This window comes from Halalkalicoccus paucihalophilus (assembly GCF_001593955.1).
Taxonomy (GTDB): domain Archaea; phylum Halobacteriota; class Halobacteria; order Halobacteriales; family Halalkalicoccaceae; genus Halalkalicoccus; species Halalkalicoccus paucihalophilus.
Map to the genome: position 1 here is coordinate 52,677 of NZ_LTAZ01000005.1, position 54,057 is coordinate 106,733.

Below are 54,057 nucleotides of genomic sequence, written 5' to 3' on the forward strand. Positions count from 1 at the left end.
CCCGGGAGGACGGTACTACACGATCGTCGACGACGAATTCGTCCGCGTTCGCCAGACCGACACCACACTCGAGTGGGAATCGACGACCGACGCCGAACCCGTTCTTCGAGAATTGCTGCGCCTCGACGACGACCTCGATGCGATCATGGCGGCCGGTCCGGACGATCCACTGCTGCGAGAGGCCTACGCCGCCCACCGCGGGATGCGTATCGTGAACGATCCCTCCTTCCCCTGTCTGATATCGTTCATCTGTTCGGCCCAGATGCGTGTCTCGCGGATCCACGGGATGCAGACGACGCTCGCCGAACGGTTCGGGGACGGGATGGAGATCGATGGCGAGACCTACCACACGTTTCCGACGCCCGAGCAACTGGCGAGCGCGAGCGTCGAGGCGCTTCGGGAGTGTTCGCTCGGCTATCGTGCACCCTACGTCAGGGAGACGGCGGGGATGATCGCGAGCGGCGACGCCCGTCCCGAGGACGCTCTCGGACTGGCCTACGAGGACGCCCGAGAATCGCTGACGCGCTTCGTCGGTGTCGGCCCGAAGGTCGCCGACTGCGTCCTCCTGTTCTCGCTCGGCTATCTGGAGGCCGTGCCCCTCGACACGTGGCTCCGCTCGGCCATCGAGGAGTATTTCCCGGAGTGTGATCGGGATTCCTATCGGGAGACCTCGCGGGCGATCCGCGAGCGCCTCGGGGACGAGTACGCGGGCTACGCCCAGACGTACGTATTCCATCACCTCCGGACGGCGGGGACAGTGGAAGCCGGAGAGTGAAAGGCTATAGGCCCCGACCGACCTAGCAACGCTAATGGGCCCGGCACCGAACCTATTGAACGCGACCCGCCGAGCGGTCAAACCGCCGCTCCATCGACTGTTCGACTGGTCGTTCGGCGGCTACGCGATGACGAGCAACACCGAAGAGGAGTACGTCGGAACGGTCGACCTTCCCCAGTCGGAACTCGAGGAACTGCTCGCAAACGCGGGCTTTCGTCGAAACGTCGTCTCCTCGCTGAAGGTTCGGATCGACGGCAACGTCTCCGATGGCTCGTGGGCGTGGCGCGAGTCGCCGCTTGCCGACTGGCAACTCCACCTCATCCTGCACGACGTCGGCGACAGCGTCGAGGCGTACGCCCACTGGGAGTACTCGTGGTACACCCACCCGATCAAACACTACGCCGCGACCGATTGCAGCCCCGAAACGGGCGTCCGGATGACACGGGAGTTCCTGCGGAACTACGAGAGCGAACGGTATCCCGACGGGGTCCCCTTCGAGGTCGAATCCTTCTACTGGCGAAAACCGTGGTATCTTACTCGTCTCCACAACGTGAGCGAGCGGGTAAACGGCGGGGCAGAACAGATAGAGAAGTGGGCGAGTGGGATCAAGCGCCGAATCAGCGCCCGGCGGTCGTGAACGACGGCAGGAATTTTATCGCTGGACGGACATTCGCAACTATGGATCGTACACGCGCACGCGTCTTCGTCTCGGGCACCGTTCAGGGCGTCTACTACCGTGCGAGTACGCGCGATACCGCCCGCGAACACGGCGTTTCGGGCTGGGTGAGGAACAGGGAGGACGGCCGGGTCGAGGCGATGTTCGAGGGGAGCGAGGAGGACGTCGATGCGATGGTCGGCTGGTGTCACGAGGGATCGCCGGCCGCGCAGGTCGAGGACGTGGAGGTCGAGTACGGCGAGCCCGAAGGGATCGAGGGCTTCGAGATCCGTCGGTAGCTACCGCTTGCTCCGCTGGTCGTCGACCGCGTACGCCGCGAGCCACGGCGGTTCGTCGGTGTAGTTCCACTCGTCCCACCCCGCCTTCTCGCCGGCGTAGTACGCCCGGTAGGCCTCGACCGGGTCCTCGCGCCTGTACCGTTCGGGCATCGCCTGCGGGCGGGGTGTCGGCTCCGTCGCGGGAAACGTGATCCCATCGGGGTCGATCCGTTCGATGACGTCCCAGCTCGCGTGGGCCTCGTCGTGTCCGTAGCGCTCGGTGAACTCGGCATTGAGCGCGCCGGCGTGCTCGCGAAGCCGGAGCCAGTTTTCCCGCGACTCGCCGGCCCACTTCGTGACGGGATGGTCGGAGTGGGTCGAACGATAGAGGAAGTCCGCCTCGTAGCCGTTCTCCCTCACCGCCGTACAGAGGACCTGTGCCGCCTCCAAAAGCATCTTGTTGACGTGCTGGTCGCAGTGATAGCGCGCGGCGAGCCGGGGATCCTCGTCGAGCCAGAAGACGTTCACGCGTGGCGTTCGACCCGTGGCGAAATCAGGATGTCGTCCGCAATCTTCAACGGCCGCCCGGCCGAAGCCCGGGTATGATCACGGCAGCACGGATGGGCGCGGTCGACCGCAACGCCGAGGCGCTCGGAGTGCCCCGAAAACAGCTCATGGAGTCGAGCGGCAACTCCGTCGCCCGCACCGTGCGAGAGGAAGCAAGCGAGGGCGATTCGGTAGTGATTATCGCCGGCCGGGGGAACAACGGCGGGGACGCACTGGTCGCCGCGCGCTTTCTCGACGAGTACGACCCCTCGATCTACCTGCTAGGGAGGCCAGAGACGATTTCGACCGACATCGCCCGCGAGAACTGGGAGGCGCTCGAAGCGGCAGGATACGACGCCGAGGCCGTCACCGACTCGACGGACCTCGATTTCGGCGACTCCGCGGTAATCGTCGACGGGATGCTCGGGACCGGGATCAGCGGCGAGCTCCGAGAGCCCGAGGCCACCGCGGCCCACGAGATCAACGCCGCCGAGGCCACCGTCGTCTCGGTCGACGTTCCTTCAGGTGTGGACGCTGACTCGGGGGACGTACCGGAAAGTGCCGTCGAGGCCGATCGCGTCGTCACCTTCCACGACGGGAAACCAGGGCTGGCCGACCTCGATTGTGAGGTGAGCGTCGCCGACATCGGCATCCCCGCGGCCGCCGAGCGCTACGTCGGGCCGGGCGACCTCGAACTCGGTACGCCGGCCCCCGACGCGGGGACCCGGGTGTTCGTCATCGGCGGCGGCCCTTACACCGGTGCGCCCGCCCTCTCGGCGCAGGCGGCGCTTCGCTCGGGCGCGGAGCTGTCCTTCTTGGCCTGTCCGGAATCGATCAAGGACGTCCTCGCGGGCTACGCCGAGGACCTGATCGTTCAGGAGTACGAGAGCGACCGTCTCTCGCCCGCAGAGGTAGAGGGCCTGATCGAGACCGCCACGAAACACGACGACGTGGTCGTGCTCGGGCCGGGACTGGGAACCGCAGACGAGACCCTCGAGGCGGCCCGAACGTTCCTCGAGGAGTTCGAGGGACCGATGGTCGTCGACGCCGACGCCCTTTCCATTGTACCAGAAGTCGAAACCGATGCGACCCTGATCTGTACGCCCAACCGCAAGGAGTTAGCGAAAATGGGCGGGCCCGAATTGGATGACTTGGAAGCAGGAGCCGACGAGATCGAAGCGTTCGCCGCCGAGTTGGGGCATGTCGTGATGGCGAAAGCCGAGGCCGACGTGGTTACGGACGGCGAGCACACCCGGATCTCGACCCGTGGAACACCGGGCATGACCGTCGGCGGGACCGGCGATACTCTTGCAGGAATCATCGCCGCGTTCATCAAGGGGGCCGACCCCTTGGACGCCGCCGCCGCGGCCGCCTACGCCAACGGCCGGGCCGCAGAACGCCTCGATAGAGGCGGCGGCCTGCTGGCCTCGGACCTGCTCGACGAGCTTCCCGAAGTCATCTGGGGGGAGCGATGAGCGATCCGGAGAACGACCCGAACAACGAACGCGACCTGACCCACGTCGACGAGTCGGGCGAGGCTCGCATGGTCGACGTGGGTGCGAAACCCGCCACCGCCCGGCGGGCGGTCGCCGCCGGGGAGATCAATCTAAACGAATCGACCGTTAAGGCGATCCGCGAAAACAGCACGAAAAAGGGTGACGTGCTCGCGACCGCACGAGTAGGCGCGATCCAGGCGGTCAAACACACGTGGGAGACGATCCCGATGTGCCACCAGATCCCGATCACGAACGTGGACACCGGGTTCGAGGTGCGCGACGACCGCGTCGAACTGGAGGTCGGCGTCGAGACCACCGGCAAAACGGGCTGCGAGATGGAGGCCTTAGAGGGGGTGACGACGGGGCTGAACGTCGTCTGGGACATGGTGAAGGCCGCCGAGAAGGATTCGGAGGGGCAGTACCCGGGGACGCGGATCGCGGACGTGCGGGTCGTGAGTAAGGAGAAACGGGAACTCGACTAGGCCGATTCGGGGACGGACAGTTCGCCCGCTTTCGCGTGCGACCGCTCGACGATCGCGGGTCGGGCGGCGAACTCCACGAGAACCTGGTCGGCATCGTATGTCACCTCGTCGACGCGGGCGTTGTCGTGGAGCCACGAGACGAGGCTCATGGTGTCGTCCACCATCGGCAACACCAGCCGCTCCTCCTGTAGCGGCGGCAGTTCCTCGCCGATCCGTTCGGCCAGCGCCTCGACGTTCAGCCCCTCCTTACCGCTGACGGCGACGGGGTCCGGCGCGAGCGCCGACAGCGCCGCGCGTTTCTCCTCGAGTTCCGCCTCGTCTACCGCGTCGATCTTGTTCAACACGGTGACGATCGGGGCCTCGTTTCGCTCGTAGAGCGTGTCGTGACAGGTCACGAGCTTCTCGCGGATCTCCTCGATCGGCTCGCTGACGTCGACGACGAGGAGGACGAGATCCGCCCGGTAGACCTCGTCCAGCGTCGAGCGAAAGGACTCGACCAGCCAGTGGGGCAGGTCGCTGATGAACCCCACAGTATCGGTCAGCAGGACGTCCCGCTCCATCTCCGCCCGGCGCGTGGTCGTCCCGAGCGTGGTAAAGAGCTGGTCCTCCGATTCGGCCGTCGTATCGAGGTCCGGGTGGAGCTCCTCGTTCTCGTCGACCGTGAGATCGACGGCGAGCCGTCGCAACAGCGTCGATTTCCCGGCGTTCGTATAGCCCGCGAGTGCCACGAGGTCGAAGCCCGACTCGCGACGCTCCTCTCGCCTGTGTTCCTCGGTCTTCGCGATCGAGGCCAACTCCTCTTTGATCCGGCTGATCTGGGACTTGATGTCGCGTTCGCGCGACTCGTCGTACTCGCCAAGCCCCATGAACCCGGGGTGTTCCTCTCGCTTGGCGAGGCTGACCTTCGCGTCGACCCGGGGCAGTTCGTAGCGCAATTCAGCGAGTTCGACCTGCAGTTGGGCCTTTCGCGTCTGGGCGCGCTGGCCGAAGATGTCGAGAATGAGGGTGAATCGGTCGATCACCTCGACGTCTTCGGGTAGTTCCGTCCCGATGTTGTAGATCTGGTAGGGGCCGAGCCGGTTGTCGAAAATCACGGTGTCGGCATCCGTCCGGGCGACGAGGCGGGCCAGTTCCTCGACCTTCCCCTCCCCGATGTGGGTGGCGGCGTCCTCCGTGCGTGTCTGTGTCAGTTCCTCGCGGACGGTGTAGCCGGCCGCACGCGCAAGTTCCCGGATCTCGCTCGTATCGGCGGTACCCTCGTCTACTCGTTTGACGATGACCGTGTTCATAGTATGAGTGTTCGTGCGGCGTATGCGGCGTGGTGGGCGATCTCGACCGTGCGGCGTTCGGCGACCGATTCGACGTATTTGAACTTGGGGCCGAACGACGCGCCGATCACCGTGGCGGGCTCCTCGTAGAACTCGCCGCGCTCGGCGACGACCGGCCCCTCGGGTGGATCGGAAAGCGCACCGAGCGCCTCTTCGACGACCGACAAGAGGTGTTCGAGCGCTGGCTCCGCGCGGCTGGTCGCAAAGCCGATACCGGTGACCTCATGGATCCGGTTCGAGCCGACGCCCGCGGCGACGGCCGCCGCGACCATCAGGTACTCGCCGCGCTCCTCGTGGCGGCCGCTGATATCGATACCGACCACCTCAACCGTGCCGGGCCTTCACCTCGGTCCCGCCCCGTTGCCACACGACCATATCGGCGGCTACGCTCCCGGTGGACTTCAATCCCGCGCCGGTCGACATTGCGGTGTTCGACCCGATCGGCCCGCGCCGAACTACCGCGTGCTGATCTCGTCTTCGTCCTTGATGATCCGCGTCTCGGCGGTGCCGCTGGTGTGTTCGTTCACCAGATCGTAGAAGTCGTTTTGCATCCCCGCCGGGAACTCGATGACGCCGACCCATGAGCCGTCGTTCTGCCACTCCTCGCGCTTGAGGTCGCCGAACTGTCTCACGTGGGCCTGCGCGCTGCCGGCGTAGTCGGCGGGGATCTGCACCGCGACGATCACCTCGTCGAACCGAATGGGAATCACCGGCCTGAGGGCGTCGAGCGCGTCGTCGACCTGCGTTTCGACCGGTTCCATCGGGTCGACCTTGAACCCTGCCTCCTTGAGGGCGCTCTCGATGCGGTCGGGCGGATGCGGGGCGTTGTCCATCTGCGGATTGACCGCGTTGCGCGCGATGCGGTTGATGAGCTGGCGGCGCTTCTGTTCTTGCATCTCGCGGCGCTGCTCGGCGGTGATCTGGATCTCCCCCCGACGAATGACCTCGGGGATGATCTCCATCGGGTCGGTGGTGTCGAAGACGTCCTCCAGATCCGTCTCGGCGGGGCGATCCCCCCGAGAAGCGTTCTCGAAGACCTCCTCGGCGGCGATCACCTCCTCTAACTCGCCGTCGAACTCCTCGCGTTTGATCGCCAGCGCCGCGTCCGGATCGACGAGCACCTCGAACCGTGCGCCGTGGGATTCGAGGCGTGCGGTCACCGCCTCGTCAAGCGATATCATACCCGACCGTTCGGGCCGGCGGTAAAAGAGTGTTCGCGCTTTCGGGCCGGCTTACTCGGCCGATTCGTCGGACTCCTTGTCCTCCTCGGCGGCCAGCAGGTCGAACTCCGCGAGATACGAGTCGATCTCGTCGTCCTCGACCTCGGTGAACGTCTCGGTTTCGGTGGGGATCGTCGCCATCCCGATGCTCTCAGGGCGGAGTTCGCCGTCGTTGACCTCCGCGAGCGCCCGGAGCGCGAGTTCGATGCCGCCCTCCAAGTCGGCCGCCTCCTCGTAATTGGCTTCGAGGTAGTCCTCGATGTCGCCCCGGTCCGCACCGACCGCGAGCGCTTTCCACTCGTAGGGGGTACCGGAGGGGTCGGTCTCGTAGAGGCGGGGCTCGCCGTTCTCGATGCCGCCGATGATCAGCGCCACCCCAAAGGGGCGTGCGCCGCCGACCTGCGTGTACTGCTGGATGTGGTCGGTGACGTCCTTCGTCAGCGTCTCGACGCCGATGGGCTCGCCGTAGCGAAGCCGGTTGACCTGTGCGTTCCGGCGGGCGAAGTCGATCAGCTGGCGGGCGTCGGCGACGTGGCCCGCGCTGGCGATGCCGATGTGGTCGTCGGCCTTGTGGATCTTCTCGACGCTGGTGCGCTCCATCAGCGGCGAGCGGATGCGCTTGTCGACGGCGAGAACGACGCCGCCGTCGGTTCGGATGCCGATGCTTGCCGTGCCGCGCTTTACGGCCTCTCGGGCGTACTCGACCTGATAGAGCCGTCCGTCAGGCGAGAAGATCGTGATTCCCCGGTCGTAGGCCTGCTGTTGGTTTTGTCCCTGCATAGTATCACACTGGAGTTACGTCGAAGTCCGTCGCGCCGGTGTACGCATCCCCGACCCGTACGTCGACGAGGCCGTCGCGCGTGACGGCGGCCCGGTCTGCGTTCTCGAACACGACTCGATTCTCGCCCGAAACTTCCGGTCGGCGTCCTAAATACTTTTCTTCACAGCCTTTCACCGTCCCGCTCACGCCGCGGACGTGGACGCCGACCTCCCGGCCGCCGACCGTCTTGAGACAGGCGAGCGCCGCACGCGCCTCGCTCACCGTCTCCCGACGGGTACGGACGACCGCCTCGCCGACGCCCCTCTCGTGGTGAAAACCGAACACGCTGAGGTCGGCGTCGGCACTGCCCGGATCGCCGAGCAGGTTCTGTCCGGCGTACCAGAGGCCGCGCTGGAACGTCCGCCGCGAGAGGCGAGCGTCGGGCCAGGTCTCGATCCCGACACCGAGATAGCGCCATTTCGGCCGGACGTGTTTCGGGAGGTGCTTCACAGCCCGATAAAAGGACCCTGCACGGATAGGTCCCGCGTTGGCGGCGAAGGGTGGGTGCTTTCGAAACCGGCGGGTGCCTCCTGAGACATCGGCGGTCGAACGACCGCTCGCCGAGTTCGATCGGGCGCTTCTCTTTTTTACGGGGATGTAATAGACTCCCCGAGTGAGCGATATCAACGTCGCGTTAGCCCTCATCGGGGGGCTGATTCTGTCGTTAGGAGTCGTCTCGGATTACATCAAGCAGTACGTCTCGTTCGGTACGGAGCCGCTGATCGCCGTCGCGTACGGCATCGTGATCGGACCGGCCGGACTGGGACTGCTCCACGTCGCTTCCTTCGGCGAGCCGATGGTCGTCTTAGAACAGGCCTCCCGATTGACGCTCGGGCTCGCGGTGCTGGGCGTGGCGGTCCGCCTTCCGAACCGGTACGTCTTCGAACGAAGGAAAGCGATGGCGACCGTTCTGCTCGTGATCATGCCGGGGACGTGGCTCATCAGCGGGCTGATCGTCAACTGGTTCTTCGGGGTGCCGTGGTGGATCGGGATGGTCGTCGGTGCCGTTCTGACGCCGACCGACCCCGTCATCGCGGGGACGATCGTCACGGGCACCGCCGCGGAGGAACACATCCCGTCCCGACTCAGACAGTACATCTCCGCCGAGTCGGCGATCAACGACGGGGTCGCGTATCTCCTCCTGTTTCTCCCGCTCCTGTTGCTTGACCGACCGACCGTTCCCGCGCTTCGCGAGTGGTTCCTCGTCGTCCTCCTGAAAGAGGTCGTCCTCGCGGTCGTGGCCGGGTTCGTGATCGGGTACCTCGTCGGGCGACTCCAGCGGTGGGCGCGAACCCACGACTACGTCGTCGAACCGTCCCTCCTCACCGTGACGATCGCCCTCACGTTCGCCGTCCTCGGGTTCATCAAACTGTTCGGGGCGGACGGGATCTGGCGGCGTTCGTTGCGGGCGGCGCGTTCAAACTCCCCACGGCGGACGAGGCGGACGACCGGGAGGTCCGGACCCAAGAGACCGTCGAACGGCTGTTCGAGATACCGGTTTTCGTCCTCTTGGGCATGATGCTTCCCTGGCAGGGATGGCTCGCCCTCGGATGGCGCGGCGTCGCCTTTGCGGGAGTCGTCCTCCTGTTTCGTCGGCTTCCGGTCGTCCTCCCCGCCGCAGGGCTGTTGTCGCCGCTCCGACGACGGGCCGACACGCTCTTGGTGGGCTGGTTCGGGCCGATCGGCATCGCGGCGGTGTTCTACGCGACGCTCGTCGTTCACGAGACGGGCTCGCGGCTGGCCTGGCAGATCTCGTCGCTCGTCATCGTCGTCTCGATCCTCGCATACGGGGTGACGGCGACGCCGTTTACGAGGCTCTACGGAGCGCGAACGGACGGGAAGAGCGCTTCCGACTGACGATATAGCGCTGCCGGCTCCTTCGTCCTCGTTCGTGTACTCGAACCACGAAATCGACGCCTCAGGCCGTCCCATATCGAACTCACAACAGTCCAGTGATGAACCCGATTCCCATGATGATGAGAACGGCGGCGGAGAACGCTGGGAGATACGGCGTGTACTTCTCGACTCGCTCCTCGGAGTGCTGATAGCCCGCAATCAACAGCATCGTCAGTCCGACGATACCGACGATGACGGTAATGGCGTACGCGCCCATCAGTTCCAGACAGTAGTTCGATCCGGCACAGAGCGCGATGATCTCGAACTCCTCCTCGTGGGCGAACCCGAGGACGAACGCGAACCACGCGATACCGAGGAGCCCCCGGTCGGCGGCCTCGTCGAGGTCATTGTGTGAGTGTGAGTGGCCACCGATGAATGGGACGAACCCTCTCAGACGGGATATCAGTCCATCGTCGTGGTCGTGCGAATGGCTGTGATGCTCGTCCGAATCGTGGTCGTGGTTATCACTGAGGTTTCCGTGGGAGTGGCCGTGGACGTACTCGCGGATGCCAAGGCCGATAAGCAGTACACCGGCAACGAGGCTGACTGGCCCACCGATTTGGACGCCACCGACTATCGTAACCGGCTCGTTGACCTGTGTGAGGTTGAAGTACTCCTTCGCGTAGAAGAACACCCCGACCATCGCAATACTACTGATGAGGTGGCCGACGCCGAGGATGAAACTCGCCGCGAACCCGTATACCCACTTGTTCGTTTGGTCGAGAGCGTACGATGCGGCAACGGGCCATCCGTGACCCGGCTCGATACCGTGAACTGCACCGAGCGCGACCGCCCCGAGGAGAAGACCGAGAGATTCGCCGTGTAACATCTACGCAAGAGACTCCACCAACGACGTGGATAACGGTTGTTAATACCGAAATGGACGAATCGTCATACGGGGAAACTCTTGTAAAGGCATGACGAGCCAGTAGCTGTGAGAACGAGTTTCAATATTCCCGACGAAGTAATCGAAGAGTTCGACCGGGTGTGGCACGAACAGGAGATCGAAAACAGGTCGCGGGCGGTCAGAGAAGCGATGCTGGAGTACATCGAGTCCCACTCCCGCCTCGAAGAGACGAGCGGTGAAGTCGTTGCGCTTGTCGCCTTTGATTATCGCCACCACGACGTGATACGGGAACTCCACGCCGTCCAACACGACTATCAGGACGTCATCCTCAATACGAGTCATACCCACCAAGGGGAGTGGTGTCTCGAATCGCTGTTCTGCCGGGGGGACGCCAAGCGAGTACGTGAACTGACCTACCGACTCCGCGACTTCGACGCCGTGCGGCGCGTGAAAGCGATGGTAATTCGAGACAACGCCGAATGACGTCCGTCCCGCTGCCCGATTTTTCCGTTTCCCATCCACCCACCGCAGCACAACCGAACAGCGATCGTTGGCACACTCCGTTCCGTTGATGCGAAGCGATAGCGAGCGGTCCCGACTACCTGTTCTCGCGTTGCTCGACCTTGTTCAGTTCGATCAACAACCGGAAGATCGCCTTCACGAGGTTCGAGTCCACCTCGAACTGCTCGGCGTTCCGTCCCGCACGATCCATTACGCGCTGTTCTTGGCTCTCGTCCGTCGTCGGGAGGTCGCGTTCGGCTTTCACTCCCGCGATCGTGTCGGCGACGTAGGTACGCCGGGCGATCAGTTCCACGAGGTCGCTGTCGATCTCCTCGATTTCCTCGCGTAGTTCGTCCAAGCTCACTCCGTCCGCGCGCCCTCGGTCCGCGTCGTCGTTAGCCATGTGGTTCCATCCCGTATCTCCCACTCTTCTCGAAGGTCGGCTAAAACGTGTCGGTCCCCGACCGCGACGTAGCTCGGGCCGGTCCCCGACAGCGACACCCCCTCGACGTCCGGGAGCGCCTCCAGCATCGGCCCGGTCGGAAAGTCGAGCGCCCCACAGAACGCAAAGCCGTTTACCGACATCGCCTGCCCGTAGCGTCCCTGAAGGGCGAGTTCCGCTACGACGTCGGCGATCGGGGAGACCTTCCGGCAGGACTCGACGTCGGCGTCAGCGCTGAAGGCCCGTTCGGGTGGCGTCCAGACCAGCACGTCCCACTCGACGGCCTCGTTGGCGAGCAGTTCGTCCGCCGAGTTGTCCGTGACTGTCACGCCCCCGAGCATGGAGGCAGAAGCGTCGTCGAACGCCCCTGTTACTGTAACCCCAACCTCGCGGGCTGCCCGCACGCCCAGTCGACAGGCTTCGAGGGGATCGGCCTCGACGCCGAGCGCCGCACAGGTCGCGAGTACCGTCGCGTTCGCGGCGGCGCTCGAACTCTTCAGTCCCGCCGCGAGCGGGACCTCGCTTTCGGTTCGCACGAACCCGCCCGATACCTGGCCGTTGACCCCATCACCGTACTCCTCGATCGCGAGTTCGACACAGCGCTCGATCAGCGCGGTATCGGCCTCGGGCGCACCGTCGATCTCGCCGCGTATGTCCTCTGAACCGTCGAGCGAGACGATGGCGGTGGTTTCGAGGTCGATCGCGAACGCTGCGCCCCGCTCGTTCGCCAGCGCGTTGAGGATCGTCCCCGCAGCGGGCGCGTGTGCTCGGCCGTCCATACCGGACCCACTCGAACGCCGTATTTATACTATCGGCTTCGAGCGCGGCGTTTTTCCGCCGGGGCGCGTAGTGAAAGTGATGAGCCAGCGCAGCAACGTCTCGCCCTCGACGCTGGGGATCGAGTTACAGGAAAGCGGCATCGCGGTCACGTACACCGACGGTCGGGAGGTGTTCTACCACGGCATCCCCGAGACGGTTTCGGAGACCCTCAGAACCCCGCCCGGAAAGGAGGTCCATATCCTCGTGACCGACCCCACCGAAACCGAGGGCGTGATGATGTACGTCAACGACCTGAAGACCCACGACGAAGTGCTCGAATCAACCGGCGTCGGGCGTGTCCTCGTCGGTCCTGACGAACGCGAGGAGGTATTCCCAGGGGTCGAGGTCAGGACGGAGAGTCACCGGGTCTTCGTCGATGCCGACCCCGAGATCGCTCGCGGGCGGGTGTTCGTCTTCGCCGAGGACGACATGAGCGAACACTCCTACGAGATGGTCACCGAGGAGTGAGGAGCGAGTCGGCGCGCTACTGGATGTACGAGGGGTCCTCGGAGTCGCAGTTTTGCTCGTGCTGGCGGGCGTCCTTCCGCTCGTCGAACATGAGACCACAGCCCTCACATTCGTACCACGTCCCGTCGTCACGCTCGGTCTGTACCACCATAGCACACAGTGCGACGGGACGGACCAAATGCGTTACGTCGGTTCGTCGCGCGAGTCCGAACGGTAAAGGCGGGTCGGCTCCCACGAACTGACATGAACGAATCGGACGTGACCCTCACGGTCCGCGGCGCCGAAAAGCGCGATGCGGGCCGCGGGGTCGCCCGCCTGCCCGAGGCCGCCCGTCGGGCCCTCTCCGTTCTCAGCGGCGACACCGTCCTCATCGAGGGCGACCGGACCACCGTCGCCAAAGTATGGCCCGCCGGTCCGAGCGCCGAGAGCGGTACGGTACAGATCGACGCCGACACCCGCGCGAACGCCGGCGTGAGTATCGGCGACGCCGTCAGCGTACGAAAACAGACCGTCGAGGACGCGGAATCGGTCACGATCACACCTCCGGTATCGATCTCCGCGGAGGACGCAGAAAGCGTCGAACGGGCGATCAAACGCGACCTCCGGGACCGTCCCGTCCGCACCGGCGAACGGGTGCGCATCGAGCGATTGGGCGTGGGTCCGTTCTCAATCACCGACACCGATCCCGAAGGAACCGTCAGGATCACCGACTCCACCCGAGTAACGGTGCCGGCGGACGTCGAGTCGACGGAGAGCGCCGAGAGCACGGGCGACGGCCGGATCAGCTACGAGGACATCGGTGGCCTCGACGAGGAACTCGACCTCGTCCGGGAGATGATCGAACTGCCGCTCTCGGAACCCGAACTCTTCCGACAGGTGGGAATCGACGCCCCGAAAGGCGTCCTTCTCTACGGGCCGCCCGGAACGGGGAAAACGCTGATCGCCCGTGCGGTGGCAAACGAGGTCGACGCCAGCTTCCACACCGTTTCGGGCCCGGAGATCATGTCCAAATACAAGGGCGAGAGCGAAGAACAGCTCCGGGAGGTCTTCGAGAAGGCCAGGGAGAGTTCGCCGGCGATCGTCTTCTTCGACGAGATCGATTCGGTGGCAGGGAAGCGCGACGACTCGGGCGACGTCGAGAACCGCGTGGTCGCCCAACTCCTGTCCCTGATGGACGGCCTCGACGCCCGCGGTGACGTGGTCGTCATCGGCGCGACTAATAGAGTGGACTCGCTCGATCCGGCGCTACGCCGGGGCGGACGCTTCGACAGGGAGATCGAGATCGGGGTCCCGGACGCCGTGGGGCGGCGGGAGATCTTCGAGGTCCACACCAGAGGTATGCCGCTTGCCGAGGACGTCTCGCTGGACCGCCTCGCCGAACACACCTACGGTTTCGTCGGCGCGGACATTCACGCACTCGCGACCGAAGCGGGTATGAACGCCCTGCGGCGCTTTCGGACTGACGGCGGGACGCTTGCCGACCTGACGGTCACCCGTACGGACTTCGATAGTGCCCGCGCCGCGGTCGACCCCTCGGCGATGCGCGAGTTCGTTGCCGAAGCCCCACAGACCGACTTCTCGGACGTCGGCGGGTTAGACGACGCGAAACGGACTTTACAGGAGGCTATCGAGTGGCCGCTGTCGTATACCGAGCTGTTCGAGAAAACCGCCACCGAACCGCCGTCCGGCGTACTTCTCTATGGCCCGCCGGGCACCGGAAAGACGCTCTTGGCCCGCGCGATCGCGAGCGAGAGCGGGGTCAATTTTATACATGTTGCCGGTCCCGAACTGCTGGATCGCTACGTCGGCGAGAGCGAGAAGGCCGTGAGAAAAGTGTTCGAGCGCGCGAGACAGGCCGCCCCGTCGATCGTGTTCTTCGACGAGATCGATGCGCTGGCCGCCGAACGCGGACAGGGCCACGAGGTGACCGAGCGAGTGGTTTCCCAGCTCCTGACCGAACTCGACGGGCTCGCGGATAACCCGAACCTGGTGGTGCTCGCCGCGACCAACCGGAAGGAAGCGCTCGACCGGGCGCTGATCCGTCCCGGCCGCCTCGAAGCGCATATCGAGGTGCCGGCACCCGACGAGACCGGTCGCCGGGCGATTCTGGAGATCCATACCCGCGAGAAGCCGCTTTCCGAGGACGTGGATCTCGACGCACTGGCGAGCGAACTCGACGACTACACCGGCGCGGATCTCGCGGCACTGTGTCGGGCCGCCTCGATGCGTGCCATCCGTGAGGTCGCAAGCGAGTACGGCCCCGAGGAGGCGATCGATCGGGCCGACGAGATACGGATCCGGAAGGAACACTTCGAGGCCGCACGCGCGGGGATCGAGCCCTCGCATTAGTCGGCGGCTTCGGCGTTGCCCGCGTTTTCGGCTTCGTCGGCGCTCTCGGGCCACTCCCACTCGTCGTTGGCCCCCGGTGGACTCGCGATCTTGGTCTCACCGGCCGTGACCTTCTCGCCGCGCTCGATTCGCAGATCAGCGTAATGGATCTCGGGCGGCAACAGGACGTCCACCCGGCTCCCGAAGGCGATGTGACCGAGTCGCTCGGCGCGCTCTACCTCGTCGCCTTCCTCGACATAGGGAGTAATCCGGCGGGCGAAGGCACCCGCAATGAGGGTTACCTCGCTGTCCTCGAACCCGACGTGGACCTTCTCGTTTCTGTCCGACTCCTTCGAGAACGCGGGGCGATAGCCGCCCGACTCGTGTTCGACGCGCTTGACAGTGCCGTCGTCGGGCGCGCGCACCACGTGGACGTCGTGGACGTTCATGAAGATGCAGACTCTCAGTTGATCCCCCTCGGTTCGGATCTCCGAGACTGTGCCGTCGGCGGGCGAGACGATCCCCGTAAAGGGCGGGGTGCGTTCGGGATCCCGGAAGAAAAACAGGGTGAACGCGGCACCGATCACGAACAGCCCTCCAAGGGTCGGACTGACGATGAAGGCCGGAAACGCGAGCAACAACAGGGGAACGGCGTACCACCACACACCCGAGGCAAACTTCATGGCCCGCGATTCAACCCCCTGTCATACGGGTCTTTCGCTTGCCCGACCCGATGGGGGCTGTACGACTCGCCAGTGCATCGATACGTCCGGCCGACGGAGAACGGGGTCATCTTTTTACTGTGCGGTCGCTATCGTACAGTGGGTCGTCTCGGCGCGAAAACCGGACACGGGGACCGTCGAATCGGATCGGAATTCTGTCAGAGGCACCGATGTCTCCCGTCCGCGGCGACCCAACCGGACCGGACTGGTGATATCTTCCACCCCGGTTCGAAGGTCCGCGGTCGCCACCGTCCCTTGATCGTTGAACCCCAAGTCAGTTCATCATAAACTGTGAGATTATAGCGACGAATCCGCTCAATAGTTAGCCCCGAACGCCCTTCGACAGGCTGCCACGCACGTTATCGTCCTCGACGTGGTCGAACAGCGCCCGTAGATCATCCGTTCAGTGCTCTGAGGAGGGTGATAATGGTGGGCTGGAGTACGCACGAACTCCTCGGCCACGTCCGGAGTCGCCAGCGGCGTTCCGGGCGGTGCAAGACCCACAGAACGTCTCGACGACGTCCGATAACGACGGTGGGACGACTCACCCAGTTCCGTCATCACGAACGGGCGAATGTTTCCGTCAACAGAAATCCTGCTACTCAGTCCCAGAACGCCTGCGTTCGGGCGTACTCGCGCTCCTTTTCGAGGATGTCCCTGTAGAAATCGTCCTCGCTCTCGCGGTGGTTGTTAATGATGTAGGCGGCGTTGCGGGGCCCGACCCCGCGGGCGGCGAGTGCGATCACCGCCTGCTTGCCGTGGCCCTGGACGAGGCTCGCGGCCGTGTACGCCCGCCGCGTCGCCTTCTCCTCCTCTGCGTCCTTGTTCCCTTTCCGCACGGCCTCGACGACCTCCTCGGCCCACGGGTTGAGTGCGGCGACCATCGTCGAACCACAGTTGGGACACTCGGGCTTCTCACTCACTCGCTCGACCTTCTGCGTACGGTCCCACTCCTTACAGTGCAGACAGGCCAACAGCACGCGGTCCTCCTTGATGCGCTCGCGCACCGTCTCGATCACGCTCGCGTCGGCGTTCTCGGGCGAGAGGAGTTCGGTGCTCGACGAGCGCCCCCCGATTCCTAACGGAGTTCGCTCGCCGACGCGCTCGATAGAGAGGTCGCCCGAACGGATCCGCTCGAGAACCCGGGCCGCACCGGATACGTCCAGATCCTCGTGGAACACCTCTCTGATCGCTTCCTCGTACATCGGGGTGTCCTCGAGTGCGCCGAGCAGGCGGTCCATCGAGATCGAGCCCCGCGAACCCTGCCAGGATTTGAGCGCGCCGAACTTCGCGGCGACCTGCGCGAGGCGGAACTTCAGGGCGTCCGAGTTCTTCAGGCTGAGCTCGATCAGCGCCTCGACGTGCTCGGGGTCGGTTTCCTCGAGCACCTCGACCACGTCGCGGGCGGCGATCCCCGAGGGAACGGTGAGTTCGATCCGGTACGGGTCGGTTTCGAGCCCGACCGACGACCCCGTTTTCTGGCCCAGAAGCGCCGAGAGAAGCCTTCCTAGAGTCTCGTTTACCTTGTGGCCGAAGCAGGCATTGACCACGATCGTCCCCCCCGAAAACTCGATCAACAGCCGGTTCTCCGCCGGGATCGGGTGGCCGGCCTCGACGTGGCGCTCGACTGGTTCGAGCGCCTCGCTCGCGGTGTGGAGGTCGGTCGGGTAGCGTGAGACGAACTCGCGGGCGACCGACTCGCGGGAGGCACCGCCCGAAAACTGCGGGGCCGCGACCCGACGGAGTTCGCCGACGTTCTCGGCGACTGCTTGGGGAACCGGGATCTCCTGGCCGACCCACGAGGGGATCTCGCCGGTCGGGTTCTCGACGGGGCTCACCCGCACTTTCTCCTCTTCCTCGTCGATCTCGACGATCCGCCACATCTCTCCCCGTTGAATGAACGTCGCGCCCGGCTCGGCGAACGTGGTGACGAAGCGCTCGTCGAGGGTGCCGACCCCGCGGCCGCTCGCGACGTCGCGGACCTCGAAGGTCGCCTCGTCGGGGATCATCGAGAGGTTCGCATACACGTACTGCCACGTCCCGCCCGACTTCTCCAGGCTGTCGGCGCCCTCGTCGAGCCAGAGGATCCTGTTGCTGCTCAGCTCCCGAACCACCTCCCGGAACGTCTCCTCGGGTAGGTCGGCGAAGGGTGCCGCGTGGGTTGCGATCCCATAGGCCTCTCTAGCACTGATATCGCCGTGGCCCATCACCAGTCCCGTGATCTGATTCGCGAGGGTATCGAGGCTCCCGGTGTGGATCTCGGCGGGTTCGACGTCGCCCCGCCGGGCGCGGTCGACGATCGCGAGCGCCTCCAGGGCGTCGTCGGGGCTCGTCGCGATCACGGTGCCCCGCGAGACCTGATCGCTTCGGTGGCCCGCCCGGCCGACGCGCTGGAGCAGGCGCGAGACCTCGCGGGGACTCGCGTACTGGACGACGTGGTCGACCTGCCCCACGTCGATCCCGAGTTCCATCGAGGAGGTACACAACAACCCGTCGAGCTCGCCGGCCTTGAACGCGTCCTCGACCTCGATTCGGGCCTCCTTCGAGAGCGAGCCGTGATGGACCCCGATGTTCGCCTCCAGCACGTTGAACCGCGAGCCCAGCGCCTCCGCGGTTTGGCGCGTATTGACGAAGATCAGTGTGGACTCGTTCTCCTCGACGACTTCTCGAATCGCTCGCACGTGGCTCGCCATCTCGGGTTCGGTGACGAGTTCGCTTGCGAGCCCCTCGTCGCCGGGTTCGATCTCGGGAGTGAGCACGCGCAGATCGAGCCGGCTCCCCGCCTCCACCTCGCAGATCTCGCAGGGCCGGTTCCCCGTCAGGAAGGCGCCCACCGACTCGGGATCCCCGACGGTCGCCGAGAGGCCGATTCGCTGGAAGTCGCCCGCGAGTTCGACCAGCCGTTCGAGGGCGATCGCCATCTGCGCGCCGCGTTTCGAGGCAGCGAGTTCGTGGACCTCGTCGACGACGACGAATTCGATGTCCGAGAGGGCCTCCCGGAGCTTCGAGCCGGTCAGCATCGCCTGCACCGTTTCGGGAGTCGTCACGAGCACGTCCGGCGGGTCGTTGGCCTGTTTCTGGCGCTGGTAGTCCGAGGTATCGCCGTGGCGCACCGCGATTTCGATTTCCAATCGCTCGCCCCACCAATCGAGGCGTTCGCGCATGTCGCGGTTCAGCGCCCGCAGCGGCGTGATGTACAGTGCCGAGAGCCCGAAGGGAGTCTCCGAGCGGGCGATCGAATCGAACACCGGCAACATGGCGGTCTCGGTCTTGCCGGTCCCAGTGGGCGCGATCACGAGCGCGTTCTCCCCGGCGGCAAGCGGCGCGATCGCTGCGCGTTGGGGCGCTGTCGGCGTCTGAAACCCTCGCTCGGAGAGCGCTGCCCGGACCTCGCTGCCGAGGTGTGTGAAGGCCGCAGAACCCGACGCGGCCCGCTGTTCGCTCATCGGATCTCGTACGTGTCGGAGGAAAGTAAGCGCGTTGCCTGCCCGCTCTCAAACCGCCTCGTAGGGTCCCAGCCGCGTTCCGTCGAGCAGGTACGCCTCGCCCCCGTCCAACCCATCGGGCAAAAACGGACAAAGAAAGTCCTGACCGACATTGACCCACGTCCCGCCCATCAGTTCGTTGAAGGCCGGGAACACGACCAGATCGGTGTCCGTCCACGCGCCCACGCGATCCGCGAACGGCTCCCGGGAAAGCGCTCCCCGGAGCCACACCCGTTCGGTGCGAGTGCCGCCGACCTCGTCGGTCAGCCTGACCTGCGGGTGTTCGTGACCCACACAGACCACCCGGGCACCGAGCACCTCCGGTACGGGCCAGCTGTGGCCGTGGCAAAAGCCCACGTCGCCGAGCCGACAGCCCCCACCCGAGGTAACGGTCACCTCCGGGATCTCGCCCGGCGTCCGAGGCGAGCGCGCGTTCTCGACGATTGACTCGATGTCGCCGTCGTGGTTACCCTTGACGATCGTCACGGGAACAGTGAGGGATTCGAGGAAGACCTCGATCTCGCCGCGCTCCGCGCCGCCCGGCCCGCCGATCGAGTGCATGAAGTCACCGAGGATCACGAGCCGGTCGGCGTCCGTCTCGCCCAACAATTGTTGGACGTGCTCGCGGCGTTGTTCGGCGCGGCTCGCGACCTCAACGCCGTTCTCGTAGCGAAGCGCCCCCTCGATCCCGGCGTGGAAGTCCGCGAGGACGACCGCGCGCTCCCCGGCGAGGTCCGCCGTCGCGGCAGGCTCTTCGGTAACTGGCTCGACGAGCGCCATCAGATCGGCTTCAACACGTCGTCCTGGGGCTCGTAACACCGTCCGCTCAACAGCGCGCTCTCGATGGCCTCGTCGACTTCCTCGGGAGCGACGCCGGCCTCGCTCGCGACCCGTTCGATTACTTCCTCGCGATCCGCGCCGTCGCCCTCGGCGAGTTCTTTCATCACGGTCATCGCCCGATCCTCGATGTCGGCCTCGCCGTCGTCCGACGCTGGCGTCCCGTCCGCATCGTCCGGTTCGGCGTCAGTCGGTTCGGCCGCGGCGGCCGTCGCCTCCGGTTCCTCGGCTTCCGCCCCCGAATCGAGTTCGGAATCGGCGCCCGGTTCGGCGACTTCTTCCGGTGCCGGTTCGGGCGTGTCGATGTCTGCCTCGCCGGGTTCTTCGACCTCGTTGCCCGAGGCGAAGTCCATGTCGAACTCGGATTCGATCTCGGCGCGTTCTTCGGGATCGAACTCGTAGAGGTCGTCCTCGTCGGCCACGGCCACGTCGGGTTCCGAGTCAGCTTCGGGAACCGACTCGGCATCGGTCTCCGAATCGGAATCCGTCTCCGCGACACTGAAATCCCCGAGGTCGTCCGTTTTCGCTTCGTCTTCCGGTTCGGACTCGTCACTCGTCGTCTCAGTACTGCCCGTCTCGCCCGTCTCCACCTCGGGGTCGAGTTCGGTAGATCCCGTGTCAGCTGGCTCCGACCCGTCGATATCCGAATCGAACTGGGATTCTGTCGCCGTGTCCCCGCTGTGTTCGGTGGTCGGGTCGGGTCCGGACGGTCCGTTCGTGGCGGTCGAGGGTTCGTCGGCGCTTGGTTCACTGGCCGCGGCCTTCCTGTCCTGCAGATCAGCGAGGTCCACGGCTCGACCGTCGTCCCCGTCCGGGTCGATGGCGGGCGCAGCGACCTCCTCGACCTCGCCGGCGACGAGCCGCGCGGCGTCGAGCGCCGTGTCGCGGAGTGACGCGAGATACGCGGGCGTCGTTCCGTACTCCTCGCGGGCGAGGCCGATCCCGCCCGTCGGATCGCTCTCTCCACCCCCGAGAGCGCCCGCGAACTCGCCGATCCGCCCGAGGGTGTGTGCTGCGGCCTGTACCGTCCAGCGGTCCCGCGTCTCGGCGTCGACCTCGGCGATGCTCTCGGGTCGAACCGAGGTGTAGACTCGCTCCGAGTCCTCCGGTTGGAAGGTGTTCGCCTTCCCCGTGACCGCGACGAACGTCGGTGGTTCGGCCCGTTCGAGGAACGCCAGCGCGTCGGGCTGGTACTGACCGGCATACACGACGAACGCGCCCGTCGGGTCGACCACGCGGGCACGCACCACGTCGTCGTTGACCCGCTCGACCTCGGTGAGTACGCCCACGACGAACAGGCGGTTGACCCGCGCGCCCGTCGGCGTGATCACGTATTTGGGCGCGCGCTCCTCGTCGCTGTCGGCGTATTCGAGCGAGGCGGCGTCGAACTCCGTCGCGAACAGGCGGTGGGCGATTTCTCGAGTACCGGGACCGGAGTCGCCGCCGGAGGCGCCCTCGCTGTCGCTCATTCGGCCACCTCCGCGAGCAGCGTCCGTGCACGCTCGGCCGGCGATTCAGCCACCTCGCCGAACTCGCTTGCGTTCAGGTTCGCGCCGTACTCGTCGACGCTGAGCGACCCCCGAATGGAGTACTCCCGTCCGACGAGCCGCTCGCGGATCGAGTCGGCGACGACCTCTTGGTCCATCGCATCACGGGCCTGCTCGCGGGCGTCGTCGATATCGCCGCCGTAAATCTCGCGGGTGAGGTCGGTTCCCAAAATCGCGGTGACAGTGCCGGTTCCGTCGTCGAGGATCGCCTTCACCCGGAGGTCGTCCTCGCCCTCGACCTGGCCGTGACTTCGACACTGGCCCTTCTGGACTACGCGCCCGCACTCGGGACAGCGCTGGATCAGCCCCGACCCGTCCCGAACCGCGACGATCGTTCCCACTACCTCGACGTCGAACGCCCCACAGCTCTCGACTGCCTCGCCGATCGCCTTTCGGGGTGCCGAGTCGCTGACCTCGATCGCCCGGTCGAGTTCCGTGACCGTGGTGAACTCCGAACAGTTGACCGAGGGGACGCCCCGGAACTCACGGATGTAGACGTTCTCGAAACGCAGGTCCACACCCGCCTCGATCTCGTCCCGTGGCTCCCAGTCGGTAAACGGCAGCCGGGCGCTCTCGTCGGCGAGCACGCCCGAGAGGATCTCGGCTTCGCCGTCCCGACCGTCGATCGTTCGGGTCTCGACTTCGAGGACACGGGCCTCGACGGCCAGTCCCCGGTCGCCCGGTTCGACGCTCGCGAGGTCGGCTTCGCCGCCGATCTCGTGGGGGACGTCGAGGGACTCGTCCTCGAAGACGAGCGTGGTCGATTCCCCGAGATTGAGTTCGGGGTGGCCGTCCCACTCCCGTACCCCCGCGTTACCGGCGGTGATCGTATCACCGGGCGAGAGGCCGAAGTCCTCCCAGGCGGTGTAGTCGATCGTTCCACTCGAATCGGCGAGCACCCCTTCGGTAATGACTTGTTCGTTGCCCTGATACCTGATCGAGCGCTTGCCCGCCGTCAGCACCCGGCCGGTGACGGTAACGGTACTGTCGGCGGTGGTGATCTCGCCGATCGATTTGGATTCGGGCTCTCCGCCCGCCGAGCCGTCGCCGTACTTCCGGCGGAGGCTATCGACGGCCTCGTCCATCGGCACGCTGTAGGAAACGAGGTTTTCGAGATCCTGTTTGACCTCCTCTTTGTCGATACCGAGGTCGGAGGCGAGCGCCTCGGCACGTTCTTCTACGCTCATCACCCTCTGTTTGAGCGCGGTCGAGTATAAACGATTGCCCGCCGGGCCGAAAGTGGTTTTCGCTACCCCGCGTAGAGCCGGTATGCACGTCCTCGTCAACGCCGCGACCAGCGCCGACGGGAAGCTCTCGAGTCGCCGACGCGAACAGATCGCGATCAGTGGTCCCGCCGACTTCGATCGGGTCGATTCCCTCAGAGCCGACAGCGACGCCGTCATGGTCGGGATCGGAACCGTACTGGCCGACGACCCACATCTCACGGTCAACGAGTCCACCAGTGTAGCCCGAGAGGAACGCGGCGACCCATCACACCCCGCGCGGGTCGTCGCGGACTCGCGGGCACGCACGCCCTCGGATGCACGGATCGTCGACGACGCCGCAACCACCTATCTACTCGTCAGCGAGGCGGCACCCACTGACCGGATCAAGGCGCTCCGAGAGACGGGCGCGGAGGTCATCGTCGCCGGCGAGGAGCGCGTCGCCCTCCCCGAAGCACTCTCGGAACTCGAATCACGTGAAATCGAGCGGTTGATGGTCGAGGGCGGGGGCGAACTGATCTTCTCGCTGTTCGAGGCCGGACTGGTCGACAAACTCTCGGTCTTCGTCGGCCCCCTGGTCATCGGGGGCCGGGAGGCCCCGACGCTGGCCGACGGCGAGGGGTTCGTCGATGGGTTCCCCGACCTCTCGCTCGAATCGGTCGAGCGGATCGACGCGGGGGTCCTTCTCCGCTGGCGGGTTCGCCCGTAGGTTTTTCACGCCGTAGCGAGCGAATGGGGTATGTCGTCGCTGTTCCCCGACCGCATCGAAACCGAGCACCTCGCCCTCGAACCCCTCCATGAGTCGGTCGATCCGCTCGATTTCTACCGGATCTGCTCGTCCGATCCCGGCATCGAGGAGGTGACCGAACACCTCCCGTGGGAGCCGCATTCGACGCCGAAGGAAACGATCGACTTCCTCGAGGACGTCGAGTCGCAGTACACCTCCTCTCGGGGGGTCCAGTACGTCGTTCGACCCCGAGGAGGCGAATCCGAGGGCGAGATCGCTGGCGCAACCGGGTTGACCGTCGACTGGGAGCGTCGGACGGGCACGCTGGGCCTGTGGCTCCGAAAGCGGTTCTGGGGCCGAGGGAACTCCAGCGAACGGGCGAGCGCCCTGATCGAATTGGCGTTCGATCGGTTGGATCTGGAACTCGTCGCGGTAACGCACGCTGATGGCAACGGGCGATCGAAACGCGCGATCGAGAAGTACGTCGAGGCTCACGACGGCGAGTACGACGGTATCCTCCGAAACTGGGACACTACCGGCGATTCGCCGCGTGATATGCACCGCTATACGATACCGTGGAAGAAGACGGATCGGCCCGGCACCTCTGGGGGCTGACGGCCGCACGTACGATCACCGGAGGTGTCTCGGTGACGAACGCTCCGTTTCGGCTGTCTCGATCGAAGCCGGGAATAGAAGAAGGGACGAGCGGGTTCGTCCCCATCCACCTTCGTTAGTCCACGCTGGCTCACACCAGCGCATTCTCCTATCGTTATCCTAATATGATAAATAATTCGATATCGGTCTTCCGCCCATCACCGTGGCCGTTCGTCGACCGCACCGGCTACCGCGTTTCCCGACGGAGGATCGACGGGATATTTGGCGGGGTGGGCCCCATCGGGCCCATGACCGACGACCGACTGATCGTCCGGGCGATCGACGAGGCGCCGATCGGGATCACGATCGCCGACGCCTCCCGGGCTGACACGCCGCTGATCTACGTCAACGACGCCTTCGAGCGGCTGACGGGCTATCCGAAGGAGGAGGCGCTTGGCACCAACTGCCGATTCCTCCAAGGGGAAAACACGGCCGAGGAACCGGTCGCGGCGATGCGTGAAGCTATCGCAAACGAGGAACCCGTCTCGGTCGAACTGCGGAACTACCGCAAGGACGGCACGGAGTTCTGGAACCAGGTCGACATCGCCCCGATCCACGACACCGCCGAGGACGTCACGCACTTCGTCGGCTTCCAGACCGATATCACGGCGAGAAAGCGCGCCGAACACGAGGTCAAGCGCCGCATCGAGGAGGTCGAACGCCAGCGCGGAAAACTCGAACAGGTACTCGAACGGATCGAAGGTCTCTTGGAGGACATCACCCGGACCCTCGTTCGGGCGACCACCCGTGAGGAGGTCGAACGGGCGGTCTGTGACCGACTGGCGACAGAAGAGGCCTACGCCGCCGCGTGGATCGGCGAACGCGTGCCGACGAGGAACGAGGTCGTTCCCGAGACGTGGGCGGGCCCGCTCGACCTCGGGGAGACCACCCTTCCGGTCGATGGCGGGGCGGACCCGGTCGGGCGTGCGCTCACGACCGGACGCGCGCAGTTCGTCCCCGAGATCGAGGGGGGGTCGTGGCACGGAACGGTTGGAAACCGAGACACCCGGGCGATGGCCGCGATTCCGCTGATCTCGGGGGAAACGATCTACGGGGTGTTGGTGGTCTACGCCACGCAGGCCGACGCGTTCGACGACCGCGAACGCGTGGTATTGGCGTCGATCGGGCGGGCCATCGCCAACGCCTGCAACACGCTCGAGAGCCGGCGGATCCTCGCGGCCGACGGAGTCACCGAACTGGAGTTCGACCTCGGGACCGAGGACCTGTTCGTCGTCTCGCTGTCGGCACGCGCGGACTGTCGGCTCCTCTACGAGGGGGTGGCCCACGACATCGATCCGCTCCTCTTTTTCACCGGCGAGGGCATCGAACCGGAAACGCTGCCCGAACTGGCGGCGGACTACGAGGCGATCACGGACACGACCGTCCTGACCTCGAACGGGACGTCCGGGCTCCTTGAGTTCCGCCTGACGGGCCTCTCGTTGGTCACGAAACTGGCAAATAGGGGCGTCCGGATCCGATCGATACGGGCCGAAAACGGTCAGGGGCGCCTCGGGGTCGTCGTGCCCGGAGGCGTGAGTCCGCGCTCGGTCGTCGACCTGATCACGGACTCCTGTCCCACCGCGACGCTCGTCGTCTCACGGAAGTACGACCGACCGCCCCAGACCGACGACGAGTACCGCCTGTCGGTCGAGGAGGAACTCACCGACAAGCAGTTGCTCTCGCTCAGGAAGGCCTACGTGAGCGGCTACTTCGACCCCGATCGTCGGATCTCGGGGGCCGAGATCGCCGCCTCGATGGGGATCACCCGCTCGACGTTCCACCAACACCTCCGTGCGGCCCACCGAAAACTGCTCGGAGAGTTCTTCGAGCGAGGATTACCTGACTAGTCGGGTATCATGTTCATCCTACTTCCTGCCCTACCAGTAGTCGGAGTTATACAATGGCACAACGATCCGGTATTTCACGACGACGATTCGTACAACTCGGGGGCGGCGTAGCCGTCGTCGGCCTCGCGGGCGGCTTCGCGAGCGCGGACAACCACGGCAACGGCAGCGACGACGGAATGGAGAGCAGCGATTCGATGGGCGACGACGGGGAGACCGCCAACGTTCGGGTGGCTCACCTCTCGCCCGACGCCCCGAACGTCGACGTCTTCGTCGACGACGAGGCAGTGCTCGAGGACGTGCCGTTCAAGGCCGTCAGCGACTACCTCGAACTGCCGGCGGGCACCTACAACGTGAAGGTGGCACCCGCAGGCGAGGGCACGGACGCCGCGGTCCTCGAGGCGGACCTCGACGTGCCCGCCGCCGACCTGACGGTCGCGGCCATCGGCGAGGTCGCAGACGAGAACCAACCCCTCGAACTCGCGGTCTTCGAGGACGACAACAGCGATCCGGGCGACGACACGGCCCGCGTGCGCGCGGTCCACACCTCGCCCGACGCGCCCGCCGTCGACGTCGTGGTCGCTGAGACCGGCGACGCCATCTTCGAGGGCGTCGAGTTCGGCGACGCGGCCTACGCCGAGGTGCCCGCCGGGGAGTACCGGCTGTGCATCTACCCGGCCGGCGAGCGCGAGGAGGCCGTGCTGGGCGCCGACGTCGAGGCGATGGGCGGCACCGTCGCCTCCGCCTTCGCGACGGGCTACGTCATGCCCGACGACGCCCCCGCGGACGAGGAGTTCGATATCGTCCTCACCGTCGATTCGGAGTAGCGACGACGCAGTATTCCGCCGCGTCCGGGCGACTCCGAGCGGTCGATTCCGAGGACCCGTTTTATTCGACCCATCCCGACGAGCGACGCGTTCACAGCGCTCCCACCACGTTAACTGTCGGACCGCCATAGGGTGTGTATGAAGGAACTCGAATACGCGCTCGAAGTGGCCGATGGGGCGACGTTCGTGAACTTGGCAGCGGCCTTTTTGCGCTCGCGGGGCTATCGAACCAAGGAGTTTCGCGCCCACACCGGGGAGTGGAGCGCCCGGATCTGGATGCGCTCTCGACCCGGGATCGCCTGTGCGAGCGTCGCGCCCGACTGGCGGGAGGCGCTCCGTTCCTCGGCGAGGAAGGTCAAGCGGCTCGAACGGGAGCGCGACACCGAGTACGGCCTGTTCGTCTTCCTCACCAATCAGGACGTGACCGGCCTCCAGGAGTTCGATATGGAAGACGAGATCAGAAAGGAGTACGGCTGGCGGCTCCGGCTCTATCACCGCCAAGACCTCATCGGCGAGCTCTACAACACCGCGCCGGGGCTGGCGAAACACCACCTCGACATCAACCTCGGGTTCGACACGGACCATCTGACCACCCTCGAGGAACTGCGCGACGAACGGCTCGATGTGATCCAAGCGCGCAGCGGAGAGGCGACCGAACTCGATTCGGGCCCGACGGTGGCGCTTCACGTCGTCCCCAACGGGATCTTCTCGACGGAACGCCGATGGGCCTCCTCGGAGGTCCCCGACCCGAGCGTTCTCGCGGCCACTGACGCGCCCGCGGTCGACGCCCGCGAGACCCTGAAGATCGCGTACGATCGGAGCGCCGAGGTCGACTACGGAGGATACGGACTGATCCGAAGCGACGGCCTCTACGAGTCGGCGACGACGCGGCTGTTCGAGGCGGACGGTGACGAACTGCTGTTGCGCTCGTCAGTGGGTCCCGACTCCCCGGGGCTCGACGCCTCGGTTGCAATCGCCGTCCGCGAAACGCTGGCCCATCTCTCGACGATGGGTTTCTCGGCGACGGCTTCGGTCTGGATCTCGGTCCTAGACGCTGCCGACGCACGGCTCGATTATGACGAGGACTCGCTCTCGCCCGCGCCCCCGCTCGGGTTCGAGCGCTACGCCACCCGGGTGACGACGACGTCGATCGACGAGCGAGACCACGTCGACGTCCTCGCGGACCTCGAACCGGCGCTCTCGGAACTGTGGCGCGCCTTCGGCTACCCCGACGGGACGCACAACCTCGAGGACGGCGAGTGGCGCGGTGGGACCGTCTCGACCGATGGCGTCACCTTCCCTTGATGAATTGCCATTATACTAATAACATATAAATCTATATACTTTTTACATTGTATAATAAAGCATATGCGAACAGTTTGGTCATGGGAACTACTCGGAGGGCGGATGGATCGGCGAACGCGCGTCTGACCGCCGCGACGCTGCTCGAAGCCTACTACTTTCAGGACGAACGCGAACGCCACCTCCTCTCTGCAAACGTGGGCGGGGCTACTGCCGCCAGACAGAAGGCACTCGACTGCATGGCAACCACCTACGAGATGGAGTTTCCACACCTCGATCGGTTCCGGGTCCGGGAAGCGGGAGAGGCGTTCATGCACGCGCTTTTCGTTCAGGACGAGATCGAGAACTGGGCGAAGCTACGCGAGAGGCCCGAGGGACCCGAGGACGACCTCCGAGACGCGCTGGTGAGCGATCCGGAGGTATGTTACGGGAGGAATCCCATCGAGGACGTTCGGTGGGAGCACGTCGAAACGTCCCTCCGGGAGACCTGTCGGAAGGCGGGTATCGACGACCGATACGCTTCTCGACAGACGCGATTCTGGGTGTTACACGGCCAGTGCGATCCGGAATGGGAACGGGTCGCACACGACGCCCACGAACTCAAGCTCCGGGCACTGGTCGATGACCCCCCGGAACGCGCCGTCGATCGGCTGGGTCAGCAGTTCGTCGACGGGGTTCGGATCCACGACGAGTGGACACACAGCGATGCGGCGGCCGACATCGAGGCGGCGATCGACCTAGTTACCGAGTACTACGACGAGTTGTTCGACCTCCGCTCGGGGGGTGATAGATCGTGAGCGACCTCGACCTCGGCGTGTACGAGGAGGCGTTTCGGAGCATCGACGCTCCGGCGTTGATCACCGATACCGACCTCCTGATCAGGGACGTCAACGAGGCGGGACTGTCGTTTACGGGCTACGAGTCCGACGAACTCCTCGGCAGTTCGGCGACGCTCATCGCGGGCGATGAGGAGATCTACGCCGAGATCGTCGAGACGGTCCTCGAGGGTACGGTCTGGAGCGGGGATTTCGAACTCCGGACGAAAGACGGCAACGGGGTGTTCGGCCGCGGATCGGTCGCCCCGCTGGTACTCGACGGGGAGACGCGTGGCTACGTGGCGATCTTCATCGACACAACCAAACAACGTCGCTACGAGAACACCGCCGAGGTGCTCAACCGACTGCTGCGCCACGACCTGCGAAACGAGTTGAACGTCGCCTACGGCAACCTCCAGAACGCCCAGTCACGGATCGACGACGACGAGACGGCCGCCTATCTCGACCAGGTCAACGGGGCACTGACCCGGCTCATCGGAAAGAGCGAGCGTGCACACAACCTCGGGGAACTCCTCGAAGGGAGTTATGAGGCCGAAAATCACCTCGTCCGCCTTGATTACGTGCTCCACGAGGCGGTCGTCGAAGCGATCGAGACGTTCGACGGGGCGGAGTTCAGATTCGAGGCGTTTCCCGCGGTTCGAGTCGTCGCGGACGACCTGCTCGCGACCGTGTTCACCGTCGTACTCGAGAATAGCGTGGTTCACAACGACGCATCGGCACCGGTCGTCGATATCGAGGTCGAAGAACGCGAGGAGGACGTGATCGTGCGTGTTCGCGACAACGGCCCGGGGATTCGTGAGGGCGAAGAGGACCTGATCTTCGGACGGGAGGAACGGGACCAACTCCATCACGGAAGCGGGATCAGCCTCTTTTTCGCCGATAACGTCATCAAGAGCTACGACGGCGATATCCGGGTCGACACGGATGAAACTGAGGGAGCGACCGTCGAGATCCGCCTCGACAAAGCGCGTTCCGACTAAGGACGACACGATCTATCGATGCGGTCGGTCACCGACCCGTTTTCATCGTCCCGTGTCCGACCTGATTACTGCCCCTCTCACCGTTCGGATCCGCTACGACGAACACTCCCCTCTCGTGGAAGCACTCGAAACGAAAGTATGGGGTCGGAGGGATTTGAACCCCCGATCGACTGATATCTCCGGTCGCGTCTCGGTACTCCAGAGGGTCGTCAACGCGGCGCGATGATCAGTCGGCCGCTCTGTATATCAGTCTGGAGTGTCGTCACCGAACGCGTACACCGCGGCGTACCACGGTGTATACCTCTGGAGTCAGTCGCCATTCCGGGCTTGGCCACGACCCCGCACTCATCGATAGGACGAGAATCACCTAAAGGGGTTTCGATTACTCCCGATCCGTCTCGCTCCACTCGCAGTCTTGGCATTTGAAACCGGTGACGAACTCGCTGACGCTCGGCATGTAGCCCACCTGCAGGACGTCGCCGCCACACTCCGGGCAGTCACGCTCTGCGTCCTCGATCTCTGTGGCCTCCATCGGGCGCTCTCCCTCGATGAGTTCGGCGAGTCGCACGGCGTTGACCATCCGGCCTTCGACCACGCGGTTCTGGCTCATAGCTCGAAGAGTGCCGCGTAGCACAAAAACACCGCGCTACAGCCAGGGTTCGCGCTCGCGGTCGGTCCCGTAGCGCCGCTCGGGTCTGTCCCGCTCGTCGTTCTTCCCGCCGTCCGCAGTGGCACTCCCGGCTGGACCGCCGATCCCGTCGTCGGGGTCGAACGCGAGCACGCCCGCGACGATCAGCACCACTAGCGGTGCCTGCTCGAAGACGACCCCCAACAGCGCCAGCGGGAGGACGCCCAGCGCGACCGCGCTCCCGAACCGGAACGAGTCGATGTCGAGGTTACGGCGCAGCCACGGACTCCCCAACGCCACGGAGAGCGCGAACGTGACGCCGACGCCCGCGGCGGCGACCGACCGGAGCACCAGTTCGGGATCGGGCAGGAGGACGACCTCGAACCCGGTCGGATCGACGCTCGCGACGAACCCCAAACCGACGATCACGGCCGGCGACGGGAGGTACTCGCCGATCCGGGCGCTCGCGGTCTTGGCGGCGATGGCGGCGATCACGAGCGCGGCGAAGCGCTCGAAGATCGCCAGATCGATCACGCTCGCGATCGTCGGCGCGAGGGCGGCTTCGAGCGCCGCAAGTGGAACCAGCCCCGCCGCGACGAGCAAAACGACCTTCGCCTGTTCTCCCGGGGAGCCGTCCATCTCCGCGAGGATGACCGCGAGAACGGCGCTCCCGCCGAAGACCAGCAGGCCGACCTGCAGAATTCCGGCGACGGTGTCGATCCCACCCGCCAGGATCAGCGCCGGAAAGATCCCGTCGATCAACGGGAGGAACATCACGATCGCGAGCAGCTTCGCCGGACCCGAGACGGCCTTCTGTAGGCCGAGGGCCCGTTCCAGCCTGAGTGCAACCGGGTGCTGGGAGCTACTCATGACGATAGCGTAACGACTCGCCTGATCCCCGGCTCACGGCGCCCGATCGCGAGAAGGACCGTTTGAACCCTATCATCGTCGCGAACCCGATGAATGTGCTGTCGAAGTCGGTTCGCTGTCGACTCACATCCCATCCGGTCGCGTTGATAGCGTCCATACGTCCTATAACAATGATGAACATTCATAAGCGTTGTGTGGGGGATGTCGCCACTCTGCAGTACACACGTCCGACCATCAGCGTACGTTCTCGATCAAACGTCCACTATATCGGCTGTGTGGCGCCCCGTCACACACCGATGGGGTAGTCACGACAGCGTTCCGCACACGGTCCCCCTCTCGCAACCCTTTTGGGGTGGCGTTGCAGACGGTTTATATGGCGAGTACCGCTTTCCTCGACAAACTCGACGTACCGGAAGCGCTGACGTTCGACGACGTACTGCTCAGGCCCAAGGAGAGCCGCGTCGAACCCGACGACGCCGACCTCTCTACCAGAGTGTCGACCAACGTCACGCTCAACGTGCCCGTCCTCTCGGCGGCGATGGACACCGTCACCGAGAGCGATCTGGCGATCGAGATGGCCCGTCAGGGCGGGCTTGGCGTGCTACACCGAAACATGAACGTAGAGGAGATGGTCGCGGCGATCGAGCGCGTCAAACGCGCCGATGAACTCATCATCCGCGACGTCGTCACCGCGAGTCCCGAGCAAACAGTGAGGGACGTCGACGCGATGATGGAGCGAGAGGGCGTCTCGGGCGCACCCGTCATCGACGAGGACGAGCGGGTCTTGGGGATCATCTCGGGGACCGACATCCGACCGTATCTCGAGGTCGGCGAGCGCGACGCGGTCCGGGAGGCGATGACCGACGAGGTCATCACCGCCCCTGAGGATGTCTCCGCGCGCGCGGCGCTCGAACTCATGTACGAGCACAAGATCGAGCGCGTCCCCGTCGTCGACGGGAACGACCGCCTGCTGGGGCTGGTCACCATGCAGGGGATCCTCCAGCGCCGGGAGTACGGCGACGCAATCCACGACGCCGAAGACCGCCTCCGTGTCGGCGTCGCCGTCGGCCCGTTCGACGACGAGCGGGCGGTCGCCGCAGACGAGGCCGGTGCGGACGTCCTCTTCATCGACTGTGCACACGCCCACAACCTGAACGTCATCGACAGCGCGCGGGCGATCACCGAGAACGTCGAGGCCGACGTCGTCGTCGGCAACGTCGGCACGCGCGAGGCCGCAGAAGCGATCGTCGACTTCGCCGACGGGCTCAAAGTCGGGATCGGCCCCGGTTCGATCTGTACCACGCGGGTGGTTTCGGGCTCGGGCATGCCCCAGATCACCGCCGTAGCGCAGGTCGCCGACGTCGCCACACAGCACGACGTCCCTGTGATCGCCGACGGCGGCATTCGCTACTCGGGCGACGCGATCAAGGCCATCGCCGCCGGCGCGGACGCCGTGATGCTCGGCTCGTATTTCGCCGGGACCGATGAAGCGCCCGGACGCGTGGTCACGATGAACGGCAAGCGCTACAAGCAGTATAGAGGAATGGGCTCCGTGGGAGCGATGCGCTCGGGCGGTGGCGACCGCTATCTCAAGGACGACCCCGACGACGGCGACGAGTACGTTCCCGAAGGGGTCGAGGCCGCGACACCCTACAAGGGGAGTCTCGAAAGCGAGCTCCACCAGCTTACCGGTGGAATGAAAAGCGGGATGGGCTATGTCGGCGCGGGGACCGTCCCCGAGTTCAAGGAGCGCTCGGAGTTCGTACGTGTCTCCTCGGCGGGCCAAGCCGAGGGGCACGCCCATGACGTCGTCATCACCGACGAAGCGCCGAACTACAGCCCGACTCAGGAGTAGACTCGCCGCTCGCCGGTTCGGCCGCAGTATTTATTTCTCTTTTATTACTGTGTGATCTGTGGATCAGGACCGCTGGACTCGGTTTCTCGTGATGAACGTTCTACTAGTCGGCGTCGGGTTTTCGGTCGGTACGATGCTGCTTCCCCCAGACCCGTTAACTCAACTCCTGGTCACCATCGCGGTGGTGATTCTCGCGATCCCGATCTCGTACTGGCTCGTCTACGGGGGTGGGCTGGCGCGTCTCCGGGGTCGAGTCGGGAACTGATCTTGAACATCGTCTATCGTCGCCAACCTCGTGCGGACCGTGAGCGCCGTTGGCGCTCGCGGTTTTTTGGAAGAGATTTTTCGAGTAGCGCGGGAGCGAAGCTCCCGCGGACCATGCGAACGGCGGCTTCGCCGCCGTGAGCAGAGAGTGGTTCGCACTTCGCGCGAACCCGACGATGAAAAAGGTCCGTTAGAAGGTATAGCCGTACTCCTCTTCGAAGACGTAGGCGGCGGTCCCCCAGATGTAGTCCTCGCCGGGCCACCATGTCCGGGCGTTGTTCAGCCCGCAGACGAGCACCTGTTCTGGGTTCTCGGGATCAGGAGCGTACGAGACCGAGCCGCTGTCCCCATCGGTGAAGTCCGACTGGGTGCCCCATTTGAGCTGGCCGCGTTTGCAGGGGTCGCCGTAGATGCAGGTAATTCCGTCGATGGCCTGAATCGTTCCCGTGGTATGGCCGCTCATGGCGCTGATCTTGTGGATCTCTGCGCTGCGGGCTTTGAGGTCGGCGAGCCCCATACGGGTGAACTGACCGGCAACCAGCCGGGATTCGTCCCCGTCGAGCGCGTGGGCCGGCCTGAACTCGTCGGTCGGTTCGATCAACGCGAGGTCCTCTCGGGGGTAGTGGCGGGCGACCTGACCGATCGGGACGCGCCCGTCGGCGGACACGAGCGCGAGTTCGGTGCTCTCGCTGCCGGCGTAGAGGTGATCGGCGGTCGCGAAGTATCGCGTCCTCGTCTCGGGGTCGTAGACGGCGGGCGCGAGCGTCGCGAGCCCCTCCGAATCCCCACAGGCGACCCCACCGGGCACTTCAAGGCCACTATCGATGTCGAACTGCCGCGCCGGTTCGAGGTCCTCATGCTCGGCCTCCGCGGTCGCCTCGATGACCGACCCCTCGACCGGTGTATCCTCGAGCAGGTCGTCGACCGTCGAGACGACGCCCTCGTGGGCGACGTCGACCGAGATTTTTGTCCGGTCGTTACCGTCGCCGGGGACGACCGAGACGTCGATCAGCCCGTCGATGGCGCCCGGATCGAGCGTCTCGTAGCTCGACAGCGCCGCCTGCAGGTCGTTGTACCACTCGGCGGCGACGCTCCTGACCCGCGGCGCGATCGAGGCCGGATCGTCGGGATCCTCGCGCGCGTAGGCGTAGACGATCGGGACTTCGTCCTCGCCCACCGCCTCGAAGTGGCTCGCCGAGAGGTGACTCGCGCTCGCGACGCTGAACCCCGCGGCCACGAGCGTTTTGACGAACCGTCGTCGCCCCATCCGCGAGAGCGGCCGCTCGTGAACCCGTTCTACCCCGGACCTGATTCCCTTCATCCCACCACTCCCCTCCGAGACCACCTACGACCTCCTCGTACTTCAGTCAATCTACGTGCATGACGGTCGCACACTGGTTATCTCGTCTGCACTCCTCCGAGGGGTATGGATCCCGAGATCGAATCGCTGATCGCCGACGCGTCCCTGTCCGCACACCTCGCGACCGCCGTGGACGGGCGCCCGCACGTCACACCGGTCTGGTACGACTACCACGACGGGCACCTCCACGTACTGACCGGCGGGAAGAAACTCGGAAACGTCAGGCGGAACTCCCGGGTTGCTGTCTCGATCGAGCAGGCCGATGGACCGGACGTGGAGTGGTCGGTCTCGCTGCTCGGCACCGCCGAGGTCGTTGAGAACCCCGAACGGGTACGCGAGGTCTCCCGTCGGATCAACGCGAAATACCGTGGCGAGGACGAGGCCGGCGACACGTCGGGCGGCGCGGTGGTCGATATCGCGATCGGATCGGCAACCGCACAGCGATACTGAGGCTACTGCTCGCGGTTGTCGTTTCGCTCCCCCACATGCTCGCAGTGCAACAACGGGCCGGGCGCGATTCGAACACGCGACCGTCTGGTTAAAAGCCAGACGCTCTGCCGGACTGAGCTACCGGCCCTCACTCCCAGTTCCGGCGAGTCCATAAAGAGACTTTCCCTTTTCGGGGCGTCCAGAACCGAATTCACTGTGGCCCACCAACGCGAGCCATGGCCGACGAACGGATCAGAGACGAACTCGAATCGGAGCGCCGCGAGTCACGGGCACCGGTCGCCGCCAGCGAGGACGAGTCCGACGCCTCGGGACCGACCCCCGGCGACCGAATCACGCTCTATCACCGCCATCCCGAGGGGTTCGGAGATGGGCGAGTCGCAGAGGGGCGACTGGTCCGCTTCGACGGGACGATGGTATCGATCGCTCGCGACGACCGTACCCTCGGGGTCCGTCCCGGGGAACTCACCGCGTGGGAGTGGGTACGAAGGGATCAGTAGCGCGCGAGCGAGGCGAATACGGCCGTGTAGTCGGTTCGACCGTCGAAGGACGGATCGACCGTTCAGCTCCCTATCGTGACCGAAAAAGCAGGGGATTAAGTACGATCCGCGGCAAAGAACGGGAGATGAGTACCGGCGTTACGATCTCCTCGATGTCTCGCTATGCGATTCTCGGCTGCGGCAGTGTCGGCCACGCGGTCGCCGACGAACTGATCGACCAGGGCAAGGACGTGCTGATCGTCGACCGGGACGACGACCGCGTCGAGACCCTTCGCGATCGGGACATGAACGCACAGGTGGGAGACATCCGCGAGGAGGCGATCGCAGAAAGCGTCGCCGAACACGATGTCGTCCTGATCCTCTCCTCGGACGTCGAGGCGAACAAGGCCGCCGTCTCGAACGTCCGTGCGCGCGACGACGACCAGTTCATCATCGCGCGCGCGAGCGATCCGGTCTCGGGCGACGAACTCGCCGAACTCGGGGCCAACAGTGTCATCAACCCCTCGGCGGTGATCGCAGAATCCGCGCTCCGCCTGCTCGAATCGGGCGAACTCGAACACCGCGCACAGCACCTCTCGGAGATCATCGCACAAACCCAGAACGAACTCGCGATCGTCACCCACGAGAACCCCGATCCCGACGCCATCGCGAGCGCCGTCGCGCTCCGGGCGATCGCGGAATTCCTCGGCGTCGACGCCGAGATATTCTACTTCGGGGACATGGGCCATCAGGAGAACCGGGCGTTCGTCAACCTGCTGGATGTCGAGATGACGGCGGTCGAGCGCGACGACCCCGACGCTTTCGAGGGGTTCGATACGATCGCGCTGGTCGATCACGCCATGCTGACCGATACGACCGCGAGGTTCGACCAGTCGGTCGACGTCCTCATCGACCACCACGACGTCGACGTTACGGAGGAGATCCCCTTCGTCGACATCCGCCCGGAGATGAACTCCACGTCGACGATCCTCACGAAGTACATCCAGGAGTTCGATCTGAGTCTGGAGGAGTCGGTCGCGACCGCCCTGTTGTACGGGATCCGTGCCGAGACACTCGATTTCAAGCGCGACACCACTCCCGCGGACCTCACAGCGGCGGCGTATCTCTACCCCTTCGCGAACCACGACACCTTAGAACAGGTCGAGTCACCCTCGATGAGCCCCGAGACGCTCGACGTGCTCGCCGAGGCGATCACGAACCGCGAGGTCCAGGGGAGTCACCTCGTTTCGAACGCGGGCTTCATCCGGGATCGCGAGGCCTTAGAGCAGGCCGCCCAGCACCTCCTCAACCTCGAGGGGATCACGACCACCGCCGTCTTCGGTATCGCGAACAACACGATCTATCTCGCGGCCCGCTCGAAGGACATCCGCCTGAATATCGGGCGCGTACTGCTGGACGCCTTCGAGGAGATCGGCGAGACGATGGGCCACTCGACGCAGGCCCGCGTGGAGATCCCACTGGGGATCTTCACGGGGATCGAGACCAACGAGGACAACCGCCAGACGCTGTTGCACCTCACCGAGGAGGCGGTTCGCAAGAAGCTCTTTACGGCGATGGGCGTCGAAAGCGAGGGCGGCAACAGCGGTTCGTAACGACCTACGCGACGACCTCTTCGCCCTCCTCTTCGGGGGTTTCGAGTCGCTCGACGACGTCGTTGACCAGCACGACGTCGCCGACGGCCCGGACCCACCGATAGGGGATGAGGATGCCGCGCGTTCCGCGTACCTGTCCGCCGAACAGTTCCTCGTTGGGCTCGCGCAGCGCGAGGCCGGTGACGATCTCGGTTCCGAGATCGAGTTTGATGTCCTCTATTTCGCCGACGAACACGCCGTTGGTCGAGTAGACCTCTCGGCCGACGAGCGACGTGATCTCCTGGGACGTTCGCTCCTGATCCATATCCGCACGTCGAACGGTAGGGTATTATACCCTCGGATGTTCGCCGTCGGTCGCGCTCAGCCCGGTTCGAGGGTACACGGAACCCGAACGATGATCGTCCCCACCCGCTATCGACCGGGCTGTCACCGAAGGGAGACGGCGATTCTACCGACATTCGGGTTCGGATCACGCCACACAGTTATAAAAGGTGGAAATATTTATATGTGCGAAAACAGATCCTGAGCGGTCGACCACCCGATGATGTAAAGTCGACCGGAATCTCACGTCCGAGTGCCGGGTGCCTCTGACAGACCGGCACGCCACCGGCCGAACGCCGGTGGATCGGCGGCCGTCCTTGCCCGGGATCGGTCGCCGGGACTTTTCGACGCTACTACACCTCGGGACTAGTTCGGTCGCGGCGGATCGCGGCACGGATCCGCGGGATCGGGTCGTATCGCTCGGTCGTATCCCCCAGAACGAACAGCGCGACGTATCGGAGATAGGCGATGAGGGGAACGTGAACCAGCAGGACCACCGAGACGAACGCGAGCACGAACGGTCCCGCGAGCGTTCCGACGACCGCCTGAGAGACGACTCCTTCCGAGAGGCCCCGTGCGAGGAGCGCCCCGCCGACGGCGGTCCCGAGGGTGGCGAAGGGGACGAGGAGGACGAACGCCACCAGCGCGCCGAGCAACCCGCCACCGACCGCGATGGCCGTCCAGAGGGCCGTCACGATCAGCAGGTAGATCGCGTATTCGCGCCACTCCGCGCGCAGTGTCGGCGAGAACGCCCGCCACCCCTCGGGCAGCGAGCAGTCCTCGAGGAGCATGATCGGGACCACGAAGGCGACGGTCAGTCGATCGAGTGCCGCCAGCACGACCACGACCGCGCCCGCCGCGACGAGCAGCGCCGTCGGCGTTCCGACCAGCACGACCGCGACCAGAACGCCGCCGAGTGTCAGTGTGAGCGTGGCCCTGAACGCGAAGACCTGCAGCCCCGCGTGGAACCGCCGTTCGCTCCCCGCGAGCAGTCGGACCCGTTCGCCGCGAAGCGCATCGAGGAAGACGAACTCGAAGATGGCGCCGACACAGAGCGCCACCCCGACGACGACGATCCCCGCAGCGATCAGCGGGAGCGTCGCGGAGTCCGGAACGGACGCGAGAAGCGCGGTCCCCCGGCTGAAGTCGATCAGAAACGGCGTGATCAGCGTGCCGACGAACAACACCAGAACCGAGAGCCGGGCCCACGCCACGAGCGAGGCCGAAGACAGCAGGTCCCGGGTCGCCGCCACCGACTCGCCCGCCGCCCGCAGCGCGTGCCACCCCATGCCCCTCACTATCGACGGGAAGGACTTATACTGCCTGCTGGCCGGTTCGCCGGTCCCCGACGCCGATGGGGGTCACTCGGCGCTCGCGTGACCCGTCCGGTCGGGCATCGCGACCGCAAGCAGGTAGATCGCGATGGCGACCACGACGATGGTCGCACCCGGCGCGAGCGAGTAGCGCCACGAGAGCAGCAATCCCGAGACCGCCGCGCTCTCGCCGACGATCACCGAGGCGAACAGCGAGTCCCGGAAGCTGTTCGTGAGCTGGGCGGCCGCCGCGACGGGAACGACCAGCATCGCCGCCACGAGGATGACCCCGAGGATCTGCATCGAGCCGACGACGACCATCGCGGTGAGGACGATCAACAGCGTGTTGTACGCCGAGACGTTGAAACGGGCGACCCGGGCGGCCTCCTCGTCGAAGGTGATGTACAACAGCGGTTTGTAGGTGAGCGCGACGGTTCCGACGATGGCGATGCTCAGGACCGCCATCAGCAGGACGTTCTCGCCGCCGACGGTCGCGATCGAGCCGAACAGGATGCTGTTGATGTCGACGGTCGCGAAGCCACCGCCGAGGCTGATGACGAGGGTGCCGAGCGCGAAACTCCCCGTGAGCATGATCGCGATGGGCACGTCGCCGTAGGAGCCGGTCCGGTCGGCCAGAAACTGCACCGCGAGCGCGCCGACGATCCCGGCGACGAGCGCGCTGAGCAGTAGTGGGGTGCCCCAGCCCGAACCCGCAAACAGCAGGGTACCGATCGCGACGCCCGCGAAGGCGGCGTGGGCGAGCGTCTCGCCGATCAGCGCCATCTCTCGGTGGACGAGGTAGGTACCGATGACCGGGCCGACGATCCCGATGAACACCGCCGTCGTGAGCGCGTTCCAGATGAAGCCGTAGCAGGCGATCTGCGTCCCGAACGAGCGACCGAGACCACAGGAGGCCTCGAAGAAGGCCCGCGGCATGATCCCGAGGGCGATCGGGACGAACAGGAGGAGAACGCCCAGCCCGAAGACCGCGAGGACGAGCCGCTGGATGGTCTTCGAACCCATCAGTGGCCGTGTTCGATCATCCGGCTGTTGGTTCCGTAGGCCCGTGCGAGCGCGTCGCTCTCCATGAACGCCTCCGCGTCGCCGTGGTGGTAGAGCTCGCGGTTGATGCAGGCGACCCTGTCGGCGTGGTCGGTGACGACGCCGATGTCGTGTTCGATCAGGACGATCGTGATCCCCTGGTCGTTCAACTCGTCGAGCAGGGCGTAGAACCGATCCCGGGAGTCCGCATCGACACCCACGGTGGGCTCGTCGAGCGCGAGCAGGTCGGCCTCGCCCGCGAGCGTCCGTGCGATGAAGGCGCGCTGTTTCTGTCCGCCCGAGAGCTCGTTGATCCGTCGGTCGGCCAGCTCCGCGATTCCCACCCGGGAAAGCGCCTCCTCGACCATCTCGCGGTCGTGACTGCGAAGCCAGCCGAATCGGGTGTGGGGGTAGCGCCCCATCGTGACGACTTCCCTCACCGTTACCGGCATCGTCCGCTCCTTGCCCGTCGAGTGCTGTGAGACGTAGCCGATGCGCTCGCCCGCGTCGAACGCTTCTACCGGGACGCCGAACAGCCGAACCTCACCGGAGTCGGGCGAGAGAAGCCCCAACATCAGTTTCAAAAGCGTCGTCTTGCCCGATCCGTTCGGTCCCACTAGCCCGAGGAACTCGCCCTCCTCGACCGAAAGCGAGACGCCCTCGACCGCCGGCCGACCGTCGTAGGAGTAGGTCACGTCCTCGACGGCAATAATCGGCTCGCTCACGTCTCTGCCCCCAGTGCGGCCCGAAGCGACGGGAGATTGATCTCCTCCATTTGCCCGACATAGTCGAGTCCCTCTTCCGTCCACTCGCGGGTGATGCTTTCTGCGGGCGAGAGCGCCGCGACGTCCATTGCGGTGTCCGCTTCCTCGACGATCGTTCGAGCGAGGGTGTCGCCCTCGAAGTGATCGTAGAGGATCACCTCGATCCCCTCTCGCTCGACTAGATCGACCGTTTGTGCGATCTCGGTCGGACTCGCCTCGGTGTCGGGTGAGACGCCCTGTGGGGTGTGGATGTCGAAGCCGTAACGCTCGGCGAGATAGCCGTAGGAATCGTGGCCCGCCACGACGACGGTGTCGTGTTCTCGACCTGTAAGTTCCTCCTCGAAGCGTCCGTGGAGGTCGTCCAGTTGCGTGAGATACGCCGCTGCGTTCTCTTCGTAGGTGTCTGCGTTCTCGCCGTCGGCCCCGACCAACCCGTCGCGGATGGTCTCGACGGCCTGCTGGGACCGCACCGGATCGACCCAGAAGTGGGGGTCGTAGTTGCCCTCGCCGTGGTCGTGATCGTGCTCTTCAGCGTGGCCGTGCTCCTCTTCGCTTTCGCTATCGTGACTGTCGTGGCCGCCTTCGTCCCGCTGGCCGTACTCCGTGAGGTCGACACCCTCGGCGGCAGGAATCAGTGTGACGTCGTCGTGGTTCTGCTCGATCTCACGGACGACCTCGTCGGCCCAGCGCTGGAATCCCTCGATTCCGAGGTGAACGAACGCCTCGCGGTCGACGATTTCGACCGTGATGTCCGATTGGGGCTCCCAGCCGTGACCGTGCTGGCCCATCGGAACCGCGTTCTCGACGGAAAGCGCCTCGCCCGCGACGTTCCGCGAAAAATCCGCGAGCGTAAAAAACGACGCCGTCGCCGCGCCGCCCCCGTTTTCATCGCCCCCGACGCTCGGCGCGCCGCCGCCGAGCGAGTCCAGACAGCCGGCGCTCGCCGCCGCGAGCGCGCCGACACCTCCCTCCAGAAATCGGCGTCGTGTCCCGTCCATACTGACCCAACGTCACGAGGGCACTAAAAGAGTTATTATACGGAAACCACTAATTAATAACCGTGGCCGTGAGAGAACTCGAAAGTACTAGACGGTCACGTCGCGTTCGTCGGCGTCTGCGAGTTCCGTGAGTCGCGTCGGATCGATCGGAAAGACGGCCTTCGGGGTCCCAGCCGCGGCCCAGACCGTCTCGAACCCGCTCAGGGTCGGATCGAACAGCACCGGGACCTCGCTGTCGTGACAGATCGGCGGGACACCGCCGATCGACCAGCCAAGCGTCTCCCTGATTCGGTCGGCGTCGGCCATCCCGACCGAGTCGGCACCGAGCGCCTCGGCGAGGGCGTCCTCGTCGACGCGGTTCGCGCCGCTGGTGACGACTACTACCGGTTCGTCGTCGGCGGCAAAGACTAGACTGCTCGCGATCTGGGCGACGTCACAGCCGACGGCCTCCGCGGCGTCGGCGGCCGTCTTGGTCCCCTCGGGGAACTCCTCGACGGTGATCTCCAATCCGTGTTCCTCGGCCGCCCGCTCGCTGAACCCGACCGCGCGTGGGTGCATGGGTGGGCTGCGTCCCGGAGGGAAAAAGCGTTGGCTACTCGCGCTCGGCCCGGAAGCGCTCAACGCTCTCGCGGTCGGGGAGTGCGGTCATCGCGCCCTCGGCGGTGGTCGTCGTCGCCGCGACGGCGTTGCCGAACGCGATGGCCTCCGCCAGATCCTCGCCGCCCGAGAGCGCCGCGATCGCCCCCGCAGTAAAGGCGTCGCCCGCCCCGGTCGTATCGACGGGATCGACCCGGTAGCCCGCGTGGGTCGCCTCGCCGCTCCACGGCGCCCCGTCAGTGGCGACCGCGAGCGCGCCCTCGCCGCCGAGGGTCAAAAGCGTCGTGTGCGGGCCCCGCTCGCAGGCCGCGCGTGCGAGGTCCGTCCCCTCGCCCTCGATGCCCGCCTCCGCGAGGTCCTCGGGGGTCGCCTTTAGCACGTCGACGTTCGGGAGGACCTCGTCGACCAGACGCCCGAACTCCGCTCGGCTGTCCCAGAGTTCGGGCCGCGCGTTCGGGTCGAACGAAACGGTACAGCCCGCATCGCCCGCACGCTCGGCCAGATCGAGGGTCGCCGCCCGCGAGGGCTCGCTCGCGAGGGTCACGCCGCCTAAGTGGACCCACGAGACGGATTTCAGGAGGTGGTCGACCGATCCGGGTTCCATGCGTGTGTCGGCCGTCCCGTCCCGATAGAAGCTGAACTGTCTGTCGGCGCTCTCGTCGTGCGAGACGAAGGCGAGGGAGGTCTTCGCCTCGGGATCGCGCTCGACGAGTTCGTCCGAGAGGCCGTACTCCGCGAGCGTCTCGGCGAGGTCGTCGCCGAAGGGGTCGTCCCCGACGCGCGTCCAGAACCGTGGCACCTCCCCGAGGGTCGCGAGCGCGACCGCGACGTTCGCGGGCGCGCCGCCGGGTCGACGGGTGAAGGTCTCGACCTCCTGGAGCGAACCGGGATGCTCGGGGAGGAAGTCGATCAGCGTCTCGCCGGCGACGAGGATGTCCGGGTCCGACATACCCCACCTCCGGAGGACACCGCCAAAGGCGTAGCGGATCACCCACGGGACTTTGTCGGTCCCACACGCACACCCGCCATGTCCGGCCCGATCGTCGCCGCCTGCCAGACCGCCGTCGACGACGGCGATGTCGATTCGAACCTCGACCGACTCGTCGAGCGCGTCGCCGCCCTCCCTGACGCCGTAACGGTGGCCGTGTTCCCTGAATACTCCCTGTCGGGGTTCGACGCCGACCGGATCGAGGCGTGCGCGCTCGCACGCGACGGTGCGGTCCTCGACCGCGTGCGAGCGCTCGCGCGACGGGCCGACTGCGCGCTGGTCGTCGGGTTCCTCGAGCGTGCGGGTACAGCCCTGTACAACGCGATCGCGTACGTCCCGCCCACGAAAGCAGGGGAGGCGGTCGTCTACCGCAAACGCCACCTCTGGGGCGACGAGCGGTCGGTGCTCTCGCCCGGCAACGATCGGGTCGTCGTCGAGACGCCGGCGGGGTCGACCGGTCTGCTGACGTGTTACGATCTGAACTTCGTCGAGGAGAGTGCGGCGTTCGCCCGCCGGGACGTGCGGGCGCTGTTCGTTCCGGGGGCGTGGCCGGCCGGCCACGTCGAGAACTGGCGGCTCCTGTTGCGCGCCCGCGCGCTCGACGGGGTCCGCTGGGTCGTCGGTACCGGCAGAACGGGCCGGGGAGGTCGGAGGGGGCCGGAATACGCCGGCAACTCCGCCATTGTCTATCCCGACGGCCGGATCCTGACCGCCCTCGACCGCGAGGAGGCCGACTGCCTCGCGACGCTCGATCCGGGAGTCCTCTCGCGCCACCGGACGACCGTCTTTCCGAACGGGACGTCATCGAATGACGAATCGAAAACAAAATTTTAGGTGAGACGAAAACGAGTTTTCGGAAACTAATCTTTAAGGGGGAGGCCGTCGTAGACGGAGGTGAGATGAGCACTCAGAAATCCGTCCGACAGCAGGCCGACGAGGTCGAGGAGAACCCGATCCGACTCGACACGGAGAAGGCAGAACAGGTCATCGACGCGCTGAATACCGACCTGTCGAACCTCTACGTGATCTATCACCAGCTCAAAAAGCACCACTGGAACGTCGAGGGCGCGGAGTTCCGCGACCTTCACCTGTTCCTCGAGGAGGCCTACGAGCACGCAGAAGAGCGCGCGGACGTCATCGCCGAGCGCGCACAGGCCATCGGCGGCGTCCCGACCGCCGGCCCGTCGAACCTCGAGGAGCGTGCGACCGTCGAGTTCGAGGGCGAGGACGTCTACGACGTTCGCACCTCGCTGTCGAACGATCTGGAGATCTACGCCGAGACCGTCGAGCGCATGCGCGAGCACGTCCAGCTCGCGAACGACCTGGGCGACTACGGCAGCGAAGAGATCCTCCGCGAGACGCTCGTGACCATCGAGGACGACGCCCACCACTTCCACCACTACCTCGAGGACGACACCCTCGTCGTCGAGGAAGCGGTCCACAAGTAGACGGGCGAGTTTTCGGTTTTTCGAAGAACGAAGGCGACGGCTAAACGATAGTTCCGAGTCGACTTACTGCGAGAGTTCGACGGTGTGGTCGGTCGCTATCCAGCCGTCGGAGTTCCCGTCCTCGGTGAAGACGACCCGATCGGGGGAGGTCCGCAGTGCCGAGACGAGCGCGGCCGGCTCGTCGTGGTCGTACTCGTCGGTTGGTTCGATATCGTGTCCGTCCGTGACAGCCATGTTTCGACTTAGGTGGGCCTAAACGTATATAGGTTTTGGTCCGCCTAACTCCGGTCGATCGAACAGCCCGAAATCGGGGTGCACTCGACGTCGCGCTCTTCGAGGGCGTCGATGAGGCTGTTGAGGCCGATCGCGTCCGAGGCGATGTGGCCCGTTACGACGAGGTTCTTTTCGTCGTATTCCTCGCACAGTTCGCGAGCGTCGCCCGCGCCGACGTGGATGTACAGCACCGTGTCGACCCCGTTCTCGAAGTACGCACGCGCGACGTCAGCACCGCCGTTGGTCCCGGCGGCGTGATGCACGGCGACCTCGCCCAACTCGTTGTCCTCGCTGCCCACTCGAACTTCCACATCGGTTGCGGCCGCGTCGAGTTCAGGGATCTCCTCTAACTCGTCGACGAACTCGCCGACCGAACTCCCCACATCCATTCCCTCCGCGACCTCGACAAAACGCCGGCGGCCGATCTCGTCGGGCGCGAGGTGAACGTTCATATAGGGCTGGTCCAGTAGCTCGGCAACACTGGGATCGTGGCGGTAGTTCGAGCTGTGGGCGCCGAGTTCGACGTTCTCGCGCAGGTCCGAGACGGCGGCCTCGGCTTCGCTCTCCGGAACGCCGTGGTCGGTCATGAACTCGATCTGTCGGGAGAGGACGTCCGGGAAGTCGAGCCGGGCGCTCTCCCCGACGGGGTGGTGAGCCAGCGCCAGATCGTAGCCCTCGCGTTCGGCGAGTTGGATCTCGGGACTTTCGAGGTCGATTCCCACGAGCGCGGTTTCGATCCCCTCGCCGGGGACGTAGATCGTACTGTCTGCGGGGACCTCCTCCCACCCGACCAGACCGAGGCTGAGCTGCATGATTTCGTCCGTGGTGAGCGCCATGTCTTCCCTTTTTCCCGTCCCCTCTGGAACCCGCGGGTTCCGGCGAGATCGTCGAGGCGGCAACCCCCTCCGATGCCGCGGGGCCTTTTCCCGTCGCCACCCTAGAACGGTCGATGACAGCCGATCTCTTCGACCCGCTCACGCTTCGGGAGACCGAACTCCCGAACCGCGTGATGGTCTCGCCGATGTGCCAGTACTCCTGTGAGGACCGTGACGGAGTGGCTACCGAGTGGCACCGCGTCCACCTCGGTTCGCGCGCAGTGGGTGGTGCGGGCGTCGTCATGACCGAGGCGACCGCTGTCTCGCCCGAAGGGCGGATTACCCCCGAGGACCTCGGGATCTGGAACGACGAACAGGGGGAGGCGCTCGCACCCATCGCGGAGTTCATCGCCGAGCAGGGGAGCGTCCCTGCCATTCAGCTCGCCCACGCGGGCCGCAAGGCGAGCAAGACCCGTCCGTGGGAGGGCAGCGACCCCCTTCAGCCCGAGGAGGGCGGCTGGGAGGTGCTGGCCCCGAACGAGGATCCCTGGCCCTACGAGAACGATTCGCCACCGCAGAGGGCGATGAATCAGGCCGACATCGAGGGCGTCGTCGAGGACTACCGCGCGGCCGCCGAACGCGCGCTGGAGGCGGGCTTCGAGGTCGCGGAGGTCCACGCTGCTCATGGATACTTGCTCCACGAGTTCCTTTCGCCGGTGACCAACGACCGCACCGACGAGTACGGGGGAGACTTCGAGAACCGAACCCGACTGGTCCGACAGGTCTCGGAGGCGGTTCGGGAGGTCTGGCCCGACGAGAAGCCCGTCTTCGTGCGGATCTCGGGGACCGACTGGCTGCCCGAGCGCGAGTCGTGGACCATCGAGCAGTCGGTCGACCTCGCGGACGAACTGTACGACCTCGGTGCGGACCTGCTCGACGTCTCCAGCGGGATGCTCCACCCCGACCAGCAGCTTCCCGAGGAGGGCTCAGCGAGCCAGCTTCCCCTGGCGGCACAGGTCCGCGAGGAGCGAGACACCGACATCGCCGTCGGCGCGGTCGGCGGGATCACCGAGCCCGAGCAGGCCGACGAGTTGGTCCGCGAGGGCGACGCGGATCTGACGATCATCGGGCGCGAGCACCTGCGAGACCCGTACTTCTCGCTGCACGCCGCCCGGGAGTTGGGCGAGGACGTCGAGCCGCCGGTCCAGTACGACCGGGCGTTCTGACCGACTCGACCCTTTTTCCGCTCGCCCGTTCAAGGACGAGTATGACACGCGAGGACGACCTGGAGGAGCGCGTCGACGAACTCCAGCGCACCTTGGAGGAACTGCGCCGGGAGATCGAACCGCGACCGCCCCGCGGTCCCGGTGGGCTGCCCCGCCCGCCGACGCCCGGCGAACTGGTTCGCTTCGCGGACGAGCAGGCCATCCCCACGGCCATCGCGGTGCTTGAGGCGAACGTTCGTGCGCTCGAACTCCTCCAGGGGGCATTGCGGCTGGCCGACACCGGCCGGGCGGCCGGCGAGGAGGCAGAACGCACCCGTCGGCGCGCCGCGGACGCGAGCCGCCGGAGCCTCGACCGACTCGACCGGGTCCTCGAGGACCTCCAGGAGGCCACCCGCGGGGACACCCTCCCGGAAAACGGCGACGCACGCGACATCCTGCAGGAGGCCCGCGACCTGCGCGAGGAGATCGCAGAGCGCATCGGCGAGGCCGAGCGCGACCGCCAGCGCGCTCGCGACATCGAACGCAGGAGTGACCCACGGGCGGATTCGACGGCCGACGGCGGCGTCGAGATCGACGTCGAGGACGAACTCGACTCGATCCGCGCGGAGCTAGACGGAGATGAGGACGAGAAAACGGATGACTCCGACGACCCGGACGACGAAGAGTAACTGTTCGACCGGACGTCACTCGGTCGGCTCTCCCCTTCGGCTCGAACCGACGATTCGCGTGGGAGTTTACTGGGTCGGTTCGAACCGATAGCCGTCCCAGTCCTGGCTCTCGGGCTCGCGCATCCCCGCGCCCGGTTCGCGCAGTTCCTCAACGTAGGTCGGTCGGACCTCGTCGCCGATCTCGACCTCCCCGGTCGTGAGTTGGCCGAGCACCCTAACTGGCTGGCCCTCGACCTCGAACTCGACGATCGCGAGGTGGTTGGGCTGGCGCACGCCCGGTGGCGTGGCCGTCGAAGTCGTCCACGTCACGACCTCCGCCACTCGCTCCGTGAGGTCGATCTCTTCCACTGGCTCGCCGCCCTCCAGCCCTCGTGGGTGGGCGGGGTAGCTGATCGTGCCGTCGTCGTACTTGATCGCGTTCATGCTCATCGTGCTGCCTCCAGGATGGTCGTGATCACGCAGTTACCGAAGCCCCCGACGTTGCAGGCGATGCCCGTCTCGGCGTCGACCTGACGCGGCCCCGCCTCGCCGCGGACCTGCTGGTAGAGTTCGTAGATCTGTGCGACGCCGCTGGCTCCCAGCGGATGGCCTTTCGATTTCAGCCCGCCGGAGGTATTTACAGGTAAATCGCCGTCCCGGTCGGTGACGCCCTCCTCGACGGCCTTCCAGCCCTCGCCCTTCTCGAAGAAGCCCAGGTCCTCGCTCTGGAGGAATTCGAGGATGGTGAACATGTCGTGGAGTTCAGCCACGTCGATGTTCTCGGGCCCCATGTCGGCCATCTCGTAGGCGGTCTTCCCGCTTTCGACGACGCCGCCCATCACGGTGGGATCCTCGCGCTCGTGGACGACGTGGGTGTCGGTCGCGCCGCCGACCCCGGCGATCACGGCGTAGTCATCGGTGTACTGCTCGGCGACGGATTCTGGACACATCAGCAGGGCCCCCGAGCCGTCGGTGATCGGACAGAAGTCATAGAGCCTGAGGGGATCGGCTACGATCGGCGATTCGAGGACCTCCTCCAGACTCACCTCCTTCTGGAACTGGGCATGGGGGTTGTCCACGCCGTTCTTGTGGTTCTTCACCGCGACCTTTCCGAGGCTCTCGCGGGGTGCGTCGTATTTGTCGAGGTAGTGGCGGGCGGTGAGCCCCGCAAAGGAGGGCAGGGTGACGCCTTGTTTGTATTCGTAGGGATGCGTGATCGATGCGATCACGTCGGTGGCCTCCGCGGTCGAGCGATGCGTCATCTTCTCGCCGCCGACGAGCATGGTCAGGTCGCTCACACCGCTTGCGACCGATTGCCAGGCGGCATAGGTGCCCGCCCCGCCCGACGAACTGGTCTGGTCGACCCGCTGGGTGTAGGCGGGCACCGCCCCGATGTCGTGGGCGAGCATGTTCGGAACCCCCGTTTGGCCCTCGAACTCGCCGCTCGCCATGTTCGAGACGTAGAGGTGTTCGATCTCGCCCGGTTCGATCCCCCCGTCGTCGAGACAGTCGAGTGCGGCCTCCACGAGGAGGTCGCGGAGCCACCCCTCCCGTTTCCCGAACTGGGTCATCGATGCGCCGATGATCGCTACGCGGTCCATACCGATTGCTCACACGGGGGGACTATATCTGCTATGTTATGGCATCGACCGGTCGCCGCGGGTTCGGACCGACCCGAACGCACCGATCACCATCGATCAACCGAGCAGATATCAGAATATACCCCGATAGCGGTTCCCAGTCGTCGGGAACTACCCCGACCGTTCACTGGGTCGATACGACCCGAACGCGCCGGGTTAGAGGTCCATGCCGCCGTTGACGTCGAGCACCTCCCCGGTGATATAGGAGGCCTTGGGGCTCGCGACGAACGCGACGGTACAGGCGATCTCCTCGATGGTGGCAAAGCGCCCGAGGGGGATCTCCGATTGGATCCGCTCGCGGACCCGCTGTGGGATCCCCTCTACCATCTCCGTCTCGGTGAAACCGGGGGCGACGCAGTTGGCCGTCGAACCGCTGTCGGCGAGTTCGAGCGCCAGCGTCCGGGTGAACCCGAACATCCCGCTTTTGGCGGCGGCGTAGTTCGCCTGTCCGAGGTTGCCCTGTTTACCGACGATCGACGAGATGTTGATCAGCCGTCCCTCCTCGGCGGCGGCGATGTCGTCGAAGAACTCCTTCGTACAGACGAACGCGCCCGTCAGATCCACCTCGATGACGCGGTCCCACTCGGCGCGCGTCATCTCGGAAAACAGCGTATCGACGTTGATCCCGGCGTTGTTGATGAGGATCTCGACCGGCCCGAAGGCATCGGTGATCTCCTCGTGCATCGCCGCGACCTCCGCCTCATCGGTGACATCGGCTTGGGTCGCCATCGCCGACCCGCCCGCCGCGTTGATGGTGTCGACGACCTCATCGGCTGCGCCCGCCGAGGCCCGATAGTTGATGGCGACGTTCGCCCCCTCGTCAGCGAGTTGCTCTGCGATCCCACGACCGATACCCCGTGATGAGCCTGTGATCAGGCAGGTTCGATTGTCGAGTTTCATAGTGAATCCGGAGTCGGGCGCTCCGCTCCGAGTGAGCTATGCTACCGTGCCCTCCTAAATGTTGTCCCGATAAGAGGACGGATCGGGGCGCTATCGGTCGCTCGCGGTCTCGACCCAGTCACGGACCCGTTCGGTCGAGAGGTCGGTGCGTTCGGCGATATCGGCCGGATCCGCCGCCGCGAGGTCGTCGATCGTCTCGATGCCCGCCTCCCGGAGCCGCTGTGCATACGAGGGACCGATCCCCGAGACAGCCTCCAACCCCTCCTCGTCTCGTGTGTCGGCATCCGAGTCGTCCGTCTCGGCCGTCCGGTCCTCGTCGACGCCGGTCTCGTAGCCCGCGACGTCCTCCGCGAGGGCGGCATCCGGCTCGTCGGGTTCCGTGATCGCCTCGGCGTCGGGCTCCTCGTCCTCGGTCCCCGAGCGTTCCGCGTACCACTCACAGACGCTCGGCCAGAGTTCGGCGTGGGACCGTGACGACACCGAGAGACCGATGTGGCCCGTCGGGAACTCCATGAACTCCGTGTCGTCGCTCGCGACCAGTTCGTTGAACGGTTCGGAGGCCTCCGGCGGGATCAGGTGGTCGTACTCGCCGACGATCTGCAGGATCGGCATGTCGACCTTCGAGAGATCGACGTGTTTCTCGCCGAGATACAGCTCGTTTTCGGCCAGTTTGTTGTCCTGATAGATGTCGGTGAGGAACTGTTCGTAGGTCTTGCCCGCAACGTCGATCCCGTCGCCGATCCAGCGCTCCATACGCGCGAAGTTCTCGACGAACTCCTCGTCCTCGATGTTGTCGTAGAGCTGGACGTACTTCGTGAGGAAGTTCTGGACGGGGTCCATAACCGCAAAGCCGATGTCGAGGAAGTCCGCGGGGACGTTCCCGAAGGCGTCGGTCACCGCCTCGGGCGAGTAGTACTCCTCGTCGCCCCACTGTTCGAGCACGCCGCCGGTTCCCGTAAAGCAGAGACCGGCGGCCATCAGTCCCAGATTTCTGACCTTCTCCGGGTGGAGCGCGGCGTACATGACGCTCATCGTTCCGCCCATGCAGTACCCGAGGACGTTGATCGAGTCCTGCTCGGAGCGCTCTCGGACCACGTCGACGCAGTTGTCGACGTAGCGATCGACGTAGTCCTCGAGCGTGAGGGTCGCATCCATCGTCGAGGGCTCGTTCCAGTCGATCATGTAGACGTCGAAGCCGTTCTCCAGCAGCGTGCGGATGACGCTACGGTCGGGCTGCAGGTCGAGGATGTACGGCTTGTTGATCAGCGCGTAGACGATGAGGATGGGGACGTCGTGCTGTTCGTCGGTCTGGGACTCGTAATGCAGCAGTTCGAGCTTGTTCTCCTCGTAGACGACCTCGCTCGGGGTCTGGCCCACCTCGACTTCGGCCATCCGTTCGAGCTGTTCGGGCGACTCGACGCTCTTTTCGATGGTTTCGCTCGACCGTTCCCAGTTCTGACGGTACAGATCGAACCCCAGCGTGAAGGGATTCGAGGTCATTCCTCGTCCCCGGACTCGCCTTCGAGGTGCTCGATGACGGTGTCGAGCTTGTTCTCGACGGCGTGCTGGCGGCGTTCGAGTTCGATCAGACGCTCACCGACCTCTTGGACGTCGTTCTTCGTCGCGAATCCGAGGTTATGCAGCGTCTCGTCGGCCATCTCGTCGACCTCCTGACGGTAGTCGAGGGCCTCCTCGACGGTCTTACCGGTCACCGCGGCGAAGGCCGTCGTGTCGGTGACGTCCTTGAACGCCTCGTTGGCGGCGTTGAGCCAGATGTCGCGGAACTCCTCGGGGCGGACCTCCTCGCCGGAGACGAGGTCCATCGAGCGCTCGTACGCCCGTTGCGAAGCGTCCATCCACGTCGCATACGCGTTCGCGTAGCCCTCAGCGCCCTCCTCGAACTGCTGGGGATCGGTCGTCTCCTCGACGGCGTCGACCCACGATTCGACGAACGAGGCCTGGGCCTCGACGTTCTGTTCGAGCGCTTGGGCGAACTGCTCGTTCATCGTCTGCATGAATTCGTTCCACTGTTCGGGGTCTGCCATCGGTGAGTTCATCTCTGCCATAGGTATAGTATCGGGGGTCGCTCTCAAAAAGGTGTGTTCGCTTACTGCTCGACCGCGTCCTCGGCGGACTCGATCGCGATCTCGGTCTGCTCTTCGGCCTGCTGGCTGGCCTCGACGGCCATCTCGGTCGAGTCGTCGGCCATCGATTCGAGCTGCTCGACGAACTGCTCGTAGGCCGCGGCGTTCTCCTCCGAGAGCTGCTCGACGGTGTCCCACGACTGCTCGTGGAGGTCGAGGAGGACGGCGAACTGCTCGTCGACGGCCTCGTGGATCTCCTGAACGCCAGCCTCGCCGCCGGCGTCCTCGATCGCCTCGAAGTAGGCGTCGACCGCGCGCTGGGTCGCCTCGACGCCCCGGCGCTGGGTCGACTCCTGGGTGTCGAAGGTGCCACGGAACGTCTCGAAGGCGTCGTGTTGGAACTTCAGGCTCTGTTTGAACAGCTCGTTGCTCTGGTTGATCATCGTGCGCTGTGCGTCGAACATCGGGGTCATGAGTGTGTCAGTCATCGTTGGTCTCCGTATCGGTGTTGAGGGGGATGACGATCGTCTGAACGATGTCGCCCTCGTCGATTCCGAGCGCCTCTCGTTCCGCGTCGGGAATACTGATTCGGCCGCCGCTCTGGACGCGCGTTTTGAACGCCGCCGCCCCCATGCTCATCGCCGAGAGCTGGGACAGCCCGCCCATTCGCTGTGTGCCAGTGGGGCTCATCCCCGACATCCACTGTGCGAACAACTTCCGCTGCTGTTCGACAGCCTCCTCGCTGGCCTCCTGCATCTGGCCTGCGAACATCGCAGGTGGCCACCACGTATCGTCGGCGTCGTTCGTCATCTACCCGAACCCACGCCCCCTATCGGCATAAGTGTTACCCTCAGAAACCACTGAATGGTTTTCAATGGTAGATGAAGGCTAAATCGAGTTCGGCCGTCGTATATTTAGGAAAGCCTAAATCCCCCCCTGATGAACACGCCCCTACGAGTCGACCGTGGTTTCGAACCGACGGAGAGGGATGGCGAACGCCGACGACGGGGCGTCGCAGGCGGGAGTAGCCCCGCCCGCGATCCCCGCTCTCGGACGGTCGAGGACCGTTTCATCGCGTCAGGAGGACTACAATGGCTGTTAGAAACGACCAATCAGAACGGAGCAACGCGGGGACGGACGGGGATCAGATCACCGACGACCGCGTATCGGGGTCGGCGGAGGCCGCCGTCCTCGAGATCGACGGGGTCACGAAACGATTCGGTGCCGAGTGTGCCGTCAACGACCTCTCGCTTTCGGTTCGGGAGGGCGAACTGTTGACCCTGCTCGGACCATCGGGCTGCGGGAAGACGACGACCCTTCGATTGATCGCCGGCCTCGAACGACCCGACGACGGCGAGGTCAGAGTCGACGGCGAGCGGGTCGCCGCCGCCGAAGACGGGACCTTCGTCCCGCCCGAGCGCCGCGACGTCGGCGTCGTGTTCCAGGACTTCGCGCTGTTTCCCCACCTGAGTGCGGCCGAGAACGTCGCGTTCGGACTCGATGACTGGGACGCGGAGGCTCGCGAGGCCCACGTCGACGAACTCCTCGAACTCGTGGGACTGACTGATCACGCCGACAGCAAGCCGAACGAACTCTCCGGT

General features: G+C 65.4%; 60 protein-coding genes, 2 tRNA genes and 1 pseudogene (2 of these 63 running past the window's edge). 27 read left to right on the plus strand and 36 right to left on the minus strand.

The genetic code is table 11. From position 1 onward, the window contains the following. The 3 genes in view from HAPAU_RS09735 to HAPAU_RS09745 are tightly spaced (at most 41 nt apart) and all read left to right on the plus strand, a layout consistent with a single transcriptional unit that may run on beyond the window. Window positions 1–775: the 3' portion of a DNA-3-methyladenine glycosylase family protein gene (locus HAPAU_RS09735; RefSeq protein WP_066382103.1), read on the plus strand. Its footprint begins 119 nt before the window's first position; only the last 775 of its 894 coding nucleotides appear in the window; its start codon lies off the left edge, out of view; the stop codon is at window positions 773–775. Between the two features lie 34 nt (window positions 776–809). Continuing rightward, window positions 810–1,412 carry a hypothetical protein gene (locus tag HAPAU_RS09740; RefSeq protein ID WP_066382104.1) on the plus strand — a complete coding sequence of 201 codons (603 nt, stop codon included), beginning with the start codon at window positions 810–812 and terminating at the stop codon, window positions 1,410–1,412. 41 nt (window positions 1,413–1,453) lie between these two features. Then, a complete protein-coding gene (locus HAPAU_RS09745) occupies window positions 1,454–1,729 on the plus strand; it encodes an acylphosphatase (RefSeq protein ID WP_066382106.1) in 276 nt (91 codons plus the stop codon). Here the strand turns inward: HAPAU_RS09745 and HAPAU_RS09750 are convergent, their stop codons facing one another. After that, window positions 1,730–2,236 carry a hypothetical protein gene (locus HAPAU_RS09750; protein ID WP_066382108.1) on the minus strand — a complete coding sequence of 169 codons (507 nt, stop codon included), beginning with the start codon at window positions 2,234–2,236 and terminating at the stop codon, window positions 1,730–1,732. 74 nt (window positions 2,237–2,310) lie between these two features. On the opposite strand from HAPAU_RS09750, the gene HAPAU_RS09755 reads away from it, so the two are divergent. Beyond that, entirely contained in the window at window positions 2,311–3,729 is a 1,419-nt protein-coding gene (locus tag HAPAU_RS09755) for a bifunctional ADP-dependent NAD(P)H-hydrate dehydratase/NAD(P)H-hydrate epimerase (protein WP_066382110.1), read from the plus strand. Then, window positions 3,726–4,232, plus strand: a complete 507-nt coding sequence (gene moaC / locus HAPAU_RS09760; RefSeq protein ID WP_066382111.1) for a cyclic pyranopterin monophosphate synthase MoaC — start codon at window positions 3,726–3,728, stop codon at window positions 4,230–4,232. Before HAPAU_RS09755 ends, moaC begins: the two co-directional genes overlap by 4 nt. Here moaC and hflX read toward each other — a convergent pair. The 5 genes from hflX to HAPAU_RS09785 form a co-directional block, all read right to left on the minus strand. Beyond that, on the minus strand, window positions 4,229–5,521 hold the full coding sequence (gene hflX, locus HAPAU_RS09765) for a GTPase HflX (RefSeq protein WP_066382112.1): 1,293 nt from the start codon (window positions 5,519–5,521) through the stop codon (window positions 4,229–4,231). The two genes, moaC and hflX, sit on opposite strands and share 4 nt — an antisense overlap. Next, a complete protein-coding gene (locus HAPAU_RS09770) occupies window positions 5,518–5,874 on the minus strand; it encodes a DUF2209 family protein (protein WP_169802653.1) in 357 nt (118 codons plus the stop codon). Before HAPAU_RS09770 ends, hflX begins: the two co-directional genes overlap by 4 nt. 141 nt (window positions 5,875–6,015) lie before the next feature. After that, a complete protein-coding gene (locus HAPAU_RS09775) occupies window positions 6,016–6,741 on the minus strand; it encodes a ribosome assembly factor SBDS (protein WP_066382114.1) in 726 nt (241 codons plus the stop codon). 51 nt (window positions 6,742–6,792) lie between these two features. Then, window positions 6,793–7,560, minus strand: coding sequence for an archaeal proteasome endopeptidase complex subunit alpha (gene psmA, locus HAPAU_RS09780; protein ID WP_066382116.1), 768 nt, complete (start codon window positions 7,558–7,560; stop codon window positions 6,793–6,795). 4 nt (window positions 7,561–7,564) lie between these two features. Continuing rightward, entirely contained in the window at window positions 7,565–8,050 is a 486-nt protein-coding gene (locus HAPAU_RS09785; RefSeq protein WP_066382118.1) for an Rpp14/Pop5 family protein, read from the minus strand. Between the two features lie 292 nt (window positions 8,051–8,342). Here HAPAU_RS09785 and HAPAU_RS22770 point away from each other — a divergent pair. Together HAPAU_RS22770 and HAPAU_RS22775 are read left to right on the plus strand one after the other, a co-directional pair. After that, window positions 8,343–8,924 (plus strand): annotated as a pseudogene (locus HAPAU_RS22770) (cation:proton antiporter domain-containing protein); the annotation flags it as partial. Further along, a complete protein-coding gene (locus tag HAPAU_RS22775; protein WP_084383694.1) occupies window positions 8,882–9,457 on the plus strand; it encodes a cation:proton antiporter domain-containing protein in 576 nt (191 codons plus the stop codon). The pseudogene HAPAU_RS22770 and the gene HAPAU_RS22775, both read left to right, overlap by 43 nt. Window positions 9,458–9,539: 82 nt before the next feature. Here HAPAU_RS22775 and HAPAU_RS09795 read toward each other — a convergent pair whose 3' ends face one another. Next, window positions 9,540–10,325, minus strand: a complete 786-nt coding sequence (locus HAPAU_RS09795; RefSeq protein ID WP_066382119.1) for a hypothetical protein — start codon at window positions 10,323–10,325, stop codon at window positions 9,540–9,542. A gap of 105 nt (window positions 10,326–10,430) precedes the next feature. Here HAPAU_RS09795 and HAPAU_RS09800 point away from each other — a divergent pair, with 105 nt between their 5' ends. Next, window positions 10,431–10,826 (plus strand): CopG family ribbon-helix-helix protein, encoded by a 396-nt coding sequence (locus tag HAPAU_RS09800; RefSeq protein WP_066382121.1) that lies wholly within the window; start codon window positions 10,431–10,433, stop codon window positions 10,824–10,826. Between the two features lie 115 nt (window positions 10,827–10,941). On the opposite strand, the gene HAPAU_RS09805 is transcribed toward HAPAU_RS09800, so the two are convergent. Further along, complete coding sequence (locus tag HAPAU_RS09805; protein ID WP_066382123.1) at window positions 10,942–11,247, minus strand: chorismate mutase; 306 nt, start codon at window positions 11,245–11,247, stop codon at window positions 10,942–10,944. Then, on the minus strand, window positions 11,205–12,065 hold the full coding sequence (locus tag HAPAU_RS09810) for a shikimate kinase (RefSeq protein ID WP_066382125.1): 861 nt from the start codon (window positions 12,063–12,065) through the stop codon (window positions 11,205–11,207). Before HAPAU_RS09810 ends, HAPAU_RS09805 begins: the two co-directional genes overlap by 43 nt. A gap of 79 nt (window positions 12,066–12,144) precedes the next feature. On the opposite strand from HAPAU_RS09810, the gene HAPAU_RS09815 reads away from it, so the two are divergent. Next, a complete protein-coding gene (locus HAPAU_RS09815) occupies window positions 12,145–12,573 on the plus strand; it encodes a DUF5796 family protein (RefSeq protein ID WP_066383178.1) in 429 nt (142 codons plus the stop codon). Between the two features lie 16 nt (window positions 12,574–12,589). Here the strand turns inward: HAPAU_RS09815 and HAPAU_RS22780 are convergent, their stop codons facing one another. Next, complete coding sequence (locus HAPAU_RS22780; protein WP_281177879.1) at window positions 12,590–12,724, minus strand: DUF7128 family protein; 135 nt, start codon at window positions 12,722–12,724, stop codon at window positions 12,590–12,592. Between the two features lie 92 nt (window positions 12,725–12,816). Here HAPAU_RS22780 and HAPAU_RS09820 point away from each other — a divergent pair, with 92 nt between their 5' ends. Continuing rightward, a complete protein-coding gene (locus HAPAU_RS09820) occupies window positions 12,817–14,922 on the plus strand; it encodes a CDC48 family AAA ATPase (protein ID WP_066382127.1) in 2,106 nt (701 codons plus the stop codon). On the opposite strand, the gene HAPAU_RS09825 is transcribed toward HAPAU_RS09820, so the two are convergent. The 5 genes from HAPAU_RS09825 to HAPAU_RS09845 form a co-directional block, all read right to left on the minus strand. Further along, window positions 14,919–15,584, minus strand: a complete 666-nt coding sequence (locus tag HAPAU_RS09825; protein WP_066382132.1) for a protein sorting system archaetidylserine decarboxylase — start codon at window positions 15,582–15,584, stop codon at window positions 14,919–14,921. The two genes, HAPAU_RS09820 and HAPAU_RS09825, sit on opposite strands and share 4 nt — an antisense overlap. 641 nt (window positions 15,585–16,225) lie before the next feature. Then, window positions 16,226–19,069, minus strand: coding sequence for a DEAD/DEAH box helicase (locus tag HAPAU_RS09830; RefSeq protein WP_066382134.1), 2,844 nt, complete (start codon window positions 19,067–19,069; stop codon window positions 16,226–16,228). 48 nt (window positions 19,070–19,117) lie between these two features. Beyond that, on the minus strand, window positions 19,118–19,888 hold the full coding sequence (locus HAPAU_RS09835) for a metallophosphoesterase (protein ID WP_066382137.1): 771 nt from the start codon (window positions 19,886–19,888) through the stop codon (window positions 19,118–19,120). After that, complete coding sequence (locus tag HAPAU_RS09840; protein WP_066382143.1) at window positions 19,888–21,414, minus strand: hypothetical protein; 1,527 nt, start codon at window positions 21,412–21,414, stop codon at window positions 19,888–19,890. The genes HAPAU_RS09835 and HAPAU_RS09840 overlap by 1 nt, the downstream gene beginning before the upstream one ends. Then, the gene (locus HAPAU_RS09845; RefSeq protein WP_066382145.1) at window positions 21,411–22,679 is read right to left on the minus strand and encodes a Single-stranded DNA binding protein; all 1,269 of its coding nucleotides are present in this window, start codon (window positions 22,677–22,679) and stop codon (window positions 21,411–21,413) included. The genes HAPAU_RS09840 and HAPAU_RS09845 overlap by 4 nt, the downstream gene beginning before the upstream one ends. 82 nt (window positions 22,680–22,761) lie before the next feature. On the opposite strand from HAPAU_RS09845, the gene HAPAU_RS09850 reads away from it, so the two are divergent. From HAPAU_RS09850 to HAPAU_RS09880, 7 genes are all read left to right on the plus strand, one after another. After that, window positions 22,762–23,424 carry a 2,5-diamino-6-(ribosylamino)-4(3H)-pyrimidinone 5'-phosphate reductase gene (locus HAPAU_RS09850; protein ID WP_066382148.1) on the plus strand — a complete coding sequence of 221 codons (663 nt, stop codon included), beginning with the start codon at window positions 22,762–22,764 and terminating at the stop codon, window positions 23,422–23,424. A 30-nt stretch (window positions 23,425–23,454) separates the two neighbouring features. Further along, entirely contained in the window at window positions 23,455–24,057 is a 603-nt protein-coding gene (locus tag HAPAU_RS09855) for a GNAT family N-acetyltransferase (RefSeq protein WP_368085884.1), read from the plus strand. Window positions 24,058–24,344: 287 nt separating this feature from the next. Continuing rightward, complete coding sequence (locus HAPAU_RS09860) at window positions 24,345–25,943, plus strand: bacterio-opsin activator domain-containing protein (protein ID WP_066382150.1); 1,599 nt, start codon at window positions 24,345–24,347, stop codon at window positions 25,941–25,943. Window positions 25,944–25,996: 53 nt separating this feature from the next. Further along, window positions 25,997–26,767, plus strand: coding sequence for a DUF4397 domain-containing protein (locus tag HAPAU_RS09865; RefSeq protein ID WP_066382154.1), 771 nt, complete (start codon window positions 25,997–25,999; stop codon window positions 26,765–26,767). A 138-nt stretch (window positions 26,768–26,905) separates the two neighbouring features. After that, window positions 26,906–28,072 (plus strand): hypothetical protein, encoded by a 1,167-nt coding sequence (locus HAPAU_RS09870; protein WP_066382155.1) that lies wholly within the window; start codon window positions 26,906–26,908, stop codon window positions 28,070–28,072. 80 nt (window positions 28,073–28,152) lie between these two features. Next, window positions 28,153–28,866, plus strand: coding sequence for a hypothetical protein (locus tag HAPAU_RS09875; protein WP_066382157.1), 714 nt, complete (start codon window positions 28,153–28,155; stop codon window positions 28,864–28,866). Beyond that, entirely contained in the window at window positions 28,863–29,885 is a 1,023-nt protein-coding gene (locus tag HAPAU_RS09880) for a sensor histidine kinase (protein WP_066382159.1), read from the plus strand. The genes HAPAU_RS09875 and HAPAU_RS09880 overlap by 4 nt, the downstream gene beginning before the upstream one ends. Window positions 29,886–30,024: 139 nt before the next feature. On the opposite strand, the gene HAPAU_RS09885 is transcribed toward HAPAU_RS09880, so the two are convergent. The 3 genes from HAPAU_RS09885 to HAPAU_RS09895 form a co-directional block, all read right to left on the minus strand. Next, window positions 30,025–30,226 (minus strand) — tRNA-Trp (locus HAPAU_RS09885). Window positions 30,227–30,267: 41 nt separating this feature from the next. Beyond that, on the minus strand, window positions 30,268–30,495 hold the full coding sequence (locus HAPAU_RS09890; protein ID WP_066382161.1) for a DUF5795 family protein: 228 nt from the start codon (window positions 30,493–30,495) through the stop codon (window positions 30,268–30,270). 36 nt (window positions 30,496–30,531) lie between these two features. Continuing rightward, window positions 30,532–31,383, minus strand: a complete 852-nt coding sequence (locus HAPAU_RS09895) for a DUF5794 domain-containing protein (RefSeq protein ID WP_066382163.1) — start codon at window positions 31,381–31,383, stop codon at window positions 30,532–30,534. A gap of 373 nt (window positions 31,384–31,756) precedes the next feature. On the opposite strand from HAPAU_RS09895, the gene guaB reads away from it, so the two are divergent. Beyond that, complete coding sequence (gene guaB, locus HAPAU_RS09900; protein WP_066382164.1) at window positions 31,757–33,238, plus strand: IMP dehydrogenase; 1,482 nt, start codon at window positions 31,757–31,759, stop codon at window positions 33,236–33,238. A gap of 58 nt (window positions 33,239–33,296) precedes the next feature. Continuing rightward, window positions 33,297–33,503 carry a DUF7534 family protein gene (locus tag HAPAU_RS20915; RefSeq protein ID WP_157078447.1) on the plus strand — a complete coding sequence of 69 codons (207 nt, stop codon included), beginning with the start codon at window positions 33,297–33,299 and terminating at the stop codon, window positions 33,501–33,503. A 189-nt stretch (window positions 33,504–33,692) separates the two neighbouring features. Here the strand turns inward: HAPAU_RS20915 and HAPAU_RS09905 are convergent, their stop codons facing one another. After that, window positions 33,693–34,847 carry a hypothetical protein gene (locus tag HAPAU_RS09905; protein ID WP_245634070.1) on the minus strand — a complete coding sequence of 385 codons (1,155 nt, stop codon included), beginning with the start codon at window positions 34,845–34,847 and terminating at the stop codon, window positions 33,693–33,695. 81 nt (window positions 34,848–34,928) lie between these two features. On the opposite strand from HAPAU_RS09905, the gene HAPAU_RS09910 reads away from it, so the two are divergent. Next, window positions 34,929–35,312 carry a pyridoxamine 5'-phosphate oxidase family protein gene (locus HAPAU_RS09910; RefSeq protein WP_066382166.1) on the plus strand — a complete coding sequence of 128 codons (384 nt, stop codon included), beginning with the start codon at window positions 34,929–34,931 and terminating at the stop codon, window positions 35,310–35,312. A 53-nt stretch (window positions 35,313–35,365) separates the two neighbouring features. Here HAPAU_RS09910 and HAPAU_RS09915 read toward each other — a convergent pair. Continuing rightward, window positions 35,366–35,439, minus strand: a tRNA-Lys gene (locus HAPAU_RS09915). Between the two features lie 88 nt (window positions 35,440–35,527). On the opposite strand from HAPAU_RS09915, the gene HAPAU_RS09920 reads away from it, so the two are divergent. Further along, complete coding sequence (locus HAPAU_RS09920; protein WP_066382167.1) at window positions 35,528–35,809, plus strand: hypothetical protein; 282 nt, start codon at window positions 35,528–35,530, stop codon at window positions 35,807–35,809. Window positions 35,810–35,934: 125 nt separating this feature from the next. Beyond that, complete coding sequence (locus HAPAU_RS09925) at window positions 35,935–37,401, plus strand: DHH family phosphoesterase (protein WP_066382169.1); 1,467 nt, start codon at window positions 35,935–35,937, stop codon at window positions 37,399–37,401. 4 nt (window positions 37,402–37,405) lie between these two features. Here the strand turns inward: HAPAU_RS09925 and HAPAU_RS09930 are convergent, their stop codons facing one another. The 7 genes from HAPAU_RS09930 to HAPAU_RS09960 all read right to left on the minus strand — a co-directional run bounded on the left by HAPAU_RS09930 (window position 37,406) and on the right by HAPAU_RS09960 (window position 43,384). Then, window positions 37,406–37,705, minus strand: a complete 300-nt coding sequence (locus HAPAU_RS09930; RefSeq protein ID WP_066382171.1) for a PRC-barrel domain-containing protein — start codon at window positions 37,703–37,705, stop codon at window positions 37,406–37,408. Window positions 37,706–38,075: 370 nt separating this feature from the next. Continuing rightward, window positions 38,076–39,011: a DUF7544 domain-containing protein gene (locus tag HAPAU_RS09935; protein WP_066382172.1), complete on the minus strand. Its 936-nt coding sequence runs from the start codon at window positions 39,009–39,011 to the stop codon at window positions 38,076–38,078. Window positions 39,012–39,083: 72 nt separating this feature from the next. After that, the gene (locus HAPAU_RS09940) at window positions 39,084–40,058 is read right to left on the minus strand and encodes a metal ABC transporter permease (protein ID WP_084383695.1); all 975 of its coding nucleotides are present in this window, start codon (window positions 40,056–40,058) and stop codon (window positions 39,084–39,086) included. Further along, window positions 40,058–40,801 carry a metal ABC transporter ATP-binding protein gene (locus tag HAPAU_RS09945; protein WP_066382174.1) on the minus strand — a complete coding sequence of 248 codons (744 nt, stop codon included), beginning with the start codon at window positions 40,799–40,801 and terminating at the stop codon, window positions 40,058–40,060. Before HAPAU_RS09945 ends, HAPAU_RS09940 begins: the two co-directional genes overlap by 1 nt. Beyond that, window positions 40,798–41,838, minus strand: a complete 1,041-nt coding sequence (locus HAPAU_RS09950) for a metal ABC transporter solute-binding protein, Zn/Mn family (RefSeq protein ID WP_066382176.1) — start codon at window positions 41,836–41,838, stop codon at window positions 40,798–40,800. Before HAPAU_RS09950 ends, HAPAU_RS09945 begins: the two co-directional genes overlap by 4 nt. Before the next feature lie 87 nt (window positions 41,839–41,925). Then, complete coding sequence (locus HAPAU_RS09955) at window positions 41,926–42,396, minus strand: YbaK/EbsC family protein (protein WP_066382178.1); 471 nt, start codon at window positions 42,394–42,396, stop codon at window positions 41,926–41,928. Window positions 42,397–42,430: 34 nt separating this feature from the next. Next, window positions 42,431–43,384 carry a carbohydrate kinase family protein gene (locus HAPAU_RS09960; protein ID WP_066382180.1) on the minus strand — a complete coding sequence of 318 codons (954 nt, stop codon included), beginning with the start codon at window positions 43,382–43,384 and terminating at the stop codon, window positions 42,431–42,433. Window positions 43,385–43,462: 78 nt separating this feature from the next. Between HAPAU_RS09960 and HAPAU_RS09965 the strand changes: the two genes are divergently transcribed. Together HAPAU_RS09965 and dpsA are read left to right on the plus strand one after the other, a co-directional pair. Then, window positions 43,463–44,257, plus strand: coding sequence for a carbon-nitrogen hydrolase family protein (locus tag HAPAU_RS09965; protein ID WP_066382182.1), 795 nt, complete (start codon window positions 43,463–43,465; stop codon window positions 44,255–44,257). 65 nt (window positions 44,258–44,322) lie between these two features. Continuing rightward, window positions 44,323–44,871 (plus strand): DNA starvation/stationary phase protection protein DpsA, encoded by a 549-nt coding sequence (dpsA, locus tag HAPAU_RS09970; protein ID WP_066382184.1) that lies wholly within the window; start codon window positions 44,323–44,325, stop codon window positions 44,869–44,871. A gap of 63 nt (window positions 44,872–44,934) precedes the next feature. Here the strand turns inward: dpsA and HAPAU_RS21650 are convergent, their stop codons facing one another. Together HAPAU_RS21650 and HAPAU_RS09975 are read right to left on the minus strand one after the other, a co-directional pair. After that, window positions 44,935–45,105 (minus strand): hypothetical protein, encoded by a 171-nt coding sequence (locus HAPAU_RS21650; RefSeq protein WP_169802641.1) that lies wholly within the window; start codon window positions 45,103–45,105, stop codon window positions 44,935–44,937. Window positions 45,106–45,149: 44 nt separating this feature from the next. Continuing rightward, window positions 45,150–45,980: a hypothetical protein gene (locus tag HAPAU_RS09975; RefSeq protein ID WP_066382186.1), complete on the minus strand. Its 831-nt coding sequence runs from the start codon at window positions 45,978–45,980 to the stop codon at window positions 45,150–45,152. A gap of 113 nt (window positions 45,981–46,093) precedes the next feature. Between HAPAU_RS09975 and HAPAU_RS09980 the strand changes: the two genes are divergently transcribed. Continuing rightward, entirely contained in the window at window positions 46,094–47,185 is a 1,092-nt protein-coding gene (locus HAPAU_RS09980; protein WP_066382188.1) for an NADH:flavin oxidoreductase/NADH oxidase, read from the plus strand. Between the two features lie 41 nt (window positions 47,186–47,226). Beyond that, window positions 47,227–47,853 carry a DUF7547 family protein gene (locus tag HAPAU_RS09985; RefSeq protein WP_066382190.1) on the plus strand — a complete coding sequence of 209 codons (627 nt, stop codon included), beginning with the start codon at window positions 47,227–47,229 and terminating at the stop codon, window positions 47,851–47,853. Window positions 47,854–47,919: 66 nt separating this feature from the next. Here the strand turns inward: HAPAU_RS09985 and HAPAU_RS09990 are convergent, their stop codons facing one another. The 7 genes from HAPAU_RS09990 to HAPAU_RS10020 form a co-directional block, all read right to left on the minus strand. Further along, the gene (locus HAPAU_RS09990) at window positions 47,920–48,282 is read right to left on the minus strand and encodes an OB-fold domain-containing protein (RefSeq protein WP_066382192.1); all 363 of its coding nucleotides are present in this window, start codon (window positions 48,280–48,282) and stop codon (window positions 47,920–47,922) included. Next, the gene (locus HAPAU_RS09995; protein WP_066382195.1) at window positions 48,279–49,433 is read right to left on the minus strand and encodes a thiolase family protein; all 1,155 of its coding nucleotides are present in this window, start codon (window positions 49,431–49,433) and stop codon (window positions 48,279–48,281) included. Before HAPAU_RS09995 ends, HAPAU_RS09990 begins: the two co-directional genes overlap by 4 nt. Window positions 49,434–49,628: 195 nt before the next feature. After that, window positions 49,629–50,372, minus strand: a complete 744-nt coding sequence (locus tag HAPAU_RS10000) for a beta-ketoacyl-ACP reductase (RefSeq protein ID WP_066382196.1) — start codon at window positions 50,370–50,372, stop codon at window positions 49,629–49,631. 90 nt (window positions 50,373–50,462) lie between these two features. Further along, on the minus strand, window positions 50,463–51,872 hold the full coding sequence (gene phaC / locus HAPAU_RS10005) for a class III poly(R)-hydroxyalkanoic acid synthase subunit PhaC (RefSeq protein ID WP_066382197.1): 1,410 nt from the start codon (window positions 51,870–51,872) through the stop codon (window positions 50,463–50,465). Beyond that, entirely contained in the window at window positions 51,869–52,438 is a 570-nt protein-coding gene (locus HAPAU_RS10010) for a poly(R)-hydroxyalkanoic acid synthase subunit PhaE (RefSeq protein ID WP_066382198.1), read from the minus strand. The genes phaC and HAPAU_RS10010 overlap by 4 nt, the downstream gene beginning before the upstream one ends. A gap of 41 nt (window positions 52,439–52,479) precedes the next feature. Beyond that, window positions 52,480–52,944, minus strand: a complete 465-nt coding sequence (locus HAPAU_RS10015) for a hypothetical protein (protein ID WP_066382199.1) — start codon at window positions 52,942–52,944, stop codon at window positions 52,480–52,482. After that, complete coding sequence (locus HAPAU_RS10020; protein ID WP_066382202.1) at window positions 52,937–53,266, minus strand: AbrB/MazE/SpoVT family DNA-binding domain-containing protein; 330 nt, start codon at window positions 53,264–53,266, stop codon at window positions 52,937–52,939. Before HAPAU_RS10020 ends, HAPAU_RS10015 begins: the two co-directional genes overlap by 8 nt. Window positions 53,267–53,547: 281 nt before the next feature. On the opposite strand from HAPAU_RS10020, the gene HAPAU_RS10025 reads away from it, so the two are divergent. Then, on the plus strand, window positions 53,548–54,057 hold the start of the coding sequence (locus HAPAU_RS10025; RefSeq protein WP_066382204.1) for an ABC transporter ATP-binding protein. 651 nt of this gene lie beyond the right edge of the window; the window shows 510 of its 1,161 coding nt (coding positions 1–510); it begins with the start codon at window positions 53,548–53,550; its stop codon lies off the right edge, out of view.

Coding starts and splice junctions, on each gene's coding strand:
- HAPAU_RS09740 (WP_066382104.1), top strand. CDS start 810: ATGGGCCCGGCACCGAACCTATTGAACGCGACCCGCCGAGCGGTCAAA.
- HAPAU_RS09745 (WP_066382106.1), top strand. CDS start 1,454: ATGGATCGTACACGCGCACGCGTCTTCGTCTCGGGCACCGTTCAGGGC.
- HAPAU_RS09755 (WP_066382110.1), top strand. CDS start 2,311: ATGATCACGGCAGCACGGATGGGCGCGGTCGACCGCAACGCCGAGGCG.
- moaC (WP_066382111.1), top strand. CDS start 3,726: ATGAGCGATCCGGAGAACGACCCGAACAACGAACGCGACCTGACCCAC.
- hflX (WP_066382112.1), bottom strand. CDS start 5,521: ATGAACACGGTCATCGTCAAACGAGTAGACGAGGGTACCGCCGATACG.
- HAPAU_RS09775 (WP_066382114.1), bottom strand. CDS start 6,741: ATGATATCGCTTGACGAGGCGGTGACCGCACGCCTCGAATCCCACGGC.
- psmA (WP_066382116.1), bottom strand. CDS start 7,560: ATGCAGGGACAAAACCAACAGCAGGCCTACGACCGGGGAATCACGATC.
- HAPAU_RS09795 (WP_066382119.1), bottom strand. CDS start 10,325: ATGTTACACGGCGAATCTCTCGGTCTTCTCCTCGGGGCGGTCGCGCTC.
- HAPAU_RS09805 (WP_066382123.1), bottom strand. CDS start 11,247: ATGGCTAACGACGACGCGGACCGAGGGCGCGCGGACGGAGTGAGCTTG.
- HAPAU_RS09810 (WP_066382125.1), bottom strand. CDS start 12,065: ATGGACGGCCGAGCACACGCGCCCGCTGCGGGGACGATCCTCAACGCG.
- HAPAU_RS09815 (WP_066383178.1), top strand. CDS start 12,145: ATGAGCCAGCGCAGCAACGTCTCGCCCTCGACGCTGGGGATCGAGTTA.
- HAPAU_RS22780 (WP_281177879.1), bottom strand. CDS start 12,724: ATGGTGGTACAGACCGAGCGTGACGACGGGACGTGGTACGAATGTGAG.
- HAPAU_RS09820 (WP_066382127.1), top strand. CDS start 12,817: ATGAACGAATCGGACGTGACCCTCACGGTCCGCGGCGCCGAAAAGCGC.
- HAPAU_RS09825 (WP_066382132.1), bottom strand. CDS start 15,584: ATGAAGTTTGCCTCGGGTGTGTGGTGGTACGCCGTTCCCCTGTTGTTG.
- HAPAU_RS09830 (WP_066382134.1), bottom strand. CDS start 19,069: ATGAGCGAACAGCGGGCCGCGTCGGGTTCTGCGGCCTTCACACACCTC.
- HAPAU_RS09835 (WP_066382137.1), bottom strand. CDS start 19,888: ATGGCGCTCGTCGAGCCAGTTACCGAAGAGCCTGCCGCGACGGCGGAC.
- HAPAU_RS09840 (WP_066382143.1), bottom strand. CDS start 21,414: ATGAGCGACAGCGAGGGCGCCTCCGGCGGCGACTCCGGTCCCGGTACT.
- HAPAU_RS09845 (WP_066382145.1), bottom strand. CDS start 22,679: ATGAGCGTAGAAGAACGTGCCGAGGCGCTCGCCTCCGACCTCGGTATC.
- HAPAU_RS09850 (WP_066382148.1), top strand. CDS start 22,762: ATGCACGTCCTCGTCAACGCCGCGACCAGCGCCGACGGGAAGCTCTCG.
- HAPAU_RS09855 (WP_368085884.1), top strand. CDS start 23,455: ATGTCGTCGCTGTTCCCCGACCGCATCGAAACCGAGCACCTCGCCCTC.
- HAPAU_RS09860 (WP_066382150.1), top strand. CDS start 24,345: ATGACCGACGACCGACTGATCGTCCGGGCGATCGACGAGGCGCCGATC.
- HAPAU_RS09865 (WP_066382154.1), top strand. CDS start 25,997: ATGGCACAACGATCCGGTATTTCACGACGACGATTCGTACAACTCGGG.
- HAPAU_RS09870 (WP_066382155.1), top strand. CDS start 26,906: ATGAAGGAACTCGAATACGCGCTCGAAGTGGCCGATGGGGCGACGTTC.
- HAPAU_RS09875 (WP_066382157.1), top strand. CDS start 28,153: ATGGGAACTACTCGGAGGGCGGATGGATCGGCGAACGCGCGTCTGACC.
- HAPAU_RS09890 (WP_066382161.1), bottom strand. CDS start 30,495: ATGAGCCAGAACCGCGTGGTCGAAGGCCGGATGGTCAACGCCGTGCGA.
- HAPAU_RS09895 (WP_066382163.1), bottom strand. CDS start 31,383: ATGAGTAGCTCCCAGCACCCGGTTGCACTCAGGCTGGAACGGGCCCTC.
- guaB (WP_066382164.1), top strand. CDS start 31,757: ATGGCGAGTACCGCTTTCCTCGACAAACTCGACGTACCGGAAGCGCTG.
- HAPAU_RS09910 (WP_066382166.1), top strand. CDS start 34,929: ATGGATCCCGAGATCGAATCGCTGATCGCCGACGCGTCCCTGTCCGCA.
- HAPAU_RS09920 (WP_066382167.1), top strand. CDS start 35,528: ATGGCCGACGAACGGATCAGAGACGAACTCGAATCGGAGCGCCGCGAG.
- HAPAU_RS09925 (WP_066382169.1), top strand. CDS start 35,935: ATGAGTACCGGCGTTACGATCTCCTCGATGTCTCGCTATGCGATTCTC.
- HAPAU_RS09930 (WP_066382171.1), bottom strand. CDS start 37,705: ATGGATCAGGAGCGAACGTCCCAGGAGATCACGTCGCTCGTCGGCCGA.
- HAPAU_RS09935 (WP_066382172.1), bottom strand. CDS start 39,011: ATGGGGTGGCACGCGCTGCGGGCGGCGGGCGAGTCGGTGGCGGCGACC.
- HAPAU_RS09940 (WP_084383695.1), bottom strand. CDS start 40,058: ATGGGTTCGAAGACCATCCAGCGGCTCGTCCTCGCGGTCTTCGGGCTG.
- HAPAU_RS09950 (WP_066382176.1), bottom strand. CDS start 41,838: ATGGACGGGACACGACGCCGATTTCTGGAGGGAGGTGTCGGCGCGCTC.
- HAPAU_RS09955 (WP_066382178.1), bottom strand. CDS start 42,396: ATGCACCCACGCGCGGTCGGGTTCAGCGAGCGGGCGGCCGAGGAACAC.
- HAPAU_RS09960 (WP_066382180.1), bottom strand. CDS start 43,384: ATGTCGGACCCGGACATCCTCGTCGCCGGCGAGACGCTGATCGACTTC.
- HAPAU_RS09965 (WP_066382182.1), top strand. CDS start 43,463: ATGTCCGGCCCGATCGTCGCCGCCTGCCAGACCGCCGTCGACGACGGC.
- dpsA (WP_066382184.1), top strand. CDS start 44,323: ATGAGCACTCAGAAATCCGTCCGACAGCAGGCCGACGAGGTCGAGGAG.
- HAPAU_RS21650 (WP_169802641.1), bottom strand. CDS start 45,105: ATGGCTGTCACGGACGGACACGATATCGAACCAACCGACGAGTACGAC.
- HAPAU_RS09975 (WP_066382186.1), bottom strand. CDS start 45,980: ATGGCGCTCACCACGGACGAAATCATGCAGCTCAGCCTCGGTCTGGTC.
- HAPAU_RS09980 (WP_066382188.1), top strand. CDS start 46,094: ATGACAGCCGATCTCTTCGACCCGCTCACGCTTCGGGAGACCGAACTC.
- HAPAU_RS09985 (WP_066382190.1), top strand. CDS start 47,227: ATGACACGCGAGGACGACCTGGAGGAGCGCGTCGACGAACTCCAGCGC.
- HAPAU_RS09990 (WP_066382192.1), bottom strand. CDS start 48,282: ATGAGCATGAACGCGATCAAGTACGACGACGGCACGATCAGCTACCCC.
- HAPAU_RS09995 (WP_066382195.1), bottom strand. CDS start 49,433: ATGGACCGCGTAGCGATCATCGGCGCATCGATGACCCAGTTCGGGAAA.
- HAPAU_RS10000 (WP_066382196.1), bottom strand. CDS start 50,372: ATGAAACTCGACAATCGAACCTGCCTGATCACAGGCTCATCACGGGGT.
- phaC (WP_066382197.1), bottom strand. CDS start 51,872: ATGACCTCGAATCCCTTCACGCTGGGGTTCGATCTGTACCGTCAGAAC.
- HAPAU_RS10010 (WP_066382198.1), bottom strand. CDS start 52,438: ATGGCAGAGATGAACTCACCGATGGCAGACCCCGAACAGTGGAACGAA.
- HAPAU_RS10015 (WP_066382199.1), bottom strand. CDS start 52,944: ATGACTGACACACTCATGACCCCGATGTTCGACGCACAGCGCACGATG.
- HAPAU_RS10020 (WP_066382202.1), bottom strand. CDS start 53,266: ATGACGAACGACGCCGACGATACGTGGTGGCCACCTGCGATGTTCGCA.